General features: G+C 46.3%; 49 protein-coding genes, 1 rRNA gene and 1 riboswitch (1 of these 51 running past the window's edge). Of the genes, 32 read left to right on the top strand and 18 right to left on the bottom strand.

Annotated features, from left to right (window positions below; genetic code table 11):
* Both ACU1JV_RS25625 and ACU1JV_RS25620 read right to left on the bottom strand, forming a co-directional pair.
* Window positions 1-1,143, bottom strand: partial view of a bifunctional diguanylate cyclase/phosphohydrolase gene (locus ACU1JV_RS25625; protein ID WP_058831371.1) — the 5' portion only. The gene continues 708 nt to the left of window position 1, outside the view; only the first 1,143 of its 1,851 coding nucleotides appear in the window; the start codon lies at window positions 1,141-1,143; the stop codon falls past the left edge of the window.
* 283 nt (window positions 1,144-1,426) lie between these two features.
* Window positions 1,427-2,020 carry a DUF5317 domain-containing protein gene (locus ACU1JV_RS25620; protein WP_013369069.1) on the bottom strand — a complete coding sequence of 198 codons (594 nt, stop codon included), beginning with the start codon at window positions 2,018-2,020 and terminating at the stop codon, window positions 1,427-1,429.
* Window positions 2,021-2,222: 202 nt separating this feature from the next.
* Between ACU1JV_RS25620 and ACU1JV_RS25615 the strand changes: the two genes are divergently transcribed.
* The 7 genes from ACU1JV_RS25615 (at window position 2,223) to nfsA (ending at window position 9,458) form a co-directional block, all read left to right on the top strand.
* The gene (locus ACU1JV_RS25615; protein WP_013369070.1) at window positions 2,223-3,452 is read left to right on the top strand and encodes a multidrug effflux MFS transporter; all 1,230 of its coding nucleotides are present in this window, start codon (window positions 2,223-2,225) and stop codon (window positions 3,450-3,452) included.
* Window positions 3,453-3,808: 356 nt separating this feature from the next.
* Window positions 3,809-4,393: a sigma-70 family RNA polymerase sigma factor gene (locus tag ACU1JV_RS25610; RefSeq protein WP_013369071.1), complete on the top strand. Its 585-nt coding sequence runs from the start codon at window positions 3,809-3,811 to the stop codon at window positions 4,391-4,393.
* Window positions 4,383-5,126 carry a DUF3600 domain-containing protein gene (locus ACU1JV_RS25605; RefSeq protein ID WP_413987394.1) on the top strand — a complete coding sequence of 248 codons (744 nt, stop codon included), beginning with the start codon at window positions 4,383-4,385 and terminating at the stop codon, window positions 5,124-5,126. The genes ACU1JV_RS25610 and ACU1JV_RS25605 overlap by 11 nt, the downstream gene beginning before the upstream one ends.
* 119 nt (window positions 5,127-5,245) lie before the next feature.
* On the top strand, window positions 5,246-5,596 hold the full coding sequence (locus tag ACU1JV_RS25600; protein ID WP_013369073.1) for a metal-sensitive transcriptional regulator: 351 nt from the start codon (window positions 5,246-5,248) through the stop codon (window positions 5,594-5,596).
* A 55-nt stretch (window positions 5,597-5,651) separates the two neighbouring features.
* The gene (locus ACU1JV_RS25595; protein WP_013369074.1) at window positions 5,652-5,852 is read left to right on the top strand and encodes a copper ion binding protein; all 201 of its coding nucleotides are present in this window, start codon (window positions 5,652-5,654) and stop codon (window positions 5,850-5,852) included.
* A gap of 117 nt (window positions 5,853-5,969) precedes the next feature.
* Complete coding sequence (locus tag ACU1JV_RS25590) at window positions 5,970-8,426, top strand: heavy metal translocating P-type ATPase (protein ID WP_264218109.1); 2,457 nt, start codon at window positions 5,970-5,972, stop codon at window positions 8,424-8,426.
* Window positions 8,427-8,714: 288 nt separating this feature from the next.
* On the top strand, window positions 8,715-9,458 hold the full coding sequence (nfsA, locus tag ACU1JV_RS25585) for an oxygen-insensitive NADPH nitroreductase (protein WP_413987395.1): 744 nt from the start codon (window positions 8,715-8,717) through the stop codon (window positions 9,456-9,458).
* A gap of 179 nt (window positions 9,459-9,637) precedes the next feature.
* Here nfsA and ACU1JV_RS25580 read toward each other — a convergent pair whose 3' ends face one another.
* From ACU1JV_RS25580 to ACU1JV_RS25565, 4 genes are read right to left on the bottom strand one after another with little or no spacing between them, the layout of a single operon-like run.
* Window positions 9,638-10,483, bottom strand: coding sequence for a TatD family hydrolase (locus ACU1JV_RS25580; RefSeq protein ID WP_413987396.1), 846 nt, complete (start codon window positions 10,481-10,483; stop codon window positions 9,638-9,640).
* Window positions 10,476-11,429: an ABC transporter ATP-binding protein gene (locus ACU1JV_RS25575; protein WP_413987534.1), complete on the bottom strand. Its 954-nt coding sequence runs from the start codon at window positions 11,427-11,429 to the stop codon at window positions 10,476-10,478. Before ACU1JV_RS25575 ends, ACU1JV_RS25580 begins: the two co-directional genes overlap by 8 nt.
* A 45-nt stretch (window positions 11,430-11,474) precedes the next feature.
* Complete coding sequence (locus tag ACU1JV_RS25570) at window positions 11,475-12,251, bottom strand: ABC transporter permease (RefSeq protein ID WP_025678674.1); 777 nt, start codon at window positions 12,249-12,251, stop codon at window positions 11,475-11,477.
* Entirely contained in the window at window positions 12,248-12,541 is a 294-nt protein-coding gene (locus ACU1JV_RS25565; RefSeq protein WP_013369080.1) for an MTH1187 family thiamine-binding protein, read from the bottom strand. Before ACU1JV_RS25565 ends, ACU1JV_RS25570 begins: the two co-directional genes overlap by 4 nt.
* Before the next feature lie 342 nt (window positions 12,542-12,883).
* Here ACU1JV_RS25565 and ACU1JV_RS25560 point away from each other — a divergent pair, with 342 nt between their 5' ends.
* Window positions 12,884-13,021: a hypothetical protein gene (locus ACU1JV_RS25560; RefSeq protein ID WP_165083776.1), complete on the top strand. Its 138-nt coding sequence runs from the start codon at window positions 12,884-12,886 to the stop codon at window positions 13,019-13,021.
* A 35-nt stretch (window positions 13,022-13,056) separates the two neighbouring features.
* On the opposite strand, the gene ACU1JV_RS25555 is transcribed toward ACU1JV_RS25560, so the two are convergent.
* Window positions 13,057-14,100 (bottom strand): ABC transporter substrate-binding protein, encoded by a 1,044-nt coding sequence (locus ACU1JV_RS25555; protein WP_013369082.1) that lies wholly within the window; start codon window positions 14,098-14,100, stop codon window positions 13,057-13,059.
* Between the two features lie 196 nt (window positions 14,101-14,296).
* Window positions 14,297-14,406, bottom strand: a riboswitch (TPP riboswitch).
* Between the two features lie 270 nt (window positions 14,407-14,676).
* Between ACU1JV_RS25555 and ACU1JV_RS25550 the strand changes: the two genes are divergently transcribed.
* The 3 genes from ACU1JV_RS25550 to ACU1JV_RS25540 all read left to right on the top strand — a co-directional run bounded on the left by ACU1JV_RS25550 (window position 14,677) and on the right by ACU1JV_RS25540 (window position 18,768).
* Entirely contained in the window at window positions 14,677-15,111 is a 435-nt protein-coding gene (locus ACU1JV_RS25550) for a pyridoxamine 5'-phosphate oxidase family protein (RefSeq protein WP_413987398.1), read from the top strand.
* Window positions 15,112-15,328: 217 nt separating this feature from the next.
* Window positions 15,329-17,431 carry a bifunctional 2',3'-cyclic-nucleotide 2'-phosphodiesterase/3'-nucleotidase gene (locus tag ACU1JV_RS25545; protein WP_064962217.1) on the top strand — a complete coding sequence of 701 codons (2,103 nt, stop codon included), beginning with the start codon at window positions 15,329-15,331 and terminating at the stop codon, window positions 17,429-17,431.
* 275 nt (window positions 17,432-17,706) lie between these two features.
* The gene (locus ACU1JV_RS25540) at window positions 17,707-18,768 is read left to right on the top strand and encodes an EAL domain-containing protein (protein ID WP_165083835.1); all 1,062 of its coding nucleotides are present in this window, start codon (window positions 17,707-17,709) and stop codon (window positions 18,766-18,768) included.
* Window positions 18,769-18,917: 149 nt separating this feature from the next.
* Here the strand turns inward: ACU1JV_RS25540 and ACU1JV_RS25535 are convergent, their stop codons facing one another.
* A complete protein-coding gene (locus ACU1JV_RS25535; RefSeq protein WP_165083837.1) occupies window positions 18,918-20,009 on the bottom strand; it encodes a hypothetical protein in 1,092 nt (363 codons plus the stop codon).
* 269 nt (window positions 20,010-20,278) lie between these two features.
* On the opposite strand from ACU1JV_RS25535, the gene ACU1JV_RS25530 reads away from it, so the two are divergent.
* Window positions 20,279-21,979, top strand: coding sequence for a glycoside hydrolase family 13 protein (locus ACU1JV_RS25530; protein ID WP_040102295.1), 1,701 nt, complete (start codon window positions 20,279-20,281; stop codon window positions 21,977-21,979).
* Between the two features lie 69 nt (window positions 21,980-22,048).
* Here ACU1JV_RS25530 and ACU1JV_RS25525 read toward each other — a convergent pair whose 3' ends face one another.
* The gene (locus tag ACU1JV_RS25525) at window positions 22,049-22,171 is read right to left on the bottom strand and encodes a hypothetical protein (protein ID WP_255305282.1); all 123 of its coding nucleotides are present in this window, start codon (window positions 22,169-22,171) and stop codon (window positions 22,049-22,051) included.
* A 117-nt stretch (window positions 22,172-22,288) separates the two neighbouring features.
* The gene (pdaA, locus tag ACU1JV_RS25520) at window positions 22,289-23,086 is read right to left on the bottom strand and encodes a delta-lactam-biosynthetic de-N-acetylase (RefSeq protein WP_025678685.1); all 798 of its coding nucleotides are present in this window, start codon (window positions 23,084-23,086) and stop codon (window positions 22,289-22,291) included.
* A 268-nt stretch (window positions 23,087-23,354) separates the two neighbouring features.
* On the opposite strand from pdaA, the gene ACU1JV_RS25515 reads away from it, so the two are divergent.
* Window positions 23,355-24,377 carry a methionine ABC transporter ATP-binding protein gene (locus tag ACU1JV_RS25515; protein WP_013369091.1) on the top strand — a complete coding sequence of 341 codons (1,023 nt, stop codon included), beginning with the start codon at window positions 23,355-23,357 and terminating at the stop codon, window positions 24,375-24,377.
* On the top strand, window positions 24,374-25,039 hold the full coding sequence (locus ACU1JV_RS25510; RefSeq protein WP_025678688.1) for a methionine ABC transporter permease: 666 nt from the start codon (window positions 24,374-24,376) through the stop codon (window positions 25,037-25,039). The genes ACU1JV_RS25515 and ACU1JV_RS25510 overlap by 4 nt, the downstream gene beginning before the upstream one ends.
* 137 nt (window positions 25,040-25,176) lie before the next feature.
* Here ACU1JV_RS25510 and ACU1JV_RS25505 read toward each other — a convergent pair whose 3' ends face one another.
* The gene (locus tag ACU1JV_RS25505) at window positions 25,177-26,157 is read right to left on the bottom strand and encodes an aldo/keto reductase (RefSeq protein ID WP_025678690.1); all 981 of its coding nucleotides are present in this window, start codon (window positions 26,155-26,157) and stop codon (window positions 25,177-25,179) included.
* A 273-nt stretch (window positions 26,158-26,430) separates the two neighbouring features.
* Here ACU1JV_RS25505 and ACU1JV_RS25500 point away from each other — a divergent pair, with 273 nt between their 5' ends.
* The 3 genes from ACU1JV_RS25500 (at window position 26,431) to ACU1JV_RS25490 (ending at window position 34,514) form a co-directional block, all read left to right on the top strand.
* Entirely contained in the window at window positions 26,431-29,901 is a 3,471-nt protein-coding gene (locus ACU1JV_RS25500) for an S-layer homology domain-containing protein (RefSeq protein ID WP_413987399.1), read from the top strand.
* Between the two features lie 161 nt (window positions 29,902-30,062).
* Window positions 30,063-33,203 (top strand): hybrid sensor histidine kinase/response regulator, encoded by a 3,141-nt coding sequence (locus tag ACU1JV_RS25495; RefSeq protein ID WP_413987400.1) that lies wholly within the window; start codon window positions 30,063-30,065, stop codon window positions 33,201-33,203.
* Window positions 33,204-33,362: 159 nt separating this feature from the next.
* Window positions 33,363-34,514: a response regulator gene (locus tag ACU1JV_RS25490; protein WP_025678696.1), complete on the top strand. Its 1,152-nt coding sequence runs from the start codon at window positions 33,363-33,365 to the stop codon at window positions 34,512-34,514.
* 143 nt (window positions 34,515-34,657) lie between these two features.
* On the opposite strand, the gene rpoN is transcribed toward ACU1JV_RS25490, so the two are convergent.
* Window positions 34,658-35,974 carry an RNA polymerase factor sigma-54 gene (rpoN, locus tag ACU1JV_RS25485; RefSeq protein ID WP_013369097.1) on the bottom strand — a complete coding sequence of 439 codons (1,317 nt, stop codon included), beginning with the start codon at window positions 35,972-35,974 and terminating at the stop codon, window positions 34,658-34,660.
* 254 nt (window positions 35,975-36,228) lie between these two features.
* Between rpoN and ACU1JV_RS25480 the strand changes: the two genes are divergently transcribed.
* The 5 genes from ACU1JV_RS25480 (at window position 36,229) to manZ (ending at window position 41,787) form a co-directional block, all read left to right on the top strand.
* Window positions 36,229-39,021: a sigma-54-dependent transcriptional regulator gene (locus ACU1JV_RS25480; protein WP_413987401.1), complete on the top strand. Its 2,793-nt coding sequence runs from the start codon at window positions 36,229-36,231 to the stop codon at window positions 39,019-39,021.
* A 199-nt stretch (window positions 39,022-39,220) separates the two neighbouring features.
* Complete coding sequence (locus ACU1JV_RS25475) at window positions 39,221-39,640, top strand: PTS sugar transporter subunit IIA (RefSeq protein WP_013369099.1); 420 nt, start codon at window positions 39,221-39,223, stop codon at window positions 39,638-39,640.
* A gap of 2 nt (window positions 39,641-39,642) precedes the next feature.
* Window positions 39,643-40,131 carry a mannose/fructose/sorbose PTS transporter subunit IIB gene (locus tag ACU1JV_RS25470; RefSeq protein ID WP_013369100.1) on the top strand — a complete coding sequence of 163 codons (489 nt, stop codon included), beginning with the start codon at window positions 39,643-39,645 and terminating at the stop codon, window positions 40,129-40,131.
* A gap of 31 nt (window positions 40,132-40,162) precedes the next feature.
* A complete protein-coding gene (locus tag ACU1JV_RS25465) occupies window positions 40,163-40,933 on the top strand; it encodes a PTS mannose/fructose/sorbose transporter subunit IIC (RefSeq protein ID WP_013369101.1) in 771 nt (256 codons plus the stop codon).
* Between the two features lie 11 nt (window positions 40,934-40,944).
* Window positions 40,945-41,787, top strand: coding sequence for a PTS mannose transporter subunit IID (gene manZ / locus ACU1JV_RS25460; protein ID WP_446724699.1), 843 nt, complete (start codon window positions 40,945-40,947; stop codon window positions 41,785-41,787).
* Window positions 41,788-42,516: 729 nt separating this feature from the next.
* Here manZ and ACU1JV_RS25455 read toward each other — a convergent pair.
* The gene (locus ACU1JV_RS25455) at window positions 42,517-44,319 is read right to left on the bottom strand and encodes an alpha-glycosidase (RefSeq protein ID WP_413987402.1); all 1,803 of its coding nucleotides are present in this window, start codon (window positions 44,317-44,319) and stop codon (window positions 42,517-42,519) included.
* Window positions 44,320-44,469: 150 nt separating this feature from the next.
* Here ACU1JV_RS25455 and ACU1JV_RS25450 point away from each other — a divergent pair, with 150 nt between their 5' ends.
* The 5 genes from ACU1JV_RS25450 to ACU1JV_RS25430 are packed head-to-tail and all read left to right on the top strand — an operon-like array spanning window position 44,470 to window position 48,992.
* The gene (locus ACU1JV_RS25450; protein WP_064962229.1) at window positions 44,470-45,144 is read left to right on the top strand and encodes a response regulator transcription factor; all 675 of its coding nucleotides are present in this window, start codon (window positions 44,470-44,472) and stop codon (window positions 45,142-45,144) included.
* Window positions 45,144-46,574, top strand: coding sequence for a HAMP domain-containing sensor histidine kinase (locus ACU1JV_RS25445; RefSeq protein ID WP_413987403.1), 1,431 nt, complete (start codon window positions 45,144-45,146; stop codon window positions 46,572-46,574). The genes ACU1JV_RS25450 and ACU1JV_RS25445 overlap by 1 nt, the downstream gene beginning before the upstream one ends.
* A gap of 59 nt (window positions 46,575-46,633) precedes the next feature.
* A complete protein-coding gene (locus tag ACU1JV_RS25440) occupies window positions 46,634-47,551 on the top strand; it encodes an ABC transporter ATP-binding protein (RefSeq protein ID WP_013369106.1) in 918 nt (305 codons plus the stop codon).
* Window positions 47,548-48,264, top strand: coding sequence for an ABC transporter permease (locus ACU1JV_RS25435; RefSeq protein WP_264218130.1), 717 nt, complete (start codon window positions 47,548-47,550; stop codon window positions 48,262-48,264). The genes ACU1JV_RS25440 and ACU1JV_RS25435 overlap by 4 nt, the downstream gene beginning before the upstream one ends.
* Window positions 48,264-48,992 (top strand): ABC transporter permease, encoded by a 729-nt coding sequence (locus tag ACU1JV_RS25430; RefSeq protein ID WP_413987404.1) that lies wholly within the window; start codon window positions 48,264-48,266, stop codon window positions 48,990-48,992. The genes ACU1JV_RS25435 and ACU1JV_RS25430 overlap by 1 nt, the downstream gene beginning before the upstream one ends.
* Window positions 48,993-49,098: 106 nt before the next feature.
* On the opposite strand, the gene ACU1JV_RS25425 is transcribed toward ACU1JV_RS25430, so the two are convergent.
* The gene (locus tag ACU1JV_RS25425) at window positions 49,099-50,055 is read right to left on the bottom strand and encodes an L-lactate dehydrogenase (protein ID WP_016818814.1); all 957 of its coding nucleotides are present in this window, start codon (window positions 50,053-50,055) and stop codon (window positions 49,099-49,101) included.
* Between the two features lie 538 nt (window positions 50,056-50,593).
* Here ACU1JV_RS25425 and ACU1JV_RS25420 point away from each other — a divergent pair.
* From ACU1JV_RS25420 to ACU1JV_RS25410, 3 genes are all read left to right on the top strand, one after another.
* A complete protein-coding gene (locus tag ACU1JV_RS25420; protein ID WP_013369110.1) occupies window positions 50,594-51,409 on the top strand; it encodes a hypothetical protein in 816 nt (271 codons plus the stop codon).
* 145 nt (window positions 51,410-51,554) lie between these two features.
* A complete protein-coding gene (locus ACU1JV_RS25415) occupies window positions 51,555-52,382 on the top strand; it encodes a serine/threonine protein kinase (protein ID WP_025678715.1) in 828 nt (275 codons plus the stop codon).
* 107 nt (window positions 52,383-52,489) lie between these two features.
* Window positions 52,490-52,609, top strand: coding sequence for a hypothetical protein (locus ACU1JV_RS25410; RefSeq protein ID WP_013369112.1), 120 nt, complete (start codon window positions 52,490-52,492; stop codon window positions 52,607-52,609).
* A 183-nt stretch (window positions 52,610-52,792) separates the two neighbouring features.
* Here ACU1JV_RS25410 and ACU1JV_RS25405 read toward each other — a convergent pair whose 3' ends face one another.
* The 3 genes from ACU1JV_RS25405 to ACU1JV_RS25395 form a co-directional block, all read right to left on the bottom strand.
* On the bottom strand, window positions 52,793-52,972 hold the full coding sequence (locus ACU1JV_RS25405) for a hypothetical protein (protein ID WP_080567850.1): 180 nt from the start codon (window positions 52,970-52,972) through the stop codon (window positions 52,793-52,795).
* A 91-nt stretch (window positions 52,973-53,063) separates the two neighbouring features.
* Window positions 53,064-54,611 (bottom strand): gluconokinase, encoded by a 1,548-nt coding sequence (gntK, locus tag ACU1JV_RS25400; protein WP_013369114.1) that lies wholly within the window; start codon window positions 54,609-54,611, stop codon window positions 53,064-53,066.
* Between the two features lie 239 nt (window positions 54,612-54,850).
* Window positions 54,851-55,546: a GntR family transcriptional regulator gene (locus ACU1JV_RS25395; RefSeq protein WP_413987405.1), complete on the bottom strand. Its 696-nt coding sequence runs from the start codon at window positions 55,544-55,546 to the stop codon at window positions 54,851-54,853.
* Window positions 55,547-55,738: 192 nt separating this feature from the next.
* Here ACU1JV_RS25395 and map point away from each other — a divergent pair, with 192 nt between their 5' ends.
* Entirely contained in the window at window positions 55,739-56,485 is a 747-nt protein-coding gene (gene map, locus ACU1JV_RS25390; RefSeq protein ID WP_013369117.1) for a type I methionyl aminopeptidase, read from the top strand.
* 373 nt (window positions 56,486-56,858) lie between these two features.
* Here map and ACU1JV_RS25385 read toward each other — a convergent pair whose 3' ends face one another.
* Window positions 56,859-56,993: a hypothetical protein gene (locus tag ACU1JV_RS25385; protein ID WP_165083863.1), complete on the bottom strand. Its 135-nt coding sequence runs from the start codon at window positions 56,991-56,993 to the stop codon at window positions 56,859-56,861.
* Between the two features lie 577 nt (window positions 56,994-57,570).
* Here ACU1JV_RS25385 and ACU1JV_RS25380 point away from each other — a divergent pair.
* Window positions 57,571-57,671, top strand: a 16S ribosomal RNA gene (locus ACU1JV_RS25380); the annotation flags it as partial.

The following is a 57,671-nucleotide window of genomic DNA, read 5'->3' as shown; positions in this document are numbered from 1 at the left end:
GTCGTAGATGTCAATGCGGCTTTGTGCAATGCCTGCGGAAAAGGACAGGCACCCGTGTGGGAAAATTTCGACTCCCTCGTAACGGGAATCATTCAGTCTTTTTCGGATAGCATTGACTTTTTCATAAGCTTGTTCAGCGGTATGATCGGGCATAAGCAGAGTGAATTCTTCTCCACCATAGCGGGATACGGTAATGTGAGTACCGAACGTTTCCTTTTTCAGAAACTCACCGAGAAACCCCAGTAGTTGATCACCCTTGAGATGACCGAAATGATCATTGTATTTTTTGAAATCATCAATATCAATCAGCGCCAGACTTAGGGGAATATTCTGCGATCTGGATATATTCAGTTCAGCTTCAAGCGTATTTTCAAAGTAGCTGTGATTGTACAACCCTGTTCTGCGATCCGTGTTGGCTTTTTCTTCAATCTCACGATACATCGTGAACATTTGCTTGAACGCGTGGGATAAGAGCATGCTTAGGCCCAGGAACAGCAAAAGTCCTAAAATTCCGTTGTAATAAATCAGCGTGGTCAACACCAAAGACAGGATGAGTGTACATAAGTATACAAGCAGGGATTCAGCCAAAAAAGCCTGTTTGAGCTCATTGAACGACCCTTTATATGCGATATAGAAGTAGATGCCGAGGGTGATTGTGTTCACCGTAAAGTAGCAGATCAATGCCAGCAGGTAGGAAGTAAAATGGTCCTCGTTTAGGGCTCCCTGCGTTCCGCCGCTTAGTTCGAATACGGTTGACGATACGAAAATAGAAAGTGCGTAAATGGAAAAATTGACTGCATGTTTCCACCAGGACAGTTCTGTATGCCGAAACGCAGCAATAATCACATTGAACAGCAAAATCAAAATGGCAATTTCAGTGCCATGCACAAAAATACAAGCGAGGTACACGGAGGAATCCATGGACTGCTTGTTACTGGCTGGTGGCAACTGGAATGTAAAATGCTCCAAAATCAGAACTGCTCCCAATAAGGAATAGATCGTGACCCACTCTGTCGTTGAATAGTGCAAAAAGGACCAATGGTTCGTATACAAGAGGACGATCAGGCCTACCATACACATGAAAAATACGTATATTCCCGTCGTGGTAACCCGTTCTTGCAGCTTTTTTAATATACTCATCATTTTTTCTCCTGCCTTGTCGTATCTTGATGTCAAAGCTACCAGGGGTGAATGGGATAATTTACAATTTTGTAATCGAAAATTTCACATGAAAAAACAGGCCGGAATCCAGCCTGTTTTGTTGAGCCTGTGCTTCCCTTTTTATCTTATCGGTGACTAGCCCCCGATTTTGTAACCGGAAGTCAAAGCGATTACGACAGAAGCAACGATAATAGCATTGATAATCACACGGGAGTATTTCAAGTTTTTCATAATGTTCCCTCCCTTCCTTGGAATAAGGTCTGAACTAGGCGTGGCGGGGATTGGTTTCTTGCTGATTATCCTTATTTCTTTTTACGACCATCACATTTTGGATAAACAGGAACATCCCGAAGTTCATGACGACATCTCCAATACTAATCACCTGCGTGCGGGGATAGGGCTTGGAAAGGGGGATGATGTCACCAAGCAATGATAAACGCGTGCTCGCATCCATCATGTAATGTTTCGAGATGACACTTCCGGATTTAAGCATATCTGTATAATAGGGGCCCAGCACCTCTGAAGCGCTCAACGAGACCGGCATTCTGCCGCCATTTACCGCCATCACGATAAAATTCAATAATACGCCGATTAAAATAAGCTTGAATCCCTTATGATGTCTGTTCAACCAGAGAAATATCAATCCGACTACGTAGACTCCCATAAATAGATACCCGTTCATAGCTGCCAGCCAAGCCCATTTTTCCTGAGCATAAAAAATAATGAATTGCACCAGCAGCAGCAGGGGGAACATCCAGCCGGCTATAAGGCGAATGTGACTGAAACGGATCAGCCCTTGCCGCCAGCCTCCTCTAAACAGACCTACAATGAGACCCAGCAGCACTCCATCATAGACCATTATCATTCTCCAGATTCTACAATTTTTTTGTTTTGGTTACCGTGTAATTCGACCTGAAATTGGTAAATTCCTGCCTGATTTATAGCAGTTTTGAAAAAAAAATGCGGATTAGCGTGTAATTATTCGAAGCCAGACGAAATGAATGATATCATAATAAATTGAAGTCATTATTTATATTTTAGTGAAAAGGATGATTATTATCATGAACCGGTTATCCAATACGGTAATGGTTGCCGCAGATATGACCAAATCACGAATATTATGGATTGCCTTTGTTCTGGGTGCATTAAGTGCCTTCGGACCCTTGTCCATAGATATGTATTTGCCGTCACTGCCCACATTAGCCGACAATTTGCATACGACTACTTCGCTGGCACAGCTTAGTTTGACAGCCTGTCTGTTGGGACTGGCCGTTGGTCAGATCGTTGCTGGTCCGCTTAGCGATGTGAGGGGTCGCAGAGGACCGCTGGTGATCTCGCTAATTCTGTACGCTGCAGCATCGCTGTTATGTGTGTTTGCGCCGAATATCGGTGTGCTCATTGCGCTTCGCTTTATTCAAGGGCTTACGGGATCGGCGGGGATCGTGATTTCCAGAGCTGTGGCTCGTGATCTGTACTCGGGCAAAGAACTGACACGCTTTTTCTCACTGCTCATGCTAGTGAATGGTGTGGCTCCCATTGCTGCACCTGTGCTGGGCGGTGTCATTTTGAATTTTGTTTCCTGGCGCGGTGTATTCATGGTGCTGTGTGTAGTTGGTGTGGCCATGCTGATAGCCGTCGTATTGGGTCTTCCAGAAACGTTGCCAACGAACCGCCGTTCATCCGGTGGCTTGAAGCAGACGCTAGGAACACTCGGTCATCTGTTTGCAGATAGACGCTTTATGGGTTATGCCCTCTCACAGGCGCTGATTACAGGGGCGATGTTTGCGTACATTGCTGGCTCGCCTTTCGTGCTTCAGGATATTTTCGGGGTTTCCCCCCAGACTTATAGCATCATTTTTGCAGTGAATGGTTTAGGAATTGTACTGTTTTCCCAGTTGACGGGTAGACTCGTGGGTCGATTTAGCGAGCGACAGTTGCTCTTGTCAGGTCTGGTGATTGCGGCTGTAGCCGGGATCAGCTTGCTTACCGTAGCTTTTACCGGAGGCCAACTGTTAGCCGTATTAATTCCGATGTTTTTTGTCGTATCCTGCGTAGGTATTGTGAGTACAACGACGACTTCACTGGCCATGCAGAGTCAGCAGCGTTCCGCAGGCAGTGCGTCCGCCATGCTTGGCTTGCTGCCTCTATTGCTTGGCTCCATCGCTTCACCGTTGGTGGGCTTGGGTAGTGGAACAACCCCCGTACCGATGGCGGTTGTGATTGCTATAGCAGAGCTTGGTGCGCTGTTAAGCTTTATTGTACTTGCCAAGGAAGCACGCGCGAAGGCTTAAAATAGGCAATTTGAACTGAAAACTCCCATGGACTGATGCATGAACCACTTCAGACCATGGGTGTTTTTTTATCGTTTTACAATCGAGATATCTTCGGCTTCCCTCGTGGGGAGGGGTGTCTGTTTTAAGTACATACGAGAAGGTTTGTGAATTAGAATGCAAATCAAATAAACAGCAGGATCAGTATGGTCGGAATTAAACAAAAGAATAATTTACCTAATACAAAACCGACCATACCCTGTCTCCCTGTTATTGAGACAAAAAAATCGAACGATATTCCCCGTTCCTTCCAATATAGAGTATGAGCCGAAAGAGAGGAGGAGATTAGGATCGAACAGTGCAAGGAGGTGGTCAGATTGGCACAGGATGATCAGATGACAATGCTTGTTGCAGAGACACTGGCTGGCAGCCGCGAAGCTTATAAGGAGCTCTATGATTACACGATTCATACGGTCTATAAATCAGTGCATTTTCTGTTGGAGGAAAAGGCAGACGTTGATGATGTGGTTCAGGAAATTTATATACAGGTGTATAAATCACTGGAGACATTTGATACAAATAGATCTTTTCAACCTTGGCTGATGGGGATTGTTATGCGTCAAATTCGGGCGTATCGGAGAAAAAGATGGATGAGGATGCGAATCACAAGTAAGGCTGAGAGTCTGGAGCATCATGCAGCGTTTGATTTTTCTGAGGAAATAGTGGACAAGGTTGCAAATCATGTATTGCTTCAAGCAGTTCAGCAGCTATCGTTCAAGCTAAAACAGGTGATTGTATTGCACTATTTGCATGAGTATTCCCAAGAGGAAATCGCAAACATTTTAGACATACCGTTAGGTACGGTGAAGTCACGAATTCACGCGGCTTTGCAAAAGCTCCGTTCGAAAGAGCGGCAGGGACATTTTCTGATCGGAAAGGTGGAGAAAATCCATGAAGCTTGAGCAAGAACTACGTAAGGTGATGCAGCATGAGGATAACCACTTATCTCCTCCCATTGAGTTAAAGGAAAATATCATGATACAAATTGAGCGAATTAAAGGGAAAGGATCTAAACCTATGAAAAAGTATATCGTGACAACGATTCTTGTAGCGGCATTATTGATCCCGACAGGTGCCTTTGCTGCATACTCTTACTTGACTGATACGCTGTATGGCTCGCAGGAAAAGCTAATTGAAATGGGAGGGACGGCAGAGGAATATACAAGAGTAGAATCGAAGCTTCAACAAGCACAGGGACGTTTGTCGAAGGAAGAGTTTAGTGTTTTTATGGAATTACTAAAGGAACTAGGAGCCTATAATCTTAAAATAACGGACAAAAACGGGATGCTCCATAAGGAGCGTTTAAGCGTCGATGAACAGCGTGAGTATAATCGAATAACCGCCGAGTTGGAACCGTACTTTGATAAATTGAATCAGGAGGAATTCCAAACCCATAAGAGTATAGATTTACAGGACGAGTTAGACTATGCGAAAAAAGCTTTAAGTAAGGATGAATTTGTTAAGTTCCGTGTTCTGTTCACGGAGTTTTACAGGTATGTTCCCCGTATAACGGGCGAAAATGGAGTATTGTATCCAGATCGTTTGCCTGAAAGAGAAAGAGAAGATTACGAGGAGCATTTGAGGTTGCTTCAGCCTTATTTCGATCAGTTTAATTCGCTTGAGAAGAAACGGTGACGAAAATTAAGGCGAAAAGGTGACACTTTTCTGGAAGGTTGACATACCCCATGGGGGTATATTATGATGGGTATATATTAAATGCATGAGTGCATATACACCACACAGGAGGCTGATGTATGGCTGAGGAGCAACCTGTTTCCCACACTGAAGTCCACGGGGCTCATTGTGGAACAGATGGAGAGAAGACAGTTAGAAAAAGTCATCATTCGGCAGAATTCAAGAACAGTCTTGTATCCCGGTTAAACCGTATTGAAGGTCAGGTTCGCGGGATTAAGGGATTGATTGAGAAGGATACCTACTGTGACGATGTGCTGAATCAGATTGCGGCTGTTCAGTCGGCCCTTAATGGTGTCGGCAAGCTGCTGCTGGAAGGGCATATGAAAAGCTGTGTCATTGAGCGCATGCAGGCAGGAGAGCAAGAAGTGATTGATGAGCTGCTGGTGACGGTTAAGAAGCTAATCCGTTAAAAGTAGCAGGTATACACATTATGGGTATGGACGTACCCTTGAGGAGGAAACGAAAATGGCACAAGTTACATTGAACGTAGAAGGCATGAGTTGCAATCATTGCGTGAAAGCAGTAGAAGGAGCCTTGGAGAAAGTAGGCGCTACCGGTAAGGTCAGCCTCGAGACGAAACAAGTAAATGTAGAATATGATGAATCCAAGCTGAGCGTTGAAGCTCTGAAAACAGCCATTGAAGACCAAGGCTATGATGTTGTTTAAGATTAAGATGCTGTATGATGCGTGAACAGATTTGTTCGAAGGAGAAGCTTCCATATTAGGAGCTTTTTCTTTTTGAACATAACATACCCCACTGGGGTATGTAGAAGGAGGACTACCATGGAAAACCGTGCGACCGACGGTGATAAGCATACAACGCTTCATATTACGGGGATGTCCTGCGCAGCCTGCGCAAGCCGTATTGAAAAAGGTTTAAATCGAATAGACGGCGTGGCACAGGCTAATGTGAATTTGGCTTTGGAGCAGGCGTCCATATCCTATGATCCCAAGCAGGTGGAAATCCCAGAATTCCGCGATAAAATTGCTTCTCTTGGTTTTGGAACTGTGAGTGAAGAAGCCAATTTGAATGTGACGGGCATGACTTGCGCGGCTTGTGCAGCTCGAATTGAAAAAGGATTAAACCGAATACCAGGCGTAACAGGTGCCACGGTAAATTTGGCGATGGAAACAGCCCATGTGGAATATGCTGCTGGGAGTACTACGGTTAGTGATTTGGTAAGCAAGATTGAACAGCTGGGCTATGGAGCGATCCCGCAGAGCGCTGAGGACAATATTGCGGATGTCCGCAGTAAGGATATCCAACGTAAAAAATGGAAGTGGATGATATCGGCAGTGCTGTCGCTACCGTTATTGTGGGCGATGGTGGCTCATTTTTCCTTTACCTCATGGATTTATGTGCCGGAACTGTTCTTGAATCCATGGTTTCAACTTGTACTGACGACACCAATTCAGTTCATCATAGGATGGCAGTTTTATGTGGGAGCATATAAAGCGCTTCGTAATGGAAGTTCGAATATGGATGTATTAGTTGCGCTAGGTACGTCTGCGGCTTATTTTTACAGCTTGTACCTTACTCTGCGTCCGTCTGACGCCATGGAGGGAATGGCGGGAATGCCTGTCATGACCATGCCAGAGCTGTATTACGAGACAAGTGCGGTACTCATTACGCTTATACTAGTCGGTAAATGGTTCGAGGCGGTAGCCAAAGGGCGCTCGTCTGAGGCGATCAAGAGCCTGATGAACCTACAGGCGACAACGGCACGTGTGGTACGTGATGGACAAGAGCTAGATTTGCCAATTGAACAAGTGCGTGTGAAGGACATCTTTATTGTGCGCCCAGGGGAGAAAATTCCCGTCGATGGTGTGGTCGTGGATGGACGTTCGGCAGTGGATGAATCCATGTTAAGTGGAGAGAGTCTTCCGGTTGAAAAAGGAGAGGGTTCCCCAGTCACAGGAGCCACGCTCAATAAAAACGGAGTACTTCGTATTCAGGCTGAGCGTGTGGGTGGTGATACGGCGTTGGCCCGTATTATTAAGGTCGTGGAAGATGCGCAAAACTCTAAGGCCCCGATTCAGCGGATTGCGGATCAAATCTCGGGTATCTTTGTCCCCATCGTAGTTGCTGTTGCCGTGATGACGTTTCTCGTCTGGTTTTTCCTTGTGACACCGTCTGATTTTGCAGGATCACTGGAGAAAATGATTGCAGTTCTCGTCATTGCTTGTCCTTGTGCGCTTGGATTGGCCACCCCAACGTCCATTATGGCAGGATCGGGACGTGCTGCTGAATACGGTATTTTGTTCAAGGGCGGCGAGCATTTGGAAATGACCCGTTCCGTCAACGCAGTGATTTTGGATAAGACAGGTACGGTTACGAACGGCAAGCCAGAGCTGACAGATGTTATAGTTGGAGCGAGCAGCCTGGCTGAAACGGATTTGCTGCGTTTGCTCGGTGCGGCAGAAAAAAGCTCAGAGCATCCGCTGGCGGAAGCCATTGTAAAAGGAATTGCTGATCGAGGTATTGAGCTAGTGGGCCCGACGGATTTTGAAAATATTCCAGGCTATGGTGTGAAGGCCTCTGTGGAGGGCAAGCAGGTATTGGTGGGCACACGCCGATTAATGAGCAGGGAAGGCATCACGATGGATGACTCAACCGAGCAGCAAATGAATGAACTGGAAGGCGCAGGGAAAACGGCAATGCTTGTCGCTGTGGATGGTTCCTATGCCGGATTAGTGGCCGTGGCGGATACAATTAAAGAAACATCGCGGGAAGCTATTGCCCGTCTGCGGGCGATGAACATTGAAGTCATTATGATTACAGGTGACAATGAAAGGACGGCAAAGGCCGTTGCCGCCGAGGCGGGAATTGAACGGGTGCTGGCGGAAGTGCTGCCTGAAGGAAAGGCCGAGGAAGTGAAGCGACTTCAGGACCAGGGCAAGATCGTAGCCATGGTCGGGGACGGTATTAACGATGCGCCAGCGCTGGCTACAGCCCATATAGGGATGGCAATGGGCACAGGTACAGATGTGGCCATGGAGGCTGCCGATATTACTCTCATGCGTGGTAACCTGAATAGCATTCCGGACGCGATCGAAATGAGTCGCCGGACCATGACAAACATACGGCAAAATCTGTTTTGGGCGCTCGGTTATAACGTGATCGGCATTCCGATTGCTGCTTTGGGCTTTCTGGCTCCATGGTTGGCGGGAGCGGCCATGGCATTCAGCTCTGTTTCGGTTGTACTGAATGCGCTGCGTCTCCAGCGGGTGAAGCTGTAAACGTATTGATGTATTCGGCAGATGCATGCTGTTGGATATTTGCAGCGATATCATTTTTGTAATTAGAGCAAGTACGCACAATTTTGGCTTTGTGCGTACTTGCTTTTTTTTGTGTTTTTTTATTTATTTAATTCATGCAGTCATTCTTCATCGCGTCAGGTTGCTTATCATTCGCGAAAGTTTCATAATATTTGTAAGAGTGCCATGCAAGCATGCAAGAACCTTTTCGTGTACTCACAGCTTGAAGCAGATAAAGAGCTTATATTATGGATTAGGAGTGAAGCAGTCATGAATGATACGATTTCCTTGTTGATGAACCATCGGTCTGTGCGAAAATTCAAGTCAGACCCCATTACCGACGAGCAGCTCGCAGCTATTGTGGCAGCTGGCCAAATGGCATCCTCGTCCAGCAATGTGCAGGCATATACCATTATTGCCGTTACCGAGCCTTCTTTAAAAACAAAACTGGCCGAGTTGGCAGGAGGGCAGGCTTACGTCGAGCAGTGCCCGACATTTCTGGTATGGTGCGCAGACCTGTATCGTTTGAAGCAGGTGACGATTCATCATCAGCCAGGCCAGCCTTCCTATGAAGGGTCCGTCGAAAATTATACGGTTGCAACCATTGATGCTGCGTTAGCTGCACAAAATGCAGCGGTGGCGGCTGAATCACTCGGCTTGGGCATCGTTTACATCGGGGGCATTCGTACTAAAATAGCAGAGGTATCCGAGTTATTAGGCTTGCCAGAGCTGGTATATCCAGTGTTCGGTATGTGCATTGGTGTACCGGATCAGGAAACGGGCTTGCGTCCACGTCTTCCACTGTCCGGTGTGTTGCATATGAACGGTTATGACAAAAACCAAACGATGAAAGCTGTAGAGGTATACGACCACACATCAGCCGAATATTTGAAGGAACGTACGGGCGGTCAACGCTCTACACCTTGGTCTGAGCAAATGGCCACGAGACTGACCGAACCAGCGCGCTTGCAGTTGAAGCCATTTTTGGAACAGAAGGGTTTCTTGAAGCAATAAAAATGGAGCAACGATAAAGAATGCTGCAATTTACAAGTGGCATTTGAGAAATATGTGTTATTTAAAGCTATAAGAACCTCCTTAATTACGCATGTTGAAGTTTCGCGTACATAAGGAGGTTCTTTGCTTTGACTATAAGTTGTGGTTGTAATCTTTTTTAGTAAATAGCAGATATGCCTTTACGAATCAGACAGTGAGTAGAAGCGTCTTGTATTATCATAAAATAATTGACGGACAGCAGCTTCATCTTGATGGGTCAGCTTGCTATATGCGCGAATGACCTCGGTAGTCATCCGTGGATGCGTCTGCTGTCCGGTAAAAGGACCCTCGAACGGCCATGGGCCGTCTGTCTCTGCCATGACCTGATCAGACGGATACTGTCTTGCCAAACTGCGGATTTCTTCTTCGTACAGGAGATCCGGTGTGAAGGAGACATAATAGCCGTTCCGGGCCATACGTTTGGTCGTGGCGGCAGAGCCCTTAAACCAGTGAAAATGCGCCTGTGTGACGTCATGACGTTCCAAAAGGTCGCAGGCAATGTCTGCATCTTCATAAACAGCGTGCAACACAATGGGTTTGCTATGTTTGCTTGCAAACTGGATAAAACGCTCCAGCAGTGCTATGTAAGGAGCGAGCTCAAAGGGCTCTCCACTGCGTGAAGCTTCCAGCCGATTGTAATAGGGCAAGCCGACTTCACCCACCGCGACCATCTGCTGTACATGTTCGTCCATCCAGTCAAATAACAGGTCAAGCTCGGTATGTGATGGCAGAGCCTGTTCTGGATGAAAGCCGAAGGCGGGACGTACTAGCCTGGGCCAACGCTCAGCCAGGCCCAAGTTGGCTTGACTGGAGGCGAGATGCATGGACACAGCTATGATGGCTTCTACATGGTTGTCGGCAAGCGAAGCGAGCAATAGCTCCTGTTGTTCAGGCGGGTAGCTGTCTACATGAATGTGCGCGTCGATTAAGGGAACAGTTGCTGCCGCGTTCGATCTCAATGGAGAGTGCACGTTCCAATCATTCATAAGAATTTGTCCCATCGTTCAGGGTGTTTTTACGAGTACTTTCAGCGGTGTCCATATCGCCGTCCAGTTTGTGCTTTTCCTCGCGCATCCAGCCAGTCATGGTCCGTTTCCATTCCATAAAGCGTGGATCCAGGGTGATTTCTTCCCTACGCGGGCGGGGAAAAGGAACATCTACGACATGCATCACTGAAGCAGGTCGCGCCGACAGCACATAAATGCGGTCGGAGAGCAGCAGCGCTTCTTCAATGCTGTGGGTAATGAACAGCACAGAGCGGCGGTTCTTCTCCCACATCCGCAATAACCATTGCTGCATGTCTGCACGTGTCAGCGCATCGAGAGCGCTGAACGGCTCATCCAGCAACATTAATTCCTGTGGGCTGAGCAGGGCGCGAAGAAAGGCCGCGCGCTGCTGCATGCCACCAGATAACGTATGCGGATACGCCTTCGCGAACTTGCCCAGTCCAACCTGTTCGAGCCATTGCAAGGCTTCTTTTCGACGTTCACGTTCGCTGCTGTATCGGGAGCCCGCTGCTGCATCCTTTCGTGGTGCATTTTCCTGCCCGAGCAGTATGTTGTCCAGCGTGGTGCGCCACGGGAAAAGGGCGGGCTGCTGCGGCATATAGCTGATATGCCCGCGTTCACCAGTCATGTCCCGTCCATGCATACGGATACGTCCCTGCTGCGGCTTGAGCAGCCCTCCGATAATGTGAAACAGTGTGCTTTTGCCACTGCCTGACGGACCGATGAGGGAAACAAATTCGCCCGGCTTAACGGTAAGGGATACATCCTGCAGTACAGGCAGTGAGCTTCGCTTTTCCCGGAAGGTGAGGCTGATCCCGTCCAATTCCAAAGCAGGAGGGGCAGGCGTCATTACCTGCAGTTCTCCGGCTTGTTGCTGTTCATCAGCGACGGATGGTGATGTCAAGTCAGTCGGATGCAGACTCATATGTGCCACGTCCTTTCATTGATGCTTTAATGCAATATGTGGAAGCTATTCTTGATCGGGTTTCCAGCGAACCAACCATTTCTCTAGTAGTAAAATAACGACAAACATTAGTAAGCTGAGTGCAACAATAATACCGATAGCGGCAAAAATGAGATCCGTACGATAGGCAGACTTTTGCAGCAACATATAATATCCAATTCCTTCACTGGCCCCAATCCATTCGGCAATGATCGCGCCCATCACACTATAGGTAGCAGCGATTTTAACGCCAGAGAAGACTTGTGGCAGGGAGTGTGGTAGCTCTAGCTTTAGAAAAATAGCCCTGCGGCTTGCACCTGACATTCGCATGTAATTCATCATCATACGGTCTGTCCGTGTCAGCCCGTCCATGGCCGCTACAGCCACGGGAAAAAAGCATACTAATGTAATGACCATAAGCTTGGGCAGCACGCCAAAACCGAACCATACCATGAGCAACGGACCGAGGGCGATAATCGGAATGTTTTGGCTAAGGATCAAGAGCGGGTATAGAGCAGATTTGAGAAAAGGAATCGTATGAAGAACGATGGCGATCAGCAGTCCAGTTGCTGTCCCTATAGCAAATCCCGCAAGCGTCAGGCGAACCGTAGCCCATGTATGGGTGCCAAGCAACGCCGATTGCGCCATGCCCTCTTGTACGATTAGGGATGGAGCTGGCAGGAGCCAGGATTCAATATGTAAATAGTTAACCGCTCCCTGCCAAGCCGCTAAAAAGAAGAGGACCGCCACAAGGGGCGGCCATACGCTTTTCCACCAGGATGCGTTCTTGCCTTTCGGATTCATGGGCGATACTTCTCGGTCAGCTTGTTCATGCTGATGCCCTGTGGGTTATGTGCGATTTTGATCTGTGAAATGACGCTGGGACTTCCAGCTTCCGTCAAAGCCTCATGCATGTCTTTGACGACTTTCAGCAATTCGTCCAATTCGCCCTCCATTGTGGTATCCAATGGATTCACTTGATGCTTGACGCCGGAACGCTGGATGACCTCAATCGCCTTGTCTACATATGGATAAGAGTCTTCGTTATTAGGAGTTTTAGGGATGACTTGAATACTGAGCAATGTGTTAGCCATGCGAATTTCACCTGTCCTTTTTTGTTTAAGTTATTAGGAAAATAAATTGGATTAAGGCGGGGAGATCGCTTCACGGTTCATTTGATCTTACGATCGCTGTTGCCGCGGGATTCTTTGAATTAAATTTAAAAGGTAAGAATCCCCCTGAGCATATGCTTCCGAAGCTAGCTTTCCTAAAGAAAGCTTTCAGGCGAACACCTCGCTTCTCCAGATTCAAATGAATCGCTACGCTGCCAACCGCCTTATAAGCACCTTATTTTTAAAGCAGGGTTGTGTGGCATTTTTACACACAAGCGCACCTGCTTTTGCGCTTAGATACTATGAGACTAAAGAATAAACCAAGTGGAGCGAGAGCGAAGCGGACGGAATGGTGCTGTACAAGCGAAGCGGTCGCTTTTGTCCCCGGATTTTTACCCTGCTGATGCTTTAATCCGGAAATCCGGGGGCGGTGGCGATGGAAAGCATCATCCGTCCGCGTAGTGGCACAAAGGCTACTTCAAGCTCTATTTACAAGATCAACGCTTGGGCAAGAAGTCGTTTGTAAAGGCTTTATCGACTTCCAAAGGTTTGCTGAGCAGCTTGCGTTCATACATCCAGTCCGAGTAGTTTTTCCATATCTCCGCTTTTTGTACGCCCCATTGCGGGGCATCGTCCTGATAACGCGGACTTAGCCATTTTTGACTAGCGAGTACCAGTTTTTTGTCCAGCTCCGGCACAGCTTTACTTAAGATATCTGCCGCTTCTTCTGGATGGGCGATAGTGTATTCATAGCCTTGCGCGGTAGCGTCCATGAACGCCTTAACCAGCTCAGGATCATTTTTTATCGTCTGTTCATTGCTCACAATTACAGGTGTATAGTAATCGAGGTTTTTGGAATAATCTTTTACATATAGCATATCCAATGGCTCACCTCGAAGCTTGGCCTCAATCCCGGTCCATGCGTAGAAAATCCAGGCAAAGTCAATATCCCGCTTCACGGCTGTAAAATAGTCTGCATTACCCATATTGACGATCTTCACTTTGCTCACATCACCTTGGTCTGAATCCATGATGGATTTCATGACCGCTTCTTCTACAGGAGAACCCCAGCCGCCGTAGCTTTTACCCTCGAAATCTTTCGGGCTTTTAATTCCGCGGTCTACCGGGGCTGCGAAGCCAGAGGTGTTATGCTGAATCACCGCAGCGATGGATACGAGCGGCACGCCTTGGATGCGAGCCTGAGTGACGCCTTCTTGATAGCTGATACCAAAAGGTGCAGCATTCGAAGCAACCATTTGGTCGGCTCCGCCTGAGCCTGGTTGAACAATTTGGACATTCAAGCCTGCTTTTTCGTAAAATCCTTTGTCCTTGGCGACATAGAGTCCTGTGTGATTCGTATTGGGTGTCCAGTCGAGCACGACTTTAACATCTTTGAGCCCCTTTGCCGAGGTAGACGTTGAAGTGTCGGCAGCAGGAGCCTCCTTTTGAGATGTAGGGGGATTGCCGCCGCAAGCGGTCAGAGTCAGAGCCATGAGCCAAAGACTGATTAGACCCAGGCTTAACATTTTCATGCGCTTCATCGTTGTGTTCTCTCCTTTTTAATTACCCGTTGTCCGTCCAATCAGACAGCTTATGTTCCCCATTTTCACAAAAATAACATCTGCCGGAATGCAATCTTTCCAACAACTTCATCTTCAACAAAAAAAGCGTCCCGGGATTCCGGGACGCTTGCGCTTGTATATACCAAAGTAAGGGATGTCCTGTTTTAATAAAAGGCACATCTTGCTTAAGCATTCCTACGCTGGCATTACCCAGATCAGGTTGTAAGGGTCAGTGTCTTGGGACACACTCTCAGCCGGCCGATTCCAGCACCCCTGGCATTGTATGGTTTAATGGGTTCGTTTATTCGGGTTTACTACGACGATTATATGCCTTGAAGGCGGGTCTGTCCAGCCTTAAGGAAGCGCTCACGGTTCATTTGCCGAACGACAGGGTACACTTTTACTGTGAGCTTTGATCTGAAAATGAACATGAATCATTCAGATTTGTTCTGGTCATGTTATTTTCAGAACAGCTACACTGTATGTTTAGGAGAGCTGGTGCCAAGTGGCATAGACTCTATAGAATTCTAATTCGTAAAAAGGAGTTGTTGTACTGTGGGTAAAACGGATACATTGGATCGCAGTCAGCTAGAACAAGCCATTGTGAAGGCTTTGGATAACAACAAATTTTGCTCGTTAGGTACGGTAGAGGGCGGAAAACCGAAAGTGCGCTATATGGCCCTTTTTAACGATGGAATGAACATTCATCTGGCGACGGATCGCAAAACACATAAAGTGGAAGAGCTAAAGGACAATCCGAATGCTTATCTGCTGCTGGGTTATGAAGTGGGTGGTACGAAGGAAGTCTTGGAAGTGGAGGCTACCGCCCAGGTTACAGCTGATGAGGGGTTACGCAAACAAGTGTGGAATGATTCTCTGAAAAAGTGGTTTTCCGGACCTGATGATCCCGATTATGTCATTTTAGACGTCAATCCGACTCGTATTGAGTACGTTGGTCAACAAACGGAGCGCCAGGTGTGGACGAAATAGAAACAATATAACAGACAAGCCAGTAAATTTCCAACCTTTTCAGGAGATTTACTGGCTTTTTTTATGCGAAAAATAATTATTTTTTCATAAATATTTTAAGCAAATGACTACTCTTTTGTCTGGCGTTGGATTAAAATAGGAATGGTGGGTTCAAAGCTTACATATATGTGCAAAAGTATGTATATGAGGCATACACCTTAATAAGGAGGGGTATATTTTGTTATTTCGTAAAAATTGGTTTAAAGGGTTTACAGCAGCAGTTGTAGCTTGTAGCCTACTGGTGTTTTCAGCCGCTCCATCCTGGGCAGCTAGCGACTCTCGCGATAGCGCTACGGTGAATTTGCGGATCATGGAGACAACGGATATTCATGGGGCACTGATGAATTATGATTACTATTCGGACAAAGAAACCAACGAATATGGCTTGATTAGTACAGCAGGCTTGATCCAACAGGCTCGTAGTGAAACAAGAAACAGCATGCTGTTCGATAACGGTGATTTGCTGCAGGGCAATCCTTTAGGCGATTATATGGCTAAAAACAGAGTCTTCGAGAAAGAAGGCGGTGTCCATCCGGTTTACAAGATGATGAACTTGATGGGCTATGATGCGGCTACTGTGGGCAACCACGAATTTAACTTTGGCCTCGACTTTTTGGATAAATCGCTCAAGGGTGCTGATTTTCCTTACGTAAATGCGAACGTCTATGTTGATAATGAGGGTCAAGCTACTAAAAATTATTTTACCCCTTATCAGATTCTTGACAAAACAGTAACGGATGAGAAGGGCGAAGAGCATACACTCAGAGTGGGTGTCATCGGTCTAGTAACACCTCAAATTATGCAGTGGGATGAAGCTAATTTGAAGGATAAGGTCGTTACAAAGGATATCGTGGAAACAGCCAAAAAGTTTGTTCCACAAATGAAAACAGAAGGTGCTGACATTATTGTCGTGCTTGCACATACAGGCTATGAGGATGTGCCGCAAACGCCAATGATGGAGAATGCCGTTAAGTATTTGAGCCAGGTGGACGGAATTAACGCGATTCTGTTTGGGCATGCTCATAAATCTTTCCCTGGCCCTGATTTTAAAGATATGAAGGGCGTAGATTTGGATAAAGGAACTATTAATGGTGTACCAGCTGTAGAAGCTTCTTCGTGGGGCAAGGATCTGGGCATTATTGATCTGAGCCTGGAAAAGAAAAACCGTGAGTGGAATGTAATCAATTCTCAGTCTCAAGTGCGGCCAATTGTGAGCACCACAAACCATGCTTTGCAGTTTACTCCTGACACTAAACTGAAAGACGCGATTAAAGAAGAGCATCAAGGAACGCTGGATTATGTTCGTCAACCTGTCGGTACAACGACTGCACCGATTACCAGCTATTTTGCATTAGTGCAGGATGATCCGTCCATTCAAATTGTGACAAATGCACAGAAATGGTATGTTCAAAACCATCTTAAAGGAACAGAATACGAAAATCTCCCAGTATTATCGGCAGGCGCTCCATTCAAAGCCGGTGGTCGCAACGGTGCCGAGTATTATACCAACATTCCTGAAGGTACAATAGCGATTAAAAACGTGTCCGATCTGTACGTGTACCCGAACACGGTTCATGCCGTAGAAGTTACTGGTGCTGAAATTCAGGAGTGGCTGGAATGGTCTGCGGGTCAGTTCAACCGCATTGATCCTAGCAAAACAGAGGAACAATCGCTGATCAACAAGGATTTTCCAACCTACAATTTTGATGTGATTGACGGTGTGAATTACCAGATTGATGTAACTCAGCCTGCACGATATGATGCCAAGGGAACTATTATTGATTCTTCAGCCCATCGCATCAAGGATCTGCAATACAATGGGAAGGCTATTGATCCTGCACAGAAATTTATCGTTGCGACCAATAACTATCGTGCTTCCTCCTCCAAACTGGCCAACCCAGATGGCAAACGTATTGTGATGGCAGCACCAGATGAAAGTCGCCAAGTCGTTGTTGATTATATCCGTACGAACGGAACGATTAACCCGTCAGCGGACGGCAACTGGTCTATTGCTCCTTTTGGTCAGGCCAAGGTTACCTTTGAGTCCTCTCCTGATGCCAAAGATGTGCTGGCCGGAAATCAACAAATTTCATACTTGAGCAGCGCGGCAGACGGGTTTGCCAAATACAGCTTGAAAGCTGGCGCTAAGCCTAGTGCAGCAACGACGTCTGTGAAGGAAGCTGCGGCACCTGCGAAAGCAACCGCGAAGCCAGCTGTTAAAACGACTAAACCTGCAGCTGCAAAACCAGCTAAAACAACGAAACCAAAGGCGTCCAAGTAACTTGGAATTTTAGTTTCCACTCCATATCAGAATGAAGCAGTAAGTCTCTTTAAACAAGAGACTTGCTGCTTTTTTTGATATCAAATACAACAGTACCTGCGTTTATCATGAGTGCAAAAAAGGTTTTGTTTTTGTCGAATATGTACTTAAGTCCTAAGTTGTTGTTGAGAATAAGCTTATTTTTTGTAAAAACACGTAATTATATAGTGCTTTTGTTCTAATTATTTGTGATATAATGGTGAAAAAACCGGGAAATTGTTCCGAGGAGGACCATTATGACTTGCAGCAATTGCAGCATCATATTACCTATTAAGGATCAAGGATTGCTGAAAATTAGGCATTCTAGGGTGTCGCTTACTCCAGCATTAGAGGGCTTGGGCATGCTATCGGAACAAATGAAACAAGAACATTGGTGTGAGGGTAACATCGTGTTTCGCTATGACAGCCGTACACAGTTGGAACAGCTGGTTAACGGACTGGCTCGTCTGCCGCAGGAGTGCTTGAGCCGAATGCAAGTTGTGGTGACTGGCTTGCAACATGTTGAGGGATTTGAGGAATGGCTTTTATTTGGTCAATTGCAAGCTCGACTGCAACATCCGGATCTGGTGAGTATTATTAATAATCAAAACTTTACCAGCCATATGCAGCCTATTGTTGACTACAAGCTGAATATCATCGGCTTTGAGTTTTTGCTGCGTCCATCACAGCCAGATAAGTCTTTTCAGCCTTTCCGACTGTTTGAAGTCGCCCGTGAAGCTGGATTGCATGCTCATTTGGATCGCTCGGCTCGTATTTCCGCTATTGAAAAAAGTGCGACCTGCCTTCCGGCGGGGATTAAACGATTTATTAACTTTCTCCCTTCAACCATTTATAATCCGGCTTATTGCTTGAATCATACCTTTGAGACGATTAAACGGTTATCTATGAATACGGAGGATTTTGTGTTTGAGGTCGTAGAGACGGAAGAAATAGACGACCTGAATTTTTTGCATCAAATCTTTGAACAGTATCGTACACGGGGAGTTTCAGTGGCACTGGATGATGTAGGAGCAGGCTATTCTACGACAGAGCTTATGAATTGCCTCCAGCCCGATTATGTTAAAATTGACCGCAGTATAATTGATGGCTGTCATCATAACAGTGATCAGAAACGGCAAATTACTGGGATAGTGGAATCCGCTTTTCGTTTTGGAGGTCAGGTGTTGGCTGAAGGTGTAGAACAAAAGGAGGATTTTGAATTTTGTTGCGATGCAGGTGTGTCACTGGCCCAGGGTTATTTGTTTGGTAAGCCGGAGCCTACACCGCCTTCCAACTTTATACTGAGCAGAGTAGTATAATCTGAAATAGCGTATTCTATAAGAAAATCGACATAAATAACCCGATGATCTATGGTCACCGGGTTATTTAGTATTTTAGAACAATCACATCTTAATTATATTCTTTGCACTATTGAGGCGGTTCATGTATCCATCTAGTGTTATTGCGATTATAACGTGATAACGTATAAACCCAGCGGAGTGGTCGCGCTACCTGCAACCATGAAGCTAAGAGAATAGCTTGACTGGCCAGGAGGGACGGGGATGTCAGTCAGTCGGCATACCTTGGTATTATCTTGTAGCAAGGGGATACCATATACATGACCATCCACGCGTACAGACCCGGCGAACGCGCCTCCACGTGGATTGGCATAGATTCGTACGGTACGTACCTCACTACTGTGATTAACGATAGGAATGGTTGCGTTATATATCGTTCCGAATTGTCCGCGATTATCAAGCGCAGGCCCCAGCTCGCTGCGTTCCCCTGTAAACAGCAGATCTGCAGGAGTTTCGCCGTTCAGCTTCTTAGTGGCACATGCTCGGTAGTTGGCGCTTTGCCCTACTACATACTCCGGCATGCGCGCATTTGTTTCAGAAAAGGACCATACTCCCCGTGGGTGCGCCTGCGGCGGGGGTACAGGAGGGAGTGCATCCTTGTGAATCTCGCGCAGATCCGTCTGCGTATCTTTGCTGACTACGGTGCGAATCACATAGTCCAGCGTACCGTGGCCTTCGGCATATTCTACCGTGAGGTCATAGATGAATCCAGCCAGCGATCCTTCGGGTAGCTCAAATTCCTCCAGCAAGGCGGTGCCTCTGCCGAATTTGTGACGGTCTACTGGCTTCAGACGTTTCATCGTACCCGCCAAACAGCTTTTGGCAATAGACTGCCCAACATCAATAATCCAGTTGCCGTCCTCGGGTACAATCTCAAGGGCACGTTCAATATGACGTACTTGCAGGCGAGCCGTGCTTTTATTCTCTATGGTGATGCCCAGTTTAACAGGGCTGCCTATTTTGTTATAATGCCAGCCGAAAATCCGGTGCTTGACTGTCCGGGTTGTGGTGCGAACCACATCATGCCACAAAGTGGCTTGCTCGGTAGGTACCGTTACATGGGTAAGCGTCTCCGGGTTATCGCTAAGCATCAGACGGCGTGTTCCCCCCTCAGTGGCTGACTCCACATCCACATGGATGTTGGGTGGGATTACAGCTGATTCCACAATCAGATCCTTTGGCTCCTTGGGTCGAAGGTTCATATACATTCCTCCCTAAATTCAAGAATGGCACCGCTTTTGGTTCAAGTATATGGGCAGTTCATAAATATAGGTAACGCCAAGTCCATTTATACAACCTGTTTTTCAAAAATTAAATTAAAAATATATCGTAGGCTATAGCAGCTCTGCTTATGCGCCCGAGCAAGCTTACAAGTCCCTTATTTCTCTGCACCAACGATTCGCATACAGGTATTGCGTGTATGTTAAGAGCATAAGCTATTGGATGTACAGAGAAGATACAGGAGGGAAACATGCCTAAAAAAATATGGTGGAAGGAAGCTGTTGTTTATCAGATATACCCGATCAGTTTTCAGGATTCTGACGGAGACGGAAAAGGGGACCTGCGCGGCATTTTGTCTCGGCTTGATTATCTGTCTGAGCTAGGGATTGATGTGATCTGGATTTGCCCGATATATAAGTCGCCCAATCACGATAATGGATATGACATTAGCGATTATTATGCCATTATGGATGAGTTTGGAACGATGGAGGATTTTGATGAGCTCCTTCATCAGGCGCATGAACGAGGCATCAAAATTATGATGGATTTGGTATTAAACCATACGTCGGATGAGCATCCGTGGTTCACGGAGTCACGCTCATCCAAGGATAATCCGAAGCGAGACTACTACATATGGCGAACAGGCAAAAATGGCGGATATCCGAACAACTGGGAATCGTATTTCTCCGGTTCTGTGTGGAAATATGACAAGCTTACAGACGAATATTACATGCATCTGTATTCCGAGCATCAGCCGGATCTGAACTGGGAAAATGAAGAGATGGTGAGTGAACTCTATCGTATGGTGGAATGGTGGTTAAAAAAGGGAGTCGATGGCTTCCGCTTTGACGCCATTGCCCATATTGTCAAAGCAGAAGGGCTACCAGATGCCCATAATCCGGACAAACAACCCTTGGTACGTGCCTATCAGCTCTTTTCCAACCTGGAGCAGGTACATGTACTTCTACGGATGCTGAATGAAAAAGTATTGGAGCGGTATCCCTTAATGACGGTCGGTGAAACGTCCGGTTTAGGACCGGAACAGGCACTGGATTATGTGGGAGATCAGCGGCATGAGCTGAATATGGTGTTCCAGTTTGAGCACATGTTTATTGATGCACAAGGGTTAGGAACGGAAAAATGGAAGTACAAGTCGTGGACGCTGGTGGAACTGAAAAAAATAATGAGTAGTTGGCAGACGGTGCTTCATCAGGAAGGATGGAATGCCAATTATCTCAACAATCACGATCAACCACGGGCTCTCTCCCGTTTTGCGAATGATGGACAATATCGTGTGGAATCCGCCAAAATGCTGGCAACCTTCACACATATGCTTGAGGGTACACCTTATATTTATCAGGGTGAGGAAATTGGGATGACGAATATTGCCTTCCCGTCGATTGATGATTATCGGGATGTGGAAACGTTAAACTACTATGAGCAGCAACGGAAGCTCGGTGAGCCGGAGGAGCAGATTATGGCCGCGATCTGGCGAAAAAGTCGGGATAATGCGCGTACTCCCATGCAGTGGAATGCCGGACCTGCAGCCGGATTTACCGATGGAGAGCCGTGGATGAAAATTAATGATAACTACACGCACATTAATGCAGAAGCAGAAAGAAATGACCCGAACTCAATTTTCCACTATTATCGTAAGTTGATTGCTCTGCGCAAACAACATGAGGTCATAGTCTATGGCGAATACAAGCTGTTGTTGCCACTTGATACAGAGCTATATGTATTTTCACGCATGTTGGGACAAGAGTGTTTGCTAGTCATTTTGAATTTCTTTGACCGTGATCCCGTGTTCCACTGGCCCGACGGTGAGGAGTTTCCTGCCGCCAAGGCGGAGCTGCTTCTCTCCAACTACGAACCGGTAAAAGGAGAAAATTTACACGCCTTGAAGTTGCGGCCTTATGAAGCTAGAGTGTATAAGCTAACCTTGAAATAGGCGTTGTTATCCTGTGGATGGTAAATGGAAGGGGAGGCCCATAGGGGACTTCCCTTCCTTAGCGTTGGACTAAATAGTTACTGTTTCAGCCAATTCACGTATTTTGGCGATAATCCGCTCTTCTTGATTTTCCCCCTCATTGGGGATAGATTCAGTCGCGTAGGCAGCCAGTTCAGCATGGTGATGAATCATGACGGATATCCATGACCTTCCTTATTCGTAAACTAATCAGCCCGATTCACACAGTCTGCTAGGGCAGATGTGGATCGGGCTGATGACGGTATTGAGTCATTAAGTTAGATGCTATTTTTAATGATAGTGCTTAACTTTAAGGTCATCCAGGCTTTTGAACTCATATCCTTGCTTGCGAGCCTCGTCAATGATCGAGCCAAGTGCCTCGGCATTATCCTTGGATACAGAATGGAGCAAAATGACCGCTCCAGGGTGGAGCTGCTGCATAACTTGGCGATAGGCATAGTCTGTTCCTCGCTGAATATTCGTGTCCCAGTCCTTGTAGGCCACCGACCAGAACACACTCGTGTATCCGGCTTCTCCACAGGATGCCAATGCTTTTTCATTAAAAATGCCGCGCGGTGGCCGGACATATTTCATTTCCTTTTGCCCAGTCAGCTCTGCAGACGCAGTTCGTACCCGATCCAGCTCAGACCGAATCTCTGCCGAAGAAATGGTGCTCATATCAGGATGGCTCCATGAATGGTTTCCAATAATATGGCCTTCGCTGGCCATGCGGCGCATCAAATCCGGTTGGTCTTTTACAAAATGCCCGGTTACAAAGAAGGCGGCCGGAACCTTTTTGGCTTTCAATACATCCAGCACCTTGGGAGTATATCCATTTTCGTATCCGTTGTCGAAAGTAAGAAACAATTCTTTCTTAGTCGTATCCCCCAAAAAGATGCCGCCTTGTCTTTCAATCAGGTGCATAAAGCCTTCTTGTGCGATGGAAGGCAGCTCGCCTCCCTTACTTTTTTTAAATCCAAAATGATACGGCTGTCCGTCCACAGCTTGGGTAGCTGATGCTGATTCTCCCATAACTGTGGACATCCCCATCAATGCAATGCATAGCCACAAGGTAAAAATTTGCTTCATCTATGTTCCTCCGCTTCCGCCCTGATTCGGGTAAGATGTGTATACTTCGGCATATACCATCTGCAATATCATGTTCATTTATGCAAAGAAAGAAATGCTTGCACCAAACTTAAAACACATATTGACATCAATATAAAATCGAAGTAGTATACTCTATAAAACTTACTAAAATACTCGGATTTAAATTTGATTCGATGTTCGTGCCATAGGAAAGAAATCAACTCAGAGAGATTTTACATACTTGATGGAGCGGGAGGAGTTAGGAGCTATGATTGAACTTAGGAATGTATCCAAAACCTATGTAAGAAAAGGCTTAAGCATTCAAGCGTTAAAAAATATAAATATCACAGTGGATAAAGGAGATATCTTTGGTTTTATCGGATTCAGTGGTGCGGGAAAAAGTACGCTTATCCGTTTGGTCAATCGTCTGGAGAAAGTAACGACCGGTGAGGTTCTTGTCGAAGGGGAGAGCTTAAATGCCTACTCGACCTCGGGGCTGCGAAAAGTAAGGAAGAAGATCGGCATGATTTTTCAGCATTTTAATCTGCTGGAATCGAAAACAGTATTCGAAAACATTGCCATTCCGTTGGTGCTGCTCAAGCGCAACAAGCGGGAAATTGAGAGGCGTGTAACAGAGTTGCTGGCATTCACAGGATTATCGGATAAGGCAAATAGTTATCCCAGCGAGCTTTCCGGCGGACAAAAGCAGCGTGTCGGGATTGCCCGGGCGCTTGCGAGCAACCCGTCCATTTTGCTCTGTGATGAGGCAACCTCGGCACTCGATCCGCAGACCACGCAGTCTATTCTTGATTTGCTTCGCAAAATTAACAAGGAATACAAGATCACCATATTGATCATCACCCATGAGATGTCGGTCATTCAGCGGATTTGCAACAAGGTAGCTGTAATGGAGAAGGGGGAAATCATTGAGCAGGGCGATGTACTGGAGGTATTCGGGCAGCCGAAGCATCCAACGACGCAAAGCTTTGTACGCACAGTTATTCACGATGAAGTACCGGATAGTGTGCTGCAAACGTTCGAGCAACAAGAGTCGCAACGCATATACAAGCTGGAATTTATTGGACAGGCAGCTTCCGACCCAGTGGTTCATGAATTGATTCGAAAGCATGATATCCATGTGAACATTTTGTTTGCCAACATGACGGAGATACAAGAAACGACGATTGGCTATATGACACTTCAACTGCGCGGTGAGCAGCAGGCCGTTCAGCAGGCTGTTGATTTTATCAAGAGCAAAGGAGTCCATATTCAGGAGGTGGAGAGTCTATGATGATTACAGGAACCACGATAACTTGGGATCAACTGTGGGAAGCTTTGTATGAATCCGTGCTCATGGTCAGCATATCATTATTTATTGGCGCTCTGATTGGGGTCCCTATCGGTATTTTACTTGTTGTCACCCGTTCAGGCGGAATTTTGGAGAACAAATGGCTGTACGGTATTTTAAATCCGATCATTAACATTGTCCGTTCCTTACCGTTTATTATTTTGCTGATAGCGATCATTCCGTTAACTCGTCTGATTGTGCATACATCTATTGGGACCAGTGCGGCCATTGTCCCCTTGATTATATATATAGCACCCTATATCGGCAGGCTGGTGGAAAATTCGCTGTTGGAGGTCAACCCGGGGATATTGGAGGCAGCAGATGCGATGGGAGCGACTCCGTTTCAGGTCATTCGATACTTTTTGCTACCCGAGGCATTCAGTTCTTTGATTTTATCGTTAACGACAGCCGCCATTGGACTGATTGGTGCAACGGCTATGGCTGGTGCGGTCGGTGGCGGTGGGATTGGCGACCTGGCGATAGCGTATGGCTATCAACGTTTTGATACGCTGGTAATGCTGATCACTGTTATCATTCTAGTCGTGTTTGTACAAGGTGTTCAGTCCTTGGGCAACCTGCTCTCCCGCAAAGCACGCAGGGGTTAATGAACAAAACGGATATAAAAATATATATAGTTGGCATGTCAGGTTTTAGCGTTATTACTGATCAAGAAACGCCCTATGTAACTGGATAGGGCGTTTTTGCTGTTTCTTATATCCAAACTATTATCACATTGCTATTTTTATAGAGCGCCAATTACTGGATGAGGAACATACAGTTCTTCCAGCGACGCAATTTCCTCTGGTGTTAACGTAATTGATAGAGCAGCTACCGCATCTTCGAGATGAGATGTCTTTGTAGCACCGATAATGGGAGCAGTCACCGGTGCTTTCTGCAGCAACCAGGCAAGAGCAATTTGAACGCGGGGAACTCCACGTTTTTCTGCGATTGTCGCAACCTGCTCCACAATCAATCGATCGGAATCTGCAGTCGCATCGTATTTAGATTTTGCCACTTGATCGGTTTCAGACCGATGTGTTGTTTCCTGCGTATCCCGCGTCAATCTACCTCCTGCAAGCGGGCTGTATGGAATTACACCGATCTTTTCCTCCTTACAAAGCGGCAGCATTTCTCTCTCTTCTTCACGGTATAAGAGGTTTAAATGATTTTGCATTGATACAAACCGTGTCCATCCATTATTCTCAGCGACATGCAATGCCTTGAGAAACTGCCATGCGTACATGGCAGAAGCACCAATATATCTTGCCTTTCCGGCCTTCACAACATCATGTAATGCTTCCATCGTCTCTTCAATGGGGGTATTGTAATCCCAGCGATGGATTTGGTATAGATCCACATAATCTGTCCCCAGTCGCTTAAGGCTCTTATCAATTTCGCTCATGATAGCCTTTCGGGAAAGTCCCGCACCATTGGGGCCTTGATGCATACGGAAATGAACCTTTGTTGCTAGGACAATTTCATCTCGATTCGCATAATCCTTTAAAGCCCGTCCGACAATTTCCTCGCTAGTTCCATCTGAATATACATTTGCAGTATCAAAAAAATTAATGCCTAGCTCCAGAGCTTTTTTTATAACTGGACGACTGCGCTCTTCATCTAGTATCCATGGATGAATCCATCGTTCAGCGACCCCGAAGCCCATACAGCCAAGACAAAGCCGGGATACATCCAAGCCGGTATTTCCAAGCTTAACATAGTCCATTTGATTATACCTCGCTTCCTAGATATGGTTTTCTTCAAATCTAGTCTACTCCACCTGCTTACATCGGATATTATGCCATATGGAGTTAACTCCAAGCCAAGCATTTTTGCTGCGGAATGATTCGTATAGGTCTAATTGTTCAGAATTGGTTCAGTAGGGTTTCGTATACTCCTCTTAGCATAGTTCCTTGGTTGCATAAATCGTAGAACTAAATATGACTAAAGCCTTTGATATAACAGGATATATGCCAATAAATAGTGTCTAGGAGTGAAAATGTTGAAACTTGTAAATCGAAATAAATGGATTGCATCTGCAATGGTACTGGGGATTGCTTCAGGCTCCATCGTATCTCTGCCTTGGATGGGCGGTGCCCAGACTGCTTATGCAGCGACAGCAGATACGCAAAGTGAAACTGGATTTGTAACACAAGCTCGCACTTTGGGTTTGATGACAGGTGGTAATCAGGGCGATTTTATGGCACAAAAGAATTTGACCCGCGCAGAAGCGGCTAAAATTTTGTGCAGTCTGTTCCAGTTGGAAGTTAACAATCAGCCGCAAACTTCTTTTATGGATGTGTCCTCGGATGCATGGGGTGCTCCCTATATTGAGGCTGTACGTGCAGCTGGGTATATGACAGGCAACGGAGAACTGTTCCGTCCGGGAGATGCCATTACCAAGGAAGAACTGATCGTATCGCTAGTACGCGCAATGGACTTGCAGGATGCAGGTACTATGGACGCACAGCAAAATGCAGTTCAGGTAGCTCGCAATTATGGTTTGTTATCAGAGGATGCTTCTGCAACGGATTTGAAAAATCCATTGAACCGGGAGAGTAGTGCGGAAGTATTCGTTAGCCTGTTGGATCATCCAGTAGGAGAAGTGAAATCAGAGGGCAATACTGTTCGAATCGGAAATATCCCCTACCAGCTGGAAGGATCTTTGCAAGGCTTGTTCGGTGAAAATAACAAAGCGGTATTAAAAGGGGCAAAAATCGATCTTAACCGTAATTTGCGTACACTCACAGGTGTAAAACAGCTGGAAATTAACGCAGACGGTGGCGTATTTGACGGTAAGGGTATGTCTTTTGATGGACGCCTAATCGTCAATGGTTCGGTAACCTTGAAAAACATGTCCTCCACAGGCGTATTGGAAATCAAAGGTTCAGGAAATCAGTCTGTATCGGCCATTTTGGAAAATACGACATGGTCTGGTGTGGAGTTGGGCTCTAAGGATGCCAAGCTGACAGCAACCGGAACGACAAAGATTGACAACTTGACGCTGAAAAATGATGCATCGATCATGACCGAAGGAAATGCTGCGATTAGCCGTGTTTCATTACAACAGGGACTCGGCAAGCTGTTGGTTAACGGTAGTATTGGTTTGCTGGATGCATCTCAATATGTGGGCGTTCCCTTAATTACGTTGGCTAAGGGAGCAGCAATCAGCCAGCTTAACCTGCCGGAACAAAAACAGCCGCGGGATGTTATCATTAACTATGATGCGGTGAAAGAAGCTATTGGTCTCGTGAATGGTACAAAGAACTCATCCTCTGCTGGATCGGTTATCACGGATACAGACAGCAAAGATAAGAAAAAACACGACAGTGACATTATCAGCGTAGACCGCAGTCAGTTGGAGACAGAAATCAATGCAGCCAAAGAACTGCTGGAGCGTGCAGATGAGGGTGGAACAGATCAGGCGCTTTACCCAGCCGCAGCGAAGGAAAGCCTGTCTATAGCAATCAATCAAGCTATGCTGGTACTGAACAATACGGCAGCCACGCAGGCAGAAGTAGATCAAGCGCTCAGCACATTGAAACAGGATGTTTCTGTATACACGGCCTCAGTCACAGAACCGGTGATTGGAACACAGGAATTAACTAGACTGATTCAGTTAGCTTCGACTATCCTTGAACAAAACCGGATGGTTGGTGACGAATTTCCGCCTCTTTGGGATGACTCACTAAGTCAAGCTATTCGATTTGGCAACAATGTGTTGGAAGGGAATGCGCCTCAGAATATTGTGGATCGGGAAGTAGAAAGCTTGGGTCGAGTAATAAAGGTATACAAAGCATCAGTAAAACTCAGAGATGTCTATCTGCATTTTCTCGATGTAACGGATCGTGTGGAGAATTTGAAAACTGACAAAGCGCGTTACAAGTCCATTGTGAGGGAAGGATCAAAAGTATATCTGAATCCATTATCTACAACTGAGCAGTTGGACGAATGGAAACAAAAAATAGAAGGTGCCACAGAATCATTCTTGGCACTGCAAGCAGCGGACTTCTCAGTGCTTAAAAATACTTTACAAGAAGCGCAGGTTATCTACGATCAGAGTGGTTCTCAAAATGCTGAACTAGACAACCTGATTCAGGAATATACAGAGAAGATGCACACTGCTATGACCCAGCAGGACGTATTGAACTTGAACATGGAGCTGAGTCAAAGGCTTACGGAATTTACTGCGCCAGTGCCTGCTACAACTCGGGAAAAACTGCAGCAGCTGGTTCAAGATATTCAACTCAAACTGCTGTCTGACCCTGTAGCTCGTAATTACTTGAATACGGAAATGCAGCTTTTAGATCAACAAACAGTACAAGCCCACTTTGCACTTATTATGCCGTTTACTCCTGAGGAGCAATTGGTGATCTCTTATAATCAATTAAGTCAGGCTAAAGGGACCTATATTGAAAAATATAATGAGAAAAGGCTACAGTTGAGAGACAAAGTCATTGAAATGCAGACTTCGATCAATGGAATTTTGCTGCAAAATTCAGGCACATTAAGCGCTGAGGCTCAGCAAGCCTTGTCTTCTGCTTCAGAGCATGCCTCTACTTTCTTAGGCTTGTCCAGCTTTGAATTACAAGACGTTGTTCCTGTATATGAGGAGCTGCAACAGGTACAGAATCAGTATACTGCACCTATAGCGGTGGATACTATGTTGTTGAACCTCAATATCAATTTGGCTAATAATGAAGTTCAGACGTTCGGACGTCATTATACTGATCAAGATAACGAAGAACTTCAGGGGCAAATTAATCTGGCAAACCTTGTGCTTAATAATCCGAATAGCACACAACTGCAGGTAGACCAGGCTAACACGGATTTGATTACAGCGTTTGCGAACTACCAATCCAAATGGATCGTAACTGATCTTGATATCAATGAGCTCAAGAACATTGCGAACAATCTGCTTACAGTAAATGGTACAGATCCTACGACGGTCTACTTTCACAGAGTAGTGGATGCATTCAATCGTCTGGACCAGTATTTGCCTATGCCAGAACTTAAGAAAAATTACATGAATCTGGAAGATGCGATTCAGGAGTATAAAGATTTTATAGACAGCCAGCAACAAAGCAGCGGAACAGGAAGCGGCGACAGCAGTGGTGGAGCAACATCGCCAAGTGATAGCGACGGAACAGGAACTGGCGACAGCAGTGGTGGAACAACACCGCCAAGCGATAGCGACGGAACAGGAAGTAGCGACAGCAGTGGTGGAACAACACCGCCAAGCGATAGCAACGGAACAGGAAGCGGCGACAGCAGTGGTGGAGCAACATCGCCAAGCGATAATAGCGGAACAGGAAGCGGCGACATTAGCGGTGGAGCAACACCGCCGAGCGATAACAGTGGAACAGGAAGCAGCGACAGCAGTGGTGAAGCAACGCCACCGAGCGATAGCAGCGGAGATGATTCAGGCTCGATTCCTGGCGGTAGTATTGATGACGTTATAATTCCTTAATAAGGGGAATATAGGAAGTGCAAGGATGTATAGAAGGGGACGATTCCGCACAGATTTTATCTGCGGCGGACGTCCTTTTTTGTATGGACAACGCTTCTAATGTAGCTGAATAGAATAACCGATACAAAAAGATAGACGTTATTGAAAAGAGCGGGGGATTTATGAAAAAACAGGGTGTTTTATTTTTTATTATACTTCTGCTTGCGGTTGCGTTGCCGGTATATCCGTTAGTGTCGGGTGTATTATCCGGAAACAGTCATTGGAAAGCTCACAACGGTGTTATTGATTTGCGTAATTGGGACCCCGACAAGGAAGGTGCTGTACAGTTGGGGGGAGAGTGGGAGTTTTATCCTAATCAGCTTTTGCAGCCTTCATCTTTTCAGGAAACGCGATATCAGGATTGGGGAAATCATCAATATTCCTCGAAATTGGGATTAGGCACTGGAGCTTCTGCCAAAATTGTAGACGTGCCTGGTAAATGGAATCAGTGGATGCCTGGGGGTCAGGCGACTGGATATGGAACCTACCATGTTCGTGTATTGTTACCTGCAAAAATCGAAAATCTGTACGGCATCCATATGCAAAATATTCGTAACTCCAGCCGAGTATGGATTAACGGAGCAGAGGTGGGGGCAAGCGGTATTCCCTCTGTTTCAGCCGACAAGGGCAAGCAGGGCAACGCCCCCTTTGTTGGATTTGCTGCAGTAGATGGACATTCGGCTGATATTACCGTGCATGTGGCTAATTATAGCTATTCCTCTGGGGGGATCATTTATCCACTGCTGTTTGGGGATTATGCCAGTATTACGCATAGCCGTGAAGTAGCGATGGCAGAGGACACCGTACTAGTTGCAGGATTTTTTATCCCTACCGTATTTTTTATCATGCTGTACTTTTTACGTAGAAAAGAGAAGGCCCTGCTTTACTTAGCATGCTTTTGCATCGCGGCACTATTTTACATTCTGACACATGGAGAGAAGCTGCTAGTCTGGGGGATGCCAGATTTGCCTTATGAATGGATATTGAAAATTCAATCGTTCTCTTCGACGCTGTTCTACTATTTTCTGATTCGGTATGTTCATCTGACGACACAGATTGTTATGAATCGAATCGTGCTGCTTCTATATAATATTGTAACCGCACTGATGCTGGGTATGGGGCTATTGTTGCCTACACTGGTCCTTTCATCCTTTGAGACTTTTATTCTTCTTTTTGGTGTAGTCAGTGTGGGGTATGTATTACTGATTCTGATTCGTGGACTTCTTCAACGGACGGATGACGCTGCGCTGCTAGTCATTAGTATTATGAGCATTCTTATGATTGTGGTGACTAGTTTTGTGTATGTTCTGGGCTGGGGAGATGTACGTGGGGTGACAGCCTATGAAATGCTCATATTCGTATTGGCCCAAACACTATTGCTGGCCAAACGTTTTGTACATTCGTTCATGGAGGTTGAGAACCTATCACGACGGTTGCTGACACTGGATGGGTTAAAGGACGAATTTCTGGCGAACACGTCACATGAGCTGCGTACTCCTCTACATGGCATTATTAATATCGCTCAGTCCATGCTAGACCGCTACGGGACGCAATTCAATGAGCCGCAAAAGCATAACTTGGTCTTGATTGCGAAGGTAGGGCGTAGACTCTCCTATTTGATTAACGATATTTTGGACTTTTCTAATCTGAAAAATGGAAGATTAGCCTTAAACCGCCGACCTGTAAACGTACAGGCTGCTGTGAGTTCTGTACTGGAGGTATTGGGTCATACAGTAGGTAAGAAAAAGCTCCAATTCGTCAAAGAATGGCCCGATTCGTTGCCCAAAGTAGATGCAGATGGGGATCGGCTGAATCAGATCTTATACAATTTATTGGGGAATGCGATGAAATTTACAGAGGAAGGTGAAATCGTAATCTCTGCCAAGGTGAGAAACCGTGAAATGGAAATCAGTGTGAAGGATACCGGACCAGGTATTGCCCCAGACTATCTCTCGCACATATTTGAACCTTTTAATCGAGGAGTGAATGCTGAGGACAAAGGATATAGTGGGACTGGGCTTGGGTTAGGCATCACCCGTCGTCTGGTGGAGCTGCATGGAGGTCGTATCCGAGTAGAATCCAGATTGGGTAAGGGTTCGACTTTTTCTTTTACCCTGCCCTTAGCGGAAACTGGGATGCCAGCACATGAAGCTCAAAAAGAGGTTTTGTCTGAGGTCATATTGCAGCCTGGTGTGACCTCAAGTCAGGATGTGCATTCGCTTGAAGAGCATGCTGTGGAGCAAGTAGGGAATGTTCCCTACAGAGTGCTGGCTGTAGATGATGATGAGGTGAACCTTCGGGTATTGCAGGAGCTGTTATACACCACAGGCTGTAGCGTGGTGGCTGTGGATCGAGCCGAGGAGGCGCTTCAGCTGCTGAATGGTCGTGCCCGATTTGATCTAGTTATCACGGACTGGATGATGCCAGAAATGTCCGGTATTGAGTTGTGCCGACGAATTCGCGAAGGGTATTCTCTCTCCGAGCTACCCGTATTACTGCTGACGGCACGCGACCTGCCCGGCGATATCCATGCAGGCTTTATGGCTGGAGCAAATGACTTTCTGCGTAAGCCTGTTGATGCGGAGGAATTAAAGGCGCGTGTACGGACCCTGTTGAACATGCGTCATTCGGCAGAGGAAGCGGTGCGTTCGGAAATGGCCTTTTTACAGGCGCAAATCAAGCCGCACTTTCTGTACAATGCATTAAATGTTATTGTTTCGACCGTAGCAGTAGACCCGGATAAAGCAGCAGAGCTGCTTATGGAGCTGAGCCAGTATTTGCGCGGAAGCTTTGATTTTCAGAATAGGGAGAATACAGTTCCGCTATGCAAGGAGCTGGAATTGGTAGAATCGTATGTGGCATTGGAAAAAGCCCGTTTTGAAGAACGTTTGCAGGTGACTATAGAGGTAGGGAGGAACATTCGGTCGCTGATCCCTCCATTAAGCATTCAGCCCATCGTGGAAAATGCGATACGACACGGTGTGATGCAACGGGCCACAGGTGGAACAGTGCGGGTGATTGTACAAGAAGATGGAGCCGATTTTGTAGTCAGCGTGACCGATGACGGCGTAGGGATTCCACCAGAGCGACTGCAACAGCTACTGTCGGAGGAGCATGTATCGTCCAGTGTGGGTCTACGTAATATCCATCGCCGTCTGATCCATATGTATGGAGAAGGATTGCGGATTGAAAGCAATCCTATGCAAGGGACGACGGTAAGCTTCCGTGTGCCGGAAACGATCTTATCTCACCCTACTGAATGAATAAAAAAATACAGTGCATCTGCCGGAAAAAGCTAATGTCGCGCCCGAGTTTATACGATATATAAAATATTAGAAATTAAAAATCGGATGATAAAGCAGATAGCCTGGTCATAGAGCATTGTGATGGATGGTTGCAGCAAGAAGGGGGCGCGGACACAGATGAAGGCGATATTGATTGATGATGAGAGGTCGGCATTAACCTACCTGGAACGGTTGCTGGAGGCGGACGGACGATTAACGGTTATGGGCAAATATACGTCTGCACAAGCCGGGTTGGATCATCTGGCGGCAGAACGTGTGGATATTGTTTTTATAGATATCGGAATGCCGGAGATGAACGGACTGGAGGCTGCCGAGTGGATTCAACAGCTGGACTCGCATATTCATATCGTCTTTGTGACTGCGTACTCGGAATATGCTATTGAAGCATTCGAACTGCAAGCACTGGATTACTTGTTGAAACCTGTTCATGCTCGGCGGCTTAATAAAACGTTAGATCGGATTGTAGCCACGCTGGCAGATTCCCGTCCTTCCAGCTCGGTCGTCGTAGCAGAGCAATTACCCAAAGTGCGTTGTTTTCAAAAGCTTGAAATTTCGGAGGATGGACAAGGAGCCGTGGGAGCAAAGCCATTCAAATGGCGTACACTAAAGTCGCAGGAGCTATTCTCCTTTTTACTACATCATGAAGGAGAATGGGTTAGCAAGGAGCAATTGCTGGATGCGCTGTGGCCCGAATATCATTTGGACAAGGCTGTTGTTCATCTACACACGTCCATTTACCAAATCCGCAAGGCGTTGAAAGAACGGATGCAAGATACGAAGCTGGAATACAACTTGGATCGCTATCGTTTGAATCGTAATGGCTGGGTTACAGATGTGGAGCTATTCGAGCGGGGCATTTCCGAGTGGGCGGCGTCTGGCAGCGGCGGTACACCGCGTATCGAGAGCCTGTTGGCTCTGTACCGTGGCAATTATCTGGAGGAGCACGATTACCCATGGGCGTATGCAAAAAGAGAAAAACTACGCAATATGTATCTGGCATGTGCTTCAGAACTGGCTAAGGAAGAGCTTCGTTCAGGTCGTGCCCGGCAGTCTATCCAGCGCTTGCTCAGCCTACAACAGAGGGAGCCTTACTCAGATGATATCTGTGGTCTGCTGCTGACAGCCTATGCCCAGTTGGGCGAGTATACAGCTGCTCAAAAGCATTATGAAAGCTTCGTCAGCTTATTGGAAGATGAGTTGGGTATTGAGCCACATCAGGTTACACACCAGTTGTACGTGCAATTGAAAACACAGACGCTACCTGCGTAGACTGCTGTACTCGCTCAGGTCATATGAATAGGCCAACCAGAGGTTACTGGTTGGCCTATTCTCTATTGGAGATTCTACGAGGGAGGCAGCCGGTAGAATGTGATAGCGCTGCTTCTTGGTTTTCACAATCGCTTGCTGAAGTTTTAATACACTTTTCTCCTGGCGGAGGATAAATACCCCAATTCTTCTCGGTATTTGGCTACCGTTCTGCGTGACAGCTCTAGTCCTTCCTTTGCCATCAGTTCTGTGATTGCCTGATCTGAAAATGGTTTTTGCTTCTCTTCACCGTCGATGATCTGCTTTATCCGCATTTTTGCGCTCTCTGATGAAGTAGCATCTCCGTCTTTCGATCCTAGGGCGGAGGTGAAGAAATATTTGAGTTCAAACAATCCACGGGGCGTCTGCATGTATTTATTACTGACCGCCCGGCTGATCGTGGATTCATGCAGGCCGGTTATTTCAGCAATCTCCTTTTGGGTCATCGATTTCAGATGATAAACGCCATGCTCAAAAAAATCCCGCTGCCTATCAACAATAGCCTGGGCCACACGCATCAGGGTCAGGCGGCGCTGCTCAAGGCTATGAATAAGCCATAATGCCGTATTCATCTTCTCACGAAGAAATCGTTTCTCTTCCTCCATAGCCGGCTTTCGAAGCATACTTTGGTAAAAAGGATTAATCCCGACGCGTGGGACTGTGATATCATTAACTGTCACAATGTAGTCGTTTTTAAATTTCTCCACTGAGATATCTGCTATATGATGCTGGCGTTCATATGGAGCAAATGCCGCTCCCGGACAAGGATTCAGCTTGCGTATCTGATCGGTAATTTGTTGTACCATGTGAATGTCGATCCCCAGAGCATCTGCGATTTTTTGTATGCGGTTACATGAAAGATTGACCATGTGATGTCGCACGATTTCTTCCAGATAAACATCATCATTCCCGGCATATCGCAGCTGCAAAAGAAGGCATTCCTCCAGACTGCGGGCAGCGATTCCTGCCGGTTCAAAGCCTTGAATCAGGGCAAGTATATTTTCAACCTCATCGGTGGGGACGTCAAGTATTCCGGCAACTATATTTACATCCAGCTCAAGGTAGCCTTTTTCATTTAAATTCCCAATCAGAAACATGCCAATCATCTGTTGTAGCCTGGATAGCCCGCTGACCATCCCAAGCTGCGCTTTAAGATGTCTATATAAATTATCTGCGGGATTAGAGACAAAATCCAGAAGGTCTACCGGATTATCATTTTTTCGTGGCGAATATTCTTCTTCTGTATTGATTCTTTCGATGGACATATCGATCTCTGCCAAATCAATGATCGGATTTTCATTTGCTTGCTCATGAAGATATGACATCAGATCGACCGAAGAATATTGAAGAATCGTGATGGCTTGTCGTAATTCTGGAGTCATAGCCAGCCTGAATGTTTGCTCTTGCTGTAATCCGTAGCGCATTATTTTATCTCAGCTCCTTACTGGGAAACAAAAATAACTTTTTATGCAGCTTATTCGTGAAGCTTATGCAATTATACTGCCAACCTTTGATCTTGGAAAAGAAGTGAATGGAATAGGCTGAATTTGAGTTTTGGATAGATTCAATAAAAAGGGTATCAGATTAATGATTAACTTGTCAGTTTATTTTCTTGTAGAGGATTATTTCTTTTTTTATATACTAATTAAATAAGAACTAGTCAGCATGGGGGAATACCGTGAAACGAATTGATGAGATCTTAGAGTATATTGCCAATGGGACAAAGAAACTGTCGGTAGAGGCCTTGCAGGACGGCAGTGGAATTACGGCAGCGGAAATAGCCGATCAACACAATATGTTAAGGAATAATGTAAGCAAGGAGCTTAATAGTCTACTTCGCGCCGACTTGATTATTAAAATCAAGGGGAGACCCGTCAAGTTTTTGCACAAGCAGGTGATCGAGGAGACCTTTCGGGTTCAGCTTAAAGAGAAACAAATCCAAGTCAACAGCATTCATGAAATATTGCTGCCTGGAGAGCAAGTGGATCCGTTTCACGCCTTAATCGGTTTCATGGGGAGTATGAGAAACCAGGTTGAGCAGGGAAAAGCGGCAATATTATACCCGCCGAAGGGCTTACATACGCTGATTGTGGGGCAGACTGGCGTTGGGAAAACAATGTTCGCTAGGTTGATGTATAATTATGGTAAATATATGAAGCGCTTTTCAGAGCAAGCACCGTTTATCGTATTTAACTGCGCCGATTATTACAATAACCCTCAACTGCTACTTTCCCACATTTTTGGTCATGTAAAAGGAGCATTTACCGGGGCTGATCGGGAGAAAGAGGGGCTGGTTGAGAAAGCGGATGGGGGCATCCTGTTTTTGGATGAGATTCATCGGCTGCCCCCAGAAGGCCAAGAAATGATATTTTATTTCATGGACACGAACAGTTACAACAAATTGGGCGAGTCGGAGCGCAAGCGGGAAGCGAATGTGCTGCTCATCGGCGCTACGACCGAAGATCCCGGTTCTTCTATGTTGAAAACCTTTATCAGACGGATACCGATTACGATCAACATTCCTTCCTTGCAAGAGCGGACCGTTGAGGAGCGGTTTTTGATCCTGAAGCATCTCTTTGCAAACGAAGCCCATCGTGTGAACAAGCCCATTAGGGTTGAATTGGAAACTGTAAAAGCACTGATTGGCAGCGTAACCTATGGCAATATCGGTCAGTTGAAATCGAACATTCAGCTTGTGTGTGCCAAAGGATTTTTGAACAGCATACATGAAAATAAGGAAGAGATTGAACTTGATTTTAAAATTTTGCCCGGAAATATCAAGGAAGGCCTATTTAATATGGGGAAGAACCGCAAGGAGATTGCCGAAATGGAGATGGTCAACTCCTCGCTGTATATTACTCCTGAAGGCAGCAAAGGAATGGATGAAGCAGACGCTTCTGAACTGCCGTTCAACCTGTACAAATTGATTGAAGACAAGATAGGGATGCTCAAAGAAGAAGGACTCGATGACAGTTTTATCAATAAGTTTATAACTACAGATGTCAATATTCACATCAAAAGTTTCTATAACCGATTTTATAACATCAAAGGGGGACGGGAACGGATTCTTAAGATCGTAGGCAGAAATATTCTGGAGTTCGCTGAACAGGTGCAAGAGATGGCTCAAAAAGAATTGAATAGAAATTACAGCGACAGGTTTGTTTATGCCTTCAGTCTTCATTTGAGTGCCTTCTTAAAGCGAATCCGGGAGAAAAAATATGTCAGTAAACAAATCTATGATCCGATGAATGATCAGGATGAAGAATACAGACTGGCACTTATGATCAAGGATTTGATCGAGTCCAAGTTTGAAGTCAACGTACCCGATGCCGAGACTACCTATGTGGCGATTCTTCTGAAATCGGTAGAAGAGGAGCACCAGGGAAATGTGGGAATCATTGTAGCTGCACATGGCAACAGTACGGCAAGCAGTGTCGTTAGCGTTGTCGACAGCCTGCTGGGAAGCTCAAATATTTGCGCAGTAGACATGCCTTTGGATGTTAGTCCTAGAGAAATCCTGGAAGTTATTGTGGATAAAGTGAAGGACATTGACAATGGCAGAGGCGTATTGCTGCTGGTTGATATGGGCTCCTTGCTCAATCTTGAAGCAACCATTATGGAACGTGTCGGGATTAAGGTGAAGACTATCGATATGGTTTCAACCCCGCTTGTGTTGGAGGCTGTGCGAAAGGCCAGTATTTTTGATATGAATATAGAGGAAATTTATCAATCTTTGAAGGATTTTCGTGGATATAACACTGGAAATGCTGGAGTGAAAGCGGAAAAGACCAGTAATAAGGTAATCGTGACGGTCTGTTCCTCCGGCAAAGGTGCCGCCGCCAAGCTAAAGGAGTTTGTAGAGAAGGTTGTTTATGACTTAACCGAAGAGAAAATAGTTGTTGTACCGGCAAAGGTCAGGGAATTGGATAAAGTGGTGAAGGATTTACGGGCCAAGCATACGCTTCTTGCGGTGATTGGGGTTAAGCGGCCAAGCGAGCTCAATGTACCGTTTATCCCTTTGGAAAAACTGATCGAGGCAAGCGGTGAACAGGCATTAAGAGAATTGTTGCTCAACAATCAGTTGCCTGTTATGCATGAACACGGAAGCGTGGTCGTAAGAGATCTATGTGAGGATACGCTAAAGGAGTTTATGACTTATTTGAATCCTCACAAAATTTTGGGGATTTTGATGAAATTTATCGAGCAGCTGGAACAGGAACTGGAGGCTGATTTCCATTATGCAAAGAAGGTTCAGCTTGCTGTTCATACGGCTCATGCGCTGGAACGAATGGTCATTGGAGAAGGGCTAGTGTATCAGGAGGATGTATCCTTGCTTGACCAACGATTAATCGATGTGGTGAACCGTTCCTGCAATATATTTGCCTCCAGTATTAACATTAAGCTGACTAATGATGAAAAATATTATATTTGCGAAATTCTAAGCGAAGTATATAACTGTATCCCCAAGTAGTGGCGCAAGTGTATAAAACGATGCTGGATGTGTATTAATCATGCGGATAAGGATAATAAGTAGTTGATGAGAAAAGACCAAATTCCCGGAGCAGCCGAGGGTTTGGTCTTTTTTTTGATAGTTAATCGCATCATACAGAATCTTGGCATGAGACTTGCATATAAGTATAGGCGAAGGATGCAAGGAGGGGGTGAAACAAATGATAGGTGTTATTGTTGGCACTCATGGAAAATTTTCCGAAGAGATCCTAAGATCCACGGAAATGATTTTCGGCCATCTGGAAAATGTGGTGGGTGTAACGTTTGAACCAGGTGAAAGTGTTAACGGACTTGTTGAGAAGTACAAAGCGGCCTTGGAAACAATTGATTGGACGGACGGATTGATTTTTCTCGTCGATTTGTTTGGTGGCAGTCCCTATAATGCGGCCAGTAGGATTGTGGCCAGGTATGAAAAAATGGACATTGTAACAGGGGTAAACCTGCCAATGATCGTAGACCTGCTGACTAATAGAGGGCTGGAGAACGTGGAGAATCTGAGTGATCTGGCCATCCGTGCGGGTCAGGATTCAATGAAGTCTTTTCGTGTCATCCGGGACATACAAACAGAGGAGGAATTATAGGTATGGAAATATCATTTGTTCGTATTGATGACCGTCTGATTCATGGTCAGGTGGCTACTGTGTGGGTGAAGGAAACGAAGTGTAACAAAATTATCGCCGTCAGCAATGAGGTCGCTGCGGATACGCTGCGCAAAACCTTATTGTTACAAGTGGCGCCGCCGGGGATTAAAGCTTATGTTGTCACGATTGCGAAAGCGATTGAAGCTTATAACAATCCTAAATATAACGATTTCAAGACCTTGTTCCTGTTTACCAATCCCACGGATGTACTGCGGGTTGTTGAAGGTGGGGTACCGTTTACATCGGTAAATGTAGGTGGAATGTGCTTCAAAGAAGGCAAAACACAAATTACCGGAGCAGTGTCCGTAGACAAGCAGGATGTAGAGGCATTTTATAAATTGCACGAAAAGGGGATAGAACTGGAGATTAGAAAAGTGGCCAGTGATCCTAAAATTAATTTGATTAACAAGCTCCAAAATGTCCAGTTTTAACAACACGTACGCATAAGAGAGGGGGTCAAACATGAGTGTTTTTGAAATCGTAATGGTCACGCTGGTTGCAGCCATTTGCGGAATGGGCAGTGTTTTGGATGAAGGACAGACTCATCGTCCTATAGTTGCGTGTACACTGATCGGTCTGGTCCTGGGAGATCTCAAAACCGGTATTATTCTAGGCGGTACGCTGGAATTGTTGGCTTTGGGCTGGATGAATGTCGGAGCGTCCATGGCTCCGGATGCGGCTTTGGCCAGTGTAGTCTCAACCATATTGGTTATTGTCGGGCACCAATCGATCGGTGCGGGAATTGCCGTTGCGATTCCGATTGCGGCTGGCGGACAAGTGTTAACTATCTTTGTTAGAACGATTACCGTGTTCTTTCAGCATCTGGCAGATAAATATGCCGAATCTTCAAATTTCAAAGGAATTGAATTATGTCACTTCATAGCCCTCCTTCTTCAGGGATTACGTGTCGCTTTGCCTGCCGTATTGGTGGCTATTGCAGCAGAAACCGGTCTAGTTACGACTTTGCTGGATGCCATCCCGGAGGTCATTACAAAAGGGCTGCAAATTGCAGGGGGATTCATCGTCGTTGTAGGATATGCCATGGTTATTAACATGATGGCAGCCAAATATCTGATGCCTTTCTTTTTCTTGGGCTTTGTCATCGCGGCATTTACAAGCATCAATCTGGTTGGCTTTGGAATCATGGGAGCGGTTCTGGCTCTGCTGTATATCCAGCTCAATCCCAAATATAGCCAGCGCAAAGATCAAGTGGGTGAAATTGAAGAGCTCTAAAGAAATTCTTAATGAAAGAGTGGGGTATTATGGAAGAAAAAAAGTTGACCAAAAGCGATTTAAACAAAATGTTTTTCCGTTCATGGTTCCTGCTGGGCTCGTTTAATTTTGAGCGTATGCAGTCGATTGGTTTTTGTGTCACCTTGATTCCGGCAATCAAGCGGCTATACAGCAAGAAGGAAGACCAAAAAGAAGCACTAAAGCGGCATTTGGAGTTTTTTAATACTCAACCGTTTATCTCTGCACCGATTATGGGGGTAACGGCCGCTATGGAGGAGCAGAAAGCCAATGGACAGCCGATTGATAATGCTACCATAAGTGGCGTGAAAGTTGGCTTAATGGGACCTTTGGCTGGAGTAGGGGATCCTATCTTCTGGGGAACATTACGCCCCGTTCTGGCTGCATTAGGAGCTTCCATTGCGTTGTCCGGAAGCGTTATCGGGCCTGTCCTATTTTTCTTGCTCTTTAATGTTATTCGCCTGGCTACCAAGTGGTACGGACTGAAATACGGCTACCAAAAAGGGACGGAGATTGTGTCCGACATGTCCGGAAACCGGCTGCAAAAGCTTACGGAATCGGCCTCCATCCTGGGACTATTTGTTATGGGCGCACTCGTATCTAAATGGACTACTCTGAATATACCACTCGAAGTATCCCGATATACCCGTTCGGATGGAGTAGAGGTTGTTACGACGATACAGATGATTCTGGATCAATTGATACCTGGACTGTTACCTCTTTTGCTGACTTTTTTATGCATGAGACTGCTCAAAAAGAAAGTGAATGCTATAGCTCTGATTTTTGCTTTATTCGCAATAGGAATTATTGGATACGCTCTTGGTGTATTGGCTTAAGCCAATTTGTAAAGTGATCCGGTCAAGCAATCGTCTATGACCGGCAACCTGCCGCTTAATTTGTAAACGCTTTAAATTTTACTGATTAAAATATTCAATCATCTACAAGCGAATCTGCAAGCGCTCAACGATAGTCATGAAAGGCTACTGGCTTGTTGAAAACTGACATAAGCAATGATTCTCTATCATTAATCACAACAGGCTCAATGATGGTTTTAAAGCCACATTGAGCCTGTAAAAGCAGGTTCCGCTCTTTTGCTGTTAGTATGTTCGTTGTAATTTTTTGGAGGATCTTGCCAGATCGGGTACTAACAGCCTCTTTTCTCTATGATCTGATATTCGCCGAGACCTGTTTTCTTCAGTGGCATATGCATATAGCATATCTCTTCACAGTTAGGTCATATTGAGAGGTTTATGAAGCCACGAAGACTTAAGGAGGCCATGGCATTGGGAAAAAGGAGACGAACTGGCTTTAAGGGCAAAAGAATTAGGGTGGACGTTAGACAATCTTCTTCAGCTCAAACAGGACAAGGCGGTAACCCCATTTCTATCAATGCGTCGGACGTTGGGGTAGTAAGAACAGATGTCCAAAATAAATAATCAGCTTGTACAAAAAGCTATATCCTCAACGTAAAAAAATCGCCGGGAATAAGTTAGATAACTTGTTCCCGGCGATCTCAATTTTCCCCATAGTTCGCAGGTGCTTTTATCAGCATCCGCCTACCTAGCTTATGCCTTTATTTGCGTCTTGTTGTCGCCTTCTTTTGCAGAGTTGACTGATCGCACAGGTGTTGCCTTCAGCACAGCATATCCGTAAGGCAAAAGCTCGGCATGCAGCCCCTTTGCTCCTACGGACCACTGGCCTTCGCCAAAGACTAACTGCCATTCCTGCTCTGGAATGGACAATTCAAAAGTGTGCTGCTCATCCGAACGGTTGAGCAGCACAAGCAACACTTCTTCGTCGCTGCGCCGCTCGTAGGCGAGTGAAGCGCCCTCCGGTTGTGCCTCCAGGAAAGTGATGCTTCCTTGATCACGAAGGACAGGGTGCGCCTTGCGAAGAGCGATCAGCTCACGATAAAAGTTGAACAGCTCGTGGTCCTGCTTGTCGGTATCCCACTCCATGCACTGGCGGCAGCCTGGATCGGCATCTCCATCCAGGCCGATCTCATCGCCGTAAAAAATGCAGGGTGCGCCCATATACGTGAACTGGAACAAAGCAGCCAGCCGCATCAGTCGTTTGTCGCCCCCGCACAGCGTCAGTAGGCGTGGTGTATCATGGCTATCCAGCAGATTAAAGGCAACCTCGGATGCCTGCTGCGGATAGCGGGCAAGCTGGCGTCCAATGGCGAAGGCGAAGCTCTGGGTATCGGTCACTTTTTTGACGAAAAAATCATTCACCGCATAGGTGAATGGATAATTCATCGTCGCATCGAACTGGTCACCCTGAAGCCATTCTGATGATTCGTTCCACATTTCGCCCAAAATGTACGCCTCCGGATTAGCCTGCTTGACCGTCGTACGGAATTCACGCCAAAAGGCGTGATCTACCTCGTCTGCCACATCCAGTCGCCAGCCGTCGATACCGACCTCTTCAATCCAATGCTTTGCCACATTCAGCAGGTACTCTTTTACCTCAGGATGTTCCGTGTTCAGCTTGGGCATCATCGGTTCAAGCCCGAATGTATCGTAGGTCGGTGTGCCATCGACCACTTCCAGCGGAAAGCTATGAACATGGAACCAGTCCTTGTAAGGTGAGGCTTCGCCTTTTTCCAGTACATCCACGAACGGTTTAAAGGTACGTCCTGAATGGTTGAACACCGCATCAAGCAGTACCCGGATTCCCCGATCGTGGCAGGCCTTCACCAGCTTTTTTAATATCTTTTTGTCCCCGAAGTGCGGGTCTACCTCCATATAATCCTCAGTATCATATTTATGATTGGTCGTCGCCTTGAAGACAGGAGTCATATATATGGCGTTGATTCCCAGCTCGTTCAGATGATCTAGATGATCGAGAATCCCTTGTAAATCGCCACCGAAAAAATTATCTCTTTGCGGTGTGCCACCCCAGTCCTCAGTATCTTCCGGGCTAATGGAGGGGTCACCATTGGCAAAGCGTTCTGGGAAAATCTGATAAAATACAGCATCCTTCACCCATGCGGGTGGCTTCAAAATATCAATCGGATTTAAAAACGGATATTGGAACAGACTGTCTGCATTTTGAGGTTCCTCGGTGGTGAAATCTTCCTCGTTCATCCAAATTCGTTCCTCGCCATCTTCCAGCAAAAATCCATATTTCAGCCGACGGTGAGTAGGCTTTACAGTACATTCGTAGTAATCGAACCTGCCATCGGTGGCAAATTTGGACATCGGAATAAGCTGCCGAGTACGATCCCAGTCGTACTTATCTACGGTAAGAACATGAACAGAAGTCAGGTCATTTTTCTTTGCACGAAGCCGTAAAATTATCGTTTCATCATCATAACCAAAAGCCCAATTACGTTTCGGGTGGTGGTATATCGCTTCCAGCAGCATCTGATAGGCCTCCTTGTTCACCTGCATTCAAATTTGAAATTGTGAAGCGTATGTCGTATAAGGTAGTTATTAACCTTTTTAAGTGGGTTATGTACCATAAATGCTATAATGCCCATTACATAAAAGAAAAACGATAAGTAGGTGTCTATTATGAAAACAAATGTGCTATACATCGAAGATGACCAAGATATTGGTGCTTGGACGCATCAGTATTTGGAAGAGCGAAATTACGCTATAACCTGGCTTCGCAGCGGAGATGGGGCTGTGGAAGCAGCTCGTACGTGCCAGCTCGTGATTCTGGATGTGATGTTACCTGGTCTGGATGGGTTCACTATTGGGAAGCGGCTCAAGAAAGAGTACCCGGAGCTTCCCATTCTCATGTTGTCTGCCCGTACATCCATTGACGATAAGCTGCAAGGATTGGATTTTGCTGATGATTATGTGACAAAGCCCTTTCACCCCGATGAACTCATAGCACGTATGGAAATTTTGCTGCGGCGATCAGGAAGCGTATCCGAAGAATCTCTACAACTGGGGCATCTGTCTGTGTTTCCTCCAGATAATCGTATTGTAAATCGTGATACCGGGGAGGAAATTACGCTGACAGGCAAGCAATATCATATTTTTGCTTATTTGCTGCGGCATTTGGGCCAGATTATGACGAAGGAACAAATGTATGAGGCGGTGTGGGGAGATCCGTATATCGACGGAGACAAAACCTTGATGGTCCACATCCGGCACTTGCGGGAAAAGCTGGAGATTGATCCTGCCACACCCCGTATCATTGAGACGATCCGTGGTGTAGGTTATCGGGTGAAAGCATAATGAACGGTATGCGTAAAAGGTGGACAGGATTACATCGCAACTTCCGTCCAGGTCAGGGAGGGCGGTTTCGTAATTCATTGTTGTTCCGCTATCTGGTCATTATTGTGTTTGCTATGGTGCTGTTGCCCATTGTATTGCCTGTTACAACCTTAATATATAGCATACTGTTGAATTTGCAGACGGATATCAAGCCTACGAATCCTTACTATCCCTCTACGACCCATACTGAAAATAGCTGGCATCGAGAAGCTATAGCTTTGAAGGGGGCTAATCCAGAGCAAATCTCAGCCCATCTGCGTAAAATACAGCAAAATATGTTCCCGGATTCACAAATATTTTGGGTCGATACCGCAGGGTTAACCAGGCTGGAGCTGCCGACACAACCTAACATTCCAAAACAATGGAGCGCAGCGCAGGCTATAGCTTTTATGAAGCAAGCCAGCTATGATGGGCCGTTTACAGTCGTGGCCTTTATCGGCGGGGGCAAGGATGATGTGAATCAGGGCTATATGGTATTAAAGGTGCCCCGTTCGTTTTTTGAACAGTCGTCTACTGATAATGGCATGTTGATGTACTATCTCCTTTTTATTCTATTGGTTCTGGGAGGTTTTATATTCGTATCTCTTCTGTTTTTTGGAGGCATTCGGCGGAGGTTGTTGCAGCTTCAGGCCGCCATGTCGCAGCGAGGAGAGGATGGGTTACCCATCCTCGTTGCCACCGGTCGCCCGGATGAAATCGGCAAACTGGAGGAAGCTTTTAATCGGATGGTCGAACAGTTGGCAGAGAGCCGAGGACGTGAGCGTCAGGAGGAGGAACTGCGGAAGAGGCTGGTCGCTGATCTGTCACACGATATTCGAACACCGCTTACGGTTGTGCGCAGTCATCTGTATACACTGGATGCAGAAAACCTGAGCAGCAGAGGGAAGCAGTCGATTACACTAATGGAAAATAAGTTAAAAGACCTTGGAAGTCTGATCGACAACTTGCTGACCTATAATCTCCTATCTAGTGGCAAATACACCATGAATAACGAACCGCGTGATATTTTGCGGCTGGTGCGCGAGTGTGCGGCCAGCTGGTATCCGGTGTGGGAAAAGGAAGGCTTTGAAGTGGATATCGACCTGCCCGAGCATAGTATGGTGTGGAATGTCGACGAGCAGGGCTTCCGTCGTCTGCTGGATAATCTTTTTCAAAATGTAGTTCGTCATGCTGCCTCAGGCCGGTATATTGGTATTCAAGTTCAGAAGGTTAACGGGAGAGAGGCATTGGTCATTGCAGATAAAGGCCCGGGAATGGAACGGCAATCCAGTGAAAAAGGAGCTGGAATTGGCCTGGCGATCACAGAACTATTGGCGTGCGAAATGAATTTGGAGAGGGAGATTTGCAGTTCATCGGCCGGGACACGAATCTGTTTTTTAAACAAAACTTAAACTCAGTGTTCCCTTGGCTTTAAACTTGGCGCGTTACGATAGGTGTCGAGGTGAGGAACTTGAACGAATCAATCATTGAAACGAACAGTCTCAGCAAAATATACAAAGGCCGCGCCGCGGTTAATCAGCTGGACCTGAAAATAGCGCGGGGAGATATTTACGGATTTCTCGGACCCAATGGAGCAGGGAAAACGACAACGATCCGCATGCTACTTGGGCTTATTCGCCCAACTCGAGGAACGATCCGTATATTCGGCAAAGATATTCGCAGACATAGACTCGATATTTTGCGTAAAGTCGGTTCATTGGTAGAGTATCCTTCGTATTATGGTCATTTGAACGCCGTCGAAAATCTGGAGGCTATTCGTCGTATTTTGAATGTGCCGAAAGAGAACATTGCGGAAGTATTGGAGGTCGTTCGGCTGACCAAGCACGCTAAACGCCCGGTTAAAGGTTACTCGCTGGGCATGAAGCAGAGACTTGGTATCGCAGCAGCCCTGCTCGGCAATCCCGAAGTGCTTATTCTGGACGAGCCAACGAATGGCTTGGACCCCGAGGGCATTCAGGAAATGCGCGAATTGATACAGGCGATGCCCAAGCAGCGGGGGATCACTGTACTGGTATCCAGCCATTTGCTGAGTGAGGTAGAGCATATGGCGAATACCGTCGGCATTATCCGTGAAGGACAACTGGTCTTCCAAAATACGATTCACAATCTTCGTCAGGAGTCCGCAGGGGGGATTCGGATCGTAGTATCGGAGCCGGAAGCAGCCCAATTGATTGCACGTGAACAGGGCTACCATTCAGTGAAGGACGGGTCAGCGCTGGATTTTGACAACATGAATGATGCGGCTGTTGCGCTGCTAGTTAGAAGATTAGTTGAAAACACACATGCCGTATATCGTGTGGAGGAACGCCGCAAATCGTTGGAGGATATGTTCATGCAGGTGGTGGGCAAAGGAGGGGGCTCCCTATGATGCTGCGAGCGTTGACAGCGGATCTGCTCAAAGCACGCAGAAAGGGAATCTGGTTCCTGGTATACCTCGGTCCTCTTGGGCTGGTGGCGATGCAGGGACTGAACTTTGGGCTCCGCTATGACTATCTGATTCCGCGATATAAGGGCCGCTTATGGGAAAGCTTGATGGATAACATCGCACTGTTTGTTCCCCTTGCACTTGTGTTAGGAGCCACGATGGTCGCTTCCATGTTGGCGAATGTGGAGCATACCTCTAACTCCTGGAAGCAGCTGTTGGCTTTGCCTATTTCCAAATTTAGTGTTTATATGGCAAAGCTAACACTGGCCATTGGAATGCTGTGCGTGTCCTGCCTACTCTTGACGGTAGGGACTTGGACCTTGGGGATGCTTCTTGGCTTTGGGGGAGAGCCAGCACCGATAGGGGAGCTACTGCGGCTCGGGTTTTGGCCCTTAGGCGGCACGCTGCCTATACTCGTATTGTTGTTGTGGCTAACGGTCACGTTCCATAATCAAGCTCTGCCTGTAACACTGGGCATTACGTTAGGCATTGGCAGCTTATTCGCTTCCCAACTGTCCGAATGGTTTCCGCTGGCTTGGCCGCAATTCGCCTGGGTTGCGCCACAAGCGTGGATATTCGCATCTATCGGATGCGCAACAGGTGCACTTCTCAGCCTGCTGACCGCAGCTCATTTTAGCCGAAAGGATGTGGCGTAATGTTCGGAGGATACGTACGGTTACTTTCTGTCGAACGCCTGAAAATGGCGAAATCGCCCGTCTGGCTGCTTGCGCTCGTCAGCCCGGCGATTGCCGTCCTAGTTGGTTTACTGGCGAATCCGGGAGGAAACTGGCTGTTGCTGTTGGCTGCCATGCTTACAATACATGCAATGCTGTTCCTGCCGATGCTGACGGCCGTGTTTGGGTCTCTAGTCTGCCGTTTTGAGCATGGGGGCGGCGGCTGGAAGCAGCTGATGTCACTACCGTTGTCCCGCACGGGTCTGTATGCAGCCAAGCTGACCATCATTATGGCTATGGTCGGATTGACTCAGTTGCTGTTTGGAGGAGCGTTGCTGGGTGTTGGAGCTGTGCAGGGGATGAACGGGCCGATCCCTTGGGCCGTGATTGCCCAAAGCCTGCTTGCGGGCTGGGTTGCTTGTCTGCCGCTGGCTGCCCTGCAACTGCTGGTCTCCTTTCTGTGGTCCAGCTTTGCTGCACCGCTTGCTTTGAATTTCGTCTTCACCGTGCCCAATATGCTGGTCGCCAACTCTCAGACCTATGGTCCGTACTATCCATGGACACAGCCTCTATTGGCGATGATGCCGAGTGGAGGAGACAATTTCGGGGCATTCATGGTGCCAACGGATACACTCTTGATGGTGGTACTGGGTAGCTTTGTCGTGTTTGCGTTTGCTGGTCTGACGATATTTCGTTATAAAGAGATATAAGACGAAATGTGGGAACTGTAAAAGCTCCTTACCCTAAATGAGGGCAAGGAGCTTTTTTTGCTGTGCGGCAGGTTCGTGTTCTGAATAAGGTACTTACTCTATGGGCTTACACTAAGCCTGAAATGGCACGAATATTGTCGCTGATCAGGCGGCAAGAGGCGTCGAACTTGGCTTGTTCTTCTGGACTCAGTTCAAGCTCGATGACCTCTTGAATTCCTCTACTGCCGATGATTGCCGGAACGCCCGTGCAGACATCCGTGTGTCCGTACTCGCCGTCCAATACGGCAGAGATCGCTATAATTTTACCATCGTCATTTAAGATGGAACGGGTAATGTAAGCCAGCGCATTGGCAATACCAAAATAAGTGGCACCTTTGCGGGTGAAAATCTCCCAACCGGCATCCCTTGTTTTACGGGCGATGTCATCCAGATCAACGTGTCTGAATCGTTCCTTATGCTGACGCAAAATGTGCAAGAGCGGCTTGCCGCCAATCGTGACGTGCGACCAGGCCACGAATTGGGATTCGCCATGCTCGCCCAAGGCATACCCCTGCACACTGCGTGGATCTATGGAAAATACCTCAGAAAGCAACGTCTTGAGTCGGGATGAGTCAATAGAGGTGCCTGTGCCGATCACCTTATTACGCGGCAGACCGGATATACTCTGCACCAGATAAGTAACAATGTCGACAGGATTAGCGGCAATAACGAAAATACCGTCGAAACCGCCCTCCATAATAGCTGTCACAATCTCTCTGGTGATATGCACGGCATCGTCCAATACAGACAAGCGGTCTTGGCCGGGTTTAGGGTTGGATCCAGCTGTTATAATCACAACATCCATATCCGTGCAGTCTGCATATGTGCCTGCACGGACCTTGGTGCGTGTAGACGTAAAATCCATACAATGGGACAGATCCAGTGCATGGGCTAAAGCTCGGTCATACGTGCGGTCAATCATCATGATTTCATCACAAATGGACTGATTGACCATTGAGTAGGCACAGCTCGAACCGACCATTCCAGCGCCGACAATCGCTACTTTCCTTGCCTTCCCCTTCATTTATGTTTCCTCCTCGTTCCAGCGAACGTTAATATGCTACAAATTATGCCTGAAATCCATTTTACGTTACATAACATAACATATTGCTGATCTTTTGAAAATATCCATTTTTTTGCCCTCATTCCGCTAAATTAAAAAACGAAAGGTGAGTAGGGAGAGCTATTTAGGAATAATTAAAGAATAAGCGTGGATTATCAATATTTTTTAGGGAAGAGCAGGATAGAATATAGCCATTTATTTATAAATGGCTTTCGTATAAATCATAACATGGACCATATTCATGGAAGAAATGTTGCCATGACAATATTAAAGGTGTGACATTTATGTGACGCTTCATAAAGAACCTTAAGAGTATATAGTGAAGGGGCATTCTCAACGATGTCGCTTCTTGTATTTTTATAATGTATTCGTTTATGACAAAGGTTCTTAGTAGTCTGCATTATTAGAACATTTTTGCCAAAGGATTTCCAATGGTTTCCGCGAATTCTACATATACAAGCTTATTTCTTTCCATACCATCCGGGGAGGTAATGATTAAATGGAAGAAAGCAAGTCGACGACGGAAGCAGCGAAGCAACTGGGGATTGGGGCGAGTACCCTTCGTAAATATGCAGCGGCGCTGGAGGAACAGGGATACGTGTTTCAGCGTTCCGCTAATCAGTCGAGAATGTTCAGTGCTGGGGATGTTGATTGTTTGAAGGTGATGCGGAGGGCGCTGCGTGAGCAGCATATGACGATGGAGCAATCCGTTCAGGTGGTACTTGAGCGAATAACCGCTCCCTTCCAACTGGAGGATGAAGAATTCCGCTTGCCACCTATCTCGGATGCTGAGTCACTGACCGCAACCTGGCAAGAAATAATGGCGGCGGCTGAGAACAGAGAAGAGACAGTCGTGCAGGAGCAAGCTGCTGCTACGGTTGAGCTGACAGAGTTAGAGGATGAAATGAGCGTTCAGGAATTGTCGGAGGAACCCATGCAACCGCAGGAGCAGCTTCAGACTTTGACATCAGCCATTGAATATAGATTGGAGCAAGCACCTGTATCCGTACAAACACAGGAGTCTGTAGAGCCGCAAGAGCTGGCGCAGATGCAGGATATGGTGCAAACCGCTTTGTCGGAAATGCGGAGCCGTTTGGAGGAACTGGAAGCAGAGCATAGCCGTTTGGTGGAGAAAAATGTTAGCTTATCTAACCAACTGGAGGATCATAAACGTTGGATGAAAGAAAGGGTCGAGGAAGAACGGGATCGGCAGTTAATCACTAATTTACGTACCTACCAGGGCAGGCAACGCAAAACGCGCAGTTCGCTGTTGTCCTGGCTCGGTCTGACACCGCGTAGCCGTAGAGAGGCATAACGAACATTATCTTGTCTAATAAGACCATCAGACCTAATCGGTTCTGATGGTCTTTTGGCGTGGATGATATAATAACGGAATACAAGAATACGAGGACAAGTCGCATAGGAAACGTGGTGCGGCATGTATAAGAAAGGATCTAAGTATGTTTGCTTGGTTGCGGAATATTTATGAATCATGGATGGATTATCCCAAACAGCCTGGTGATTTGCTGAGCGGACGTTATTGTGTTCGTTCGCTTTTAGGCATGGGTAGCTATGGTTTAACCTACCTCTGTCTGGATCGGCACAGCGGGCAAGAGGTGGCGGTCAAACTGCCCAGACCGAGCAAACGAGCGCAGGCAGTTCAGCTATTGCAGCGCGAGGCTCACATTATGCGACAGATGGAGCATCCTTATATTCCGAAACTGCTCGAGAATGACAAACATTCGGACGAAATGTATATGGTCATGGAATACGTCTCCGGTATGACCTTGGAGGAGCTTATCTTTGAACAGGAGCGTTCCTTTACGGAACAGGAATGTATCGTCTACATTTTAGAGTTAATGGAGCGAGTTTTGCATGTGCATGAACGGGGATATATCCATCGTGATATTCGCATCCCTAACGTAATTCACCGTGAAGGGAAGCCGTACCTAATTGACTTTGGGCTTGCTCTGGCCGTGGGAGAACGACAGGAGGATGTATTCACCGAAGCCATGCTGGAAAAGCGCGCACCTGAGCGACAAGATGTCGCTTTTTACAGCGATTTGTACGATATCGGGCATTTTATGCTCTTTATGCTGTATAGCAGTTATGAGCCTCAGCCGGATCAACCGCCTGGAAGCTGGCAGGAAGAATTAGTATTAAGTCAACCAGTGCGTCATATACTGGAGCGGCTTTTTCAAATTCGCCCACGTTATGAAAACAGTCGACAGTTTATGCAGGAGCTGGAGGAAGCATTGTTGCTGCTAGAGGTTAATCCAGAACGGTAGCTGAAAATAAACAGGCATTCGCCGCAAAAATGGGGGAATGCCCCCCTTACGCATTAGGCCAGGTCTACATACAATGATCCTGTAAATGAGCGAAGGGAGTGTTGTAAATGAGTCATATGTGCGGAGTAGGCGGTATGGGTTGCGGTGTAGGTGCCTGGACCTCTGTAGGGGCGATTCTGGTACTGTTTATTTTGCTGGTGATCATCTCTAAAACCCTGTTTCTGTAATTTATGTAATTTCGGTTATAGCCGATTTCCTGTAAGGTGCACTGATGTTGCTCTGCAAAACGAAGGGCGCACAACAATAAAGCGAAGGCCCTCGATGAGAAGGGGCTTCGCTTTATAAGTTTAAGGAGCCTGTGGTTTGCTTCTGTGTTACGTTGTACTCCGCCCCTGCTTCGTGTGGTTTGGCTAGGAACTGGAGTAATGACGGCGTTTATCCTTGTAATATCGGTGACCGTTATGGCTGTTCTTGTATCCGTCTGATGAAGAATGGCGTTTACGGTCGTAATAACGATCTGAGCTGCTGTATCGCCGCTTATGGGAATGAGAGGTGGAATGTAGCAGGCGGTGCAGTAAGTTTTTGAGCATCGTCTAATCCTCCTTCTTATCCTATCCAACTGACATAGACAGGTCTTATAAAACGATAATACGCAACAGTATTAGAACAGGTTCCACTAATTTAAAATTGTAGGGACTTGGCCTGAAATTCTGCAATATCCTTGAACTCTTCTTCAAATTTACGGGAAATGCGAATATAGATCGGCAGTAAATCGCGATAGATATCTACATGCTCTGCCGCAGGTTTATGCTGATGAGTGGTGCCGATCATACCGGATACTGCATCTAGCGAATCAATTCGCCCTAACGCGTACAAGCCTAGAATGGCTGCACCTAGACATGAGCTTTCCAGACTTTCGGGAATAATGACTTCCTGGTCGAAAATATCCGCCATGAGCTGTCTCCATAGCTCCGAGCGTGCAAATCCACCCGTGGCATGAATGACTGACGGTCTGTCGATGACTTCTTCCATAGCGAGCATGACTGTATACAGATTGAACAGTACGCCCTCCAGTGCGGCGCGAATCATGTGCTCTTTTTTGTGCCGCAGGGACAGGCCGAAGAAGGAGCCGCGCGCATTTGGGTCCCACAGAGGAGCGCGTTCGCCGGATAGATACGGAAGGAAAAGCAGACCGTCCGAGCCGGGACGCACCTGTTCCGCGATTTGGGTCAGTACATGATACGGATCAATTCCCAAGCGTTTGGCAGTTTCCACCTCAGAGGCTGCAAATTCATCCCGTATCCAGCGGAAAACGATACCGCCGTTGTTCACCGGGCCGCCGATGACCCACAGCTTTTCGGTCAAGGCGTAACAGAAAAAGCGCCCTTTGGCATCGGTGAGAGGCTTATCAACTACAGTACGGATGGCTCCGCTGGTGCCGATGGTAACAGCGACAACTCCGGGTTTGATTGCATTCACACCGAGGTTGGATAAGACACCGTCACTGGCTCCGATCACAAAAGGAGTCGTCTCCAGCAGGCCCATGTCATGTGCATAGGCTGCGTCAAGCCCTTTTAGCACATGAGTTGTCGGCACCAGTTCGGACAGTTGCTCCTTCGTCACACCTGCAATAGTGAGCGCTTCCTCGTCCCAATCCAGCTGCTTCAAATTCATGAGTCCGGTAGCGGAGGCGATCGAGTGATCCACGACATATTGGTGGAATAACCGGGCAAAGACATATTCTTTTATAGAAATAAATTTGTACGTCTGGGCCGCAACATCCGGTAAATCTCGTGTAATCCACATCAGTTTCGTCAGCGGTGACATGGGGTGAATGGGCGTTCCAGTGCGTAAGTAAATATCGTGTCCATTGTATTTATGTTTGAGCGCTTCAGCCCATTTGGCACTACGGTTATCTGCCCAAGTGATGGAGGCGGTCAGTGGTTTACCGTTCTTGTCTACCGCCAGTACGCTGTGCATAGCCGAACTAAAGGAGACGAACAGCACATGTTCGGCGGGTACTCCGCTTTGTGTCATGACCTCTTGCACCGTCGCTACGACAGCTTTGAAAATATCTTCAGGGTCCTGTTCTGCCGCATCTGGCTCAGGTGTATGGAGTGGATAGCCCACATGATGCTGCGCGGCAATATTGCCGTTTTCTTCGAAAAGCACTGCCTTGGTACTGGTTGTGCCAATATCGACGCCGATCATATATCGGGTTTCAGTCATATTCATTCTCCCCTTCACTTACCTTATTAGCTCATTATCGTTAAATTAACACATCCAGCAGTACAATCAAACCGAAAGCGACCAGGGAGAGGATGGTTCCATAACATTTAAAAGAATGAAGGCAACAATATGTATAGATAATTGTATACTTGTCGACAATTGAGTCTGGAAAAAGAGCCGCGTCAGCTGGAGCACGCATAAAGACGCGGTACATTGGCTCTTTGCCAAGCATGTTGCAACTAGGATAATGTCTTTCTATAGGAGGACAAAACGCTATCGTTAACCGCGTTGCGGGTGTCTCGATAATGTTCCTCGATAAGTCGTGACAACTCCTGAGCATTCGCTTGGTTTAAAGTATTTGCAAAGGTGCGGTGCTTGCGAATCGTGACTTGAGATTCTTCGATGTTAGACGCAAATCGTTGTTCTGTCGCAGCCAGCATAACTGTCAGGATCAACTGTCTCATACCATTCCAGGTATGGAGAATACGGGTATGGCCTGCTTCCAGAACCAGAGCTTCATGAAAATTAAAATCCTGAAGAGAAAACTCAGCGATATCCCTGTGCTTGAGAGCGACTTCCATTTTGTCGATCATCTGATTTAAAGTGGTTACCAATATGCTATTATCCTTATGTACATACCTTTGAACAACAAAATGCTCAATCAGCATTCGTACGTCGAATAGCTCCTCCATATCACTGGGTGTCATGCCGATCACAACCGCCCCCATGCGCTCCAAACGGATAAGTCCTTCGCCTGAGAGCACTTTCATGGCTTCACGCACAGGAGAACGACTGGTACCAAAATCGGTAGCAATCTGATTCTCAGATAGAACAGTGCCGGGTGTCTGCATACCGCGTATAATCTGAAGTCGGAGTTCACAAGCAATCCTCTCTCCAAGCGATGCGCCCTGTAACCAGGTTGTTGGATATTTCATAGAATACTCCTATCTTGCAAATAATTTTGCATACTTGTATACAAATTATGGAGTATTATAAACCCCGTTTAAGCCCCTGTAAACGGTATCAATTGACATCGGTTCCATTTCACTGCTTTTAGCGTTACAATAGAAACAGAAAAAAGAAGCAGCGAAAAGTGGAACGAACACGGATAAGAAGGAGAACGTTTAATGATTATCATTAAAACCAAAGAACAAATTGAAAATATGAAAAAAGCCGGCGAAATTTTGGCTGCTTGCCACCGGGAAATTGCCAAAATGATTAAGCCGGGTATTACGACACTGGAAATCGACGCCTTTGCAGAATCATTTATGAAGAAGCACGGCGCAACGCCGGAGCAAAAGGGTTATAACGGCTACCAGTTTGCAACTTGTGGTTCACCTAATGATGTGATTTGCCACGGCTTTCCTAACAAAACACCATTGAAGGACGGCGACATCGTGACGATCGACATGGTTGTGAACCTGAATGGCTGGTTGGCGGATTCTGCTTGGTCGTACGCGGTAGGGAATGTGTCTGAGCAGGCACAAAAGCTGTTGGACGTTACCAAAGAGTCTCTGTATAAAGGGATTGAGCAAGCTGTTGTTGGTAATCGGATCGGGGATATTTCCCATGCGATCCAAACTTACGCGGAAGCGGAAGGCTTCTCGGTCGTACGCGAATTTATTGGGCATGGCATTGGGGAAGAAATGCATGAGCAACCGCAGGTTCCACATTACGGACCTCCGCACCGTGGACCACGCTTGAAAGAGGGCATGGTCATTACAATTGAGCCGATGCTCAACACAGGCACATACCGTAGTAAAATTGATGCGGACGGCTGGACCGCGCGTACGTTGGACGGCGGTTTGTCGGCACAATACGAGCATACGCTGGCAATTACAGCAGACGGTCCAATCATTTTGACCCAGCAATAAAAGCATGCATCCATCAGTAACGTACAGACTAACGAATTAAATAAGTAGACATATTACAGAAAAGAGGCTGTCCAAAGGACGGCCTCTTTTACCACGTGCATTCTATAAAAGAATTCTCTGACGCGGATTAGTTCTGTAAGTGGACTGTATTTCACGGTTCTGCATGTAGTGAGAATGACCGGACTGACAACCTATGGAAGAAGGCTACTTTTCTGCTGAAGAAAAGAAGAGCCTGATGCTGACGGTGATGGGAAAGCATATATGTGAAATATACAAGGATGCTATTTTTTGGGGTAAGTAATTTTAAAAAGTACCAAGCCAACATCAATCGTTAACGTTGATCCAATTATATAGGAAGCTTCGTCAGAGAGAATCAAGCGAACCTTTTGCAACTGCTGGATCGCCAGCTCGCTTCATTGGTAAGACCTTGAATTGCATGTTTTGGTGCCACGTAAGCGCCGTATGCCGGAAATGCTTTCAGACCAGCAATGGAAGAACTATTGACAATTGACCCTCTGTCATTTCAGCATTTGTTGGATCTCGATTTTCATGCTCCAATATACACTTAAATGCATTAGTTTTATGGTATTCAAAAACAAGGTCATTATCTGACTTTAGCTAATGATGCTTGCTCTAAAGCAATTGCCTGCATGCAATAGATCCAGTTAAATACTCACGATGTCTATAATGAAGAAAAACAAATTCAAAGGTTTAATGGATACAGTTGTAGAACTGATGTTGAAAAAAATCGGTTGGTGGTTATTAACTGGAATTTTTTACATGTTGTAATCAGTAAAGCTAAATGGTATATTATTTGAGCTGACAACAAAACAGCCGTTTCGAAAGAGAATAACTAGGGCGAAACAATCTTCGAAAAGAAGAAAAAAATAAACCTTGCATTTTTGAAATGAACATGATATGATCTTATAGCTGCTGAAAAACGCAGTGAAAAAGAATTTGATCTTTGAAAACTGAACAACGAGTGAGTAAATGATTTTGTTCGCAAAATCAACATTGAGATATTTTATCTCGTCAGTTTCAACATGAGCTAATCGCTCTTTCTATAAACCAACTCCGGTTGGTCTTTAATGGAGAGTTTGATCCTGGCTCAGGACGAACGCTGGCGGCGTGCCTAATACATGCAAGTCGAGCGGGATTATTTAGAAGCTTGCTTCTAAATAATCTA

This window comes from Paenibacillus sp. T2-29 (assembly GCF_052921365.1).
Note: the sequence above shows the minus strand (reverse complement) of the source record. Positions and strands in the feature narration are given on the sequence as shown.

Coding starts and splice junctions, on each gene's coding strand:
- ACU1JV_RS25575 (WP_413987534.1), bottom strand. CDS start 11,429: ATGAGTCTGCATCCGACTGACTTGACATCACCATCCGTCGCTGATGAA.
- nfsA (WP_413987395.1), top strand. CDS start 8,715: ATGAATGATACGATTTCCTTGTTGATGAACCATCGGTCTGTGCGAAAA.
- ACU1JV_RS25405 (WP_080567850.1), bottom strand. CDS start 52,972: ATGCTCAAAAACTTACTGCACCGCCTGCTACATTCCACCTCTCATTCC.
- ACU1JV_RS25530 (WP_040102295.1), top strand. CDS start 20,279: ATGCCTAAAAAAATATGGTGGAAGGAAGCTGTTGTTTATCAGATATAC.
- ACU1JV_RS25450 (WP_064962229.1), top strand. CDS start 44,470: ATGAAAACAAATGTGCTATACATCGAAGATGACCAAGATATTGGTGCT.
- ACU1JV_RS25570 (WP_025678674.1), bottom strand. CDS start 12,251: ATGAATCCGAAAGGCAAGAACGCATCCTGGTGGAAAAGCGTATGGCCG.
- ACU1JV_RS25510 (WP_025678688.1), top strand. CDS start 24,374: ATGATGATTACAGGAACCACGATAACTTGGGATCAACTGTGGGAAGCT.
- ACU1JV_RS25455 (WP_413987402.1), bottom strand. CDS start 44,319: ATGCTGCTGGAAGCGATATACCACCACCCGAAACGTAATTGGGCTTTT.
- ACU1JV_RS25490 (WP_025678696.1), top strand. CDS start 33,363: ATGAAGGCGATATTGATTGATGATGAGAGGTCGGCATTAACCTACCTG.
- ACU1JV_RS25555 (WP_013369082.1), bottom strand. CDS start 14,100: ATGAAGCGCATGAAAATGTTAAGCCTGGGTCTAATCAGTCTTTGGCTC.
- manZ (WP_446724699.1), top strand. CDS start 40,945: ATGAAAGAGTGGGGTATTATGGAAGAAAAAAAGTTGACCAAAAGCGAT.
- ACU1JV_RS25470 (WP_013369100.1), top strand. CDS start 39,643: ATGGAAATATCATTTGTTCGTATTGATGACCGTCTGATTCATGGTCAG.
- ACU1JV_RS25505 (WP_025678690.1), bottom strand. CDS start 26,157: ATGGACTATGTTAAGCTTGGAAATACCGGCTTGGATGTATCCCGGCTT.
- ACU1JV_RS25430 (WP_413987404.1), top strand. CDS start 48,264: ATGTTCGGAGGATACGTACGGTTACTTTCTGTCGAACGCCTGAAAATG.
- pdaA (WP_025678685.1), bottom strand. CDS start 23,086: ATGAAGCAAATTTTTACCTTGTGGCTATGCATTGCATTGATGGGGATG.
- ACU1JV_RS25590 (WP_264218109.1), top strand. CDS start 5,970: ATGGAAAACCGTGCGACCGACGGTGATAAGCATACAACGCTTCATATT.
- ACU1JV_RS25525 (WP_255305282.1), bottom strand. CDS start 22,171: ATGATTCATCACCATGCTGAACTGGCTGCCTACGCGACTGAATCTATC.
- ACU1JV_RS25595 (WP_013369074.1), top strand. CDS start 5,652: ATGGCACAAGTTACATTGAACGTAGAAGGCATGAGTTGCAATCATTGC.
- ACU1JV_RS25445 (WP_413987403.1), top strand. CDS start 45,144: ATGAACGGTATGCGTAAAAGGTGGACAGGATTACATCGCAACTTCCGT.
- ACU1JV_RS25515 (WP_013369091.1), top strand. CDS start 23,355: ATGATTGAACTTAGGAATGTATCCAAAACCTATGTAAGAAAAGGCTTA.
- ACU1JV_RS25580 (WP_413987396.1), bottom strand. CDS start 10,483: ATGAATGATTGGAACGTGCACTCTCCATTGAGATCGAACGCGGCAGCA.
- ACU1JV_RS25420 (WP_013369110.1), top strand. CDS start 50,594: ATGGAAGAAAGCAAGTCGACGACGGAAGCAGCGAAGCAACTGGGGATT.
- ACU1JV_RS25615 (WP_013369070.1), top strand. CDS start 2,223: ATGAACCGGTTATCCAATACGGTAATGGTTGCCGCAGATATGACCAAA.
- ACU1JV_RS25540 (WP_165083835.1), top strand. CDS start 17,707: ATGACTTGCAGCAATTGCAGCATCATATTACCTATTAAGGATCAAGGA.
- rpoN (WP_013369097.1), bottom strand. CDS start 35,974: ATGCGCTACGGATTACAGCAAGAGCAAACATTCAGGCTGGCTATGACT.
- ACU1JV_RS25415 (WP_025678715.1), top strand. CDS start 51,555: ATGTTTGCTTGGTTGCGGAATATTTATGAATCATGGATGGATTATCCC.
- ACU1JV_RS25535 (WP_165083837.1), bottom strand. CDS start 20,009: ATGAACCTTCGACCCAAGGAGCCAAAGGATCTGATTGTGGAATCAGCT.
- ACU1JV_RS25495 (WP_413987400.1), top strand. CDS start 30,063: ATGAAAAAACAGGGTGTTTTATTTTTTATTATACTTCTGCTTGCGGTT.
- ACU1JV_RS25620 (WP_013369069.1), bottom strand. CDS start 2,020: ATGGTCTATGATGGAGTGCTGCTGGGTCTCATTGTAGGTCTGTTTAGA.
- ACU1JV_RS25565 (WP_013369080.1), bottom strand. CDS start 12,541: ATGGCTAACACATTGCTCAGTATTCAAGTCATCCCTAAAACTCCTAAT.
- ACU1JV_RS25475 (WP_013369099.1), top strand. CDS start 39,221: ATGATAGGTGTTATTGTTGGCACTCATGGAAAATTTTCCGAAGAGATC.
- ACU1JV_RS25395 (WP_413987405.1), bottom strand. CDS start 55,546: ATGAAATATCCAACAACCTGGTTACAGGGCGCATCGCTTGGAGAGAGG.
- ACU1JV_RS25605 (WP_413987394.1), top strand. CDS start 4,383: ATGAAGCTTGAGCAAGAACTACGTAAGGTGATGCAGCATGAGGATAAC.
- ACU1JV_RS25600 (WP_013369073.1), top strand. CDS start 5,246: ATGGCTGAGGAGCAACCTGTTTCCCACACTGAAGTCCACGGGGCTCAT.
- ACU1JV_RS25425 (WP_016818814.1), bottom strand. CDS start 50,055: ATGAAGGGGAAGGCAAGGAAAGTAGCGATTGTCGGCGCTGGAATGGTC.
- ACU1JV_RS25435 (WP_264218130.1), top strand. CDS start 47,548: ATGATGCTGCGAGCGTTGACAGCGGATCTGCTCAAAGCACGCAGAAAG.
- ACU1JV_RS25500 (WP_413987399.1), top strand. CDS start 26,431: ATGTTGAAACTTGTAAATCGAAATAAATGGATTGCATCTGCAATGGTA.
- gntK (WP_013369114.1), bottom strand. CDS start 54,611: ATGACTGAAACCCGATATATGATCGGCGTCGATATTGGCACAACCAGT.
- map (WP_013369117.1), top strand. CDS start 55,739: ATGATTATCATTAAAACCAAAGAACAAATTGAAAATATGAAAAAAGCC.
- ACU1JV_RS25465 (WP_013369101.1), top strand. CDS start 40,163: ATGAGTGTTTTTGAAATCGTAATGGTCACGCTGGTTGCAGCCATTTGC.
- ACU1JV_RS25410 (WP_013369112.1), top strand. CDS start 52,490: ATGAGTCATATGTGCGGAGTAGGCGGTATGGGTTGCGGTGTAGGTGCC.